Below are 57,671 nucleotides of genomic sequence, written 5' to 3' on the forward strand. Positions count from 1 at the left end.
TCTATCATCCCGTACTCACCTATTACGCCCGCGAGTATCGTCTACAACAACTGTACATTGAAGACGAGGGGCGCGAACCCTCGGCCGCACAACTCGGCAAGATCATCGCCACGGCCAAGTCCCAAGGCGTAAGGGTATTGTTCGTGCAGCGCGAGTTTGCCAATCGAAACGCCACCATTGTGGCCCGGAGCGTGGGGGCAGAGATAGTAGACTTTAATCCGTTGGGCTACAACTGGCCGGAGGAGATGATCAAAGTAGCCAAATCATTGAAGTAAAGGAGATACGGCAATGGTTCTTCACCAACATACAGACACCCACAAGTATTCAGATTCTCATCCGCCTACAGATGCTGGCGAACATGGGAATACTTACGAACAAAGAACTTTCCACAGGCAGCCGACGACCGATCGTCAACCCATCATCCGCCTCAACGACATCACCGCAGGCTATGAAGACAAGGTAGCACTGGAGAATGTGTCGCTGGAGATTTTCGACCACGACTTTCTCGGCGTCATCGGTCCCAACGGCGGTGGTAAGACCACTCTCATGCGCATCATCCTCGGTATGCTCAAGCCCTTCTCGGGTCAGGTGTCTTACTATCGCAACGGTAGATCCGTACCCGAACTAACCATCGGTTACCTACCCCAGTATAACGACATCGATCGGCAATTCCCCATCTCCGTCTCCGAGGTCGTACTCTCGGGCTTGAGTCGTCAAACACCCCTCTTCGCACCTTTCACCAAAGAGCATCATCAAAGGGTGAACGAAACGCTTCGTCGCATCGACATGGAAGATTTCGCTCATCGCCCCATCGGATCGCTCAGCGGCGGACAACTGCAACGCGTACTCCTGGCCCGGGCCATCGTTTCGCGCCCCGAGGTAGTGGTACTTGATGAGCCCAACACCTACATCGACAAGCGTTTTCAAGAGCAGATGTACCAAATGCTTGACACCATCAATCACGACTGTGCCATCATCATCGTGAGTCACGACGTAGGTACCATCCTGCAAAACGTGAAAGAGGTGGCCTGCGTAAATCGCACGCTGCATTACCACAACAGCACAGAGATTCCGAATAGCGAACTGCGTGAGCATTTCGGTTGTCCCATCGAACTGCTCGGGCATGGCGACATGCCACACCGGGTTCTCAAAAGCCACGACGACTGATCCCCTTCTGCTTCCTCACCCAAGACAGCTTTAAAATCTTATCGGAGTTATATTCCTCTCCCGTGGATGAAACGTAAAACGTATAAGAAAAAGGAGGATGTATCATAATTCTTGATGGTACATTCTCCTCTTTCTTTTTGTATCTCTTTCCATACCGCAGTTTGGAAGGCAAAAGAGATTTTGATACCGAAAATCTCGGATTTTGAGTAGCAAAAAAGTTTTTGATGCACAGAATCTCAGATTTTCGTGTAGAAAAAAGTTTTTGATGCACAGAATCTCGGATTTTCGTGCAGAAAAAAGATTTTGATGCACAGAATCTCGGATTTTCGTGCAGAAAAAAGATTTTGATGCACAGAATCTCGGATTTTGGAGCAGAAAAAAGATTTTGATGCACAGAATCTCGGATTTTCATGCAGAAAAAAGATTTTAATGCCGAAAACCTCAGGTTCTGGAGTAAAAAAGAGATTTTGATACCGAAAATCTCAGATTTTGGGGTAGAAAAAAGATTTTCATGCACAAAATGCTGCAGTCGATGAGAGAATCAAGGTTGAGCGAACAATGATATAAAAGAAGAAAGGGCGTATCAGAAATTTGATACGCCCTGAAAATAGATAAAAGAATCGTCAATCCTCCTACGATCAATACTTTACGAAGGGACGGAGAGTGGCACCATTTTTAAACCAATGAAGAAATGTACGATTACTATCACCGATTCCAGTATAACTCCAATTGATAGTATAGATAATGGTTCCATAATCTCCGGGAGGAGCCATCGGTGACAAGTTATGCTCAAATTCATTGGATGTGGTGTAATCTATATAAGTATTTACACCCGAATCATCATTATGCAATTTGTCACCACCTACAGAGGTAAAAGCAATATTGGCTAAGGGACCGTAGAACTGACTATAAGGACCACCTTGAAATCCGAGGACTCGGATATTGTCCCAATCGCTTACCGATGGCAGATACCATTTCAGGGCTGGCGTACCGGTATAGGTAACACCAGGATCATATTCGGCCGCATTCTTGAAGGCAGGGAAATAGCTATTCTGTCCTTTCACTTTGTTTCCCGATACATTGGATGTGCTATAGGTAGGATCCCAGGTTTCGTCTAATCCACTTGTGGCACCACTTTCTCCCTTACTAAAATCATCGGGATTATTAGCAGTATGCGTATTGTGCTGCACAAAAACATCGCTATCTGGATCCTTGCTCCAATTGTATCCGCCGAATGAATTCTCGTCTCCCTTCCCCAATGGAACATTCTTCAGAGCTACAGCCATGTGGGCACCACGACTCAAAACCACAGCAATGGGTGTCTTTGCTGTTGCAGCAGGTGCACCACCATACACGGTAGAGGTGATGATGTCGACAGACCCATCGCTCATCAGGTAGAGAAAACGAAACATCAGGTTGACATTCAAGATATAGGAACCATTCTGTTCCAATTGAAGTGGCGTTTGAGGATTAAATGTAAAACTGTTGCCTGAAAGATTGGTCCTATAAATCTGCCCTCCGGAAAAGGCAATTTTCAGTTTCGACACATCCGTACCAGGTATAAAGGCCGTCTCTTCCTTGCTAAGGTAGGTATAGGTTTCTCGATATTGAGACATCGGCCAATAAGGGAATTGATCGACAAAGGTTTGCGATGCTGAAAAATTTTCTCCAGCTCCAGACGTCCAAGTGTCTGCAACGGCATCATAAACGGCCGAACCGGGCACATCCGTGGCATTGATTGCTTGAAGAGCTGCCGCAGCCGAGAATCGCATGTAGCCGGTCAACTTCATCTTCACTTTGGCACCAGCATGCTTCATCGAGAAAGAGACATTCTGCTTTTTTGGCGAGGGGTTGATGGTTTGTGTGGTGCGTCCGATAAGAGCTTCGGCCGCATTGGCACGCAAGACGGTAAGTTGGTTGCCGTTACGAGTCACCCGGTTGTTGTAAAGCACAAATAAGTAGGTTCCTGGAGCCAGCTGAATATCTTTATTGGCAGACATTGGAATGAACTTACTACTCAACACCCGCCCTGTGAGTTCACCGCGAAAGGTGTGTGGTGATGCCGCATCAAAGGCCGCCATGGTGTAGATGCCATCAGCCAGTGCACGGGTTTCTGCCGCCAAGTTGGTTTGTGCGGTGTCGCGACGAAGTGTCATCTGTGCCAGTACACCATTCCCTAGGTCTACAATGCGCTCGTGCACTACTGTGTCTTGTTTTGTATTGCGCGTCACAGAAATATCCTGATCCGCATTGAATCCAGCAAAATCGACATTGAATTCAACGGACTGGGTTAGATTCAGTACTTCATCTTCACTTATTTTGTCATTGTTGCAGGCCACAGCTAATAATAGCAGTGCGCCTCCCAACGCGAAAGATTTATATTTGTTTGTCTTCATTATTTTGTTCTTTTGATGTTTATCAATTCTCATTACTTTACTCATTACTTATACTACTTATTATTTACTCATCCAGAAATTCTTCTTCCTCCCAAAAACCTTCCTTGGCAGGAAAACTGTTACTGGGATCGCCGAAGTAGATATTACCCATATCTTTCTCTCCTTTATCATCCCAATTCCCCTGTTGCGAAGGAGTTGCCGGATTAGGACGTACTGATACACAGATGAAACTCTCGTGTTCTACGTTCAACATCTCACATCGTGGTGCGAGATACACTTGTTTGATTGCTTGATTTCTCTCCATAATTTGAACTTGTTTTTATAGTGAAAATATAATAGAAGCATAACTTAATTTCTTTTCTGCCAGGACAGAGAAGAACACAAAAAACTGCAAAGAGATTCACTGAGGAATCCCTTTGCAGGTAATGTTTTGCGACGCTTCGCGCGCGCGTAGGAAAAAGGTGAAAAAGTCTTACACTACAATAGGTGCGAATATTGTGTGTGTGTGTGTGTGTGTGTGTGTGTGTGTGTGTAAGGTAGTCATTTTTTTAGAGACCACCAAACAATCGGCGTTAAAAGATATTGAAAAGTTCGCACCCTTCTGCCATACTACATCTTTAATATATGCCCGACACATTCTTTAATTCATCTATTTTTTATTATTCTATCTAAGGGCTCTGTCTTTACTTCCCTAATGAAAGGAAAAGTAAATGGACAAGGCCATTAAAACGACGGCAAAGATAATACAAACTTTCGGTTTCACCAAAAGTTCCTAAATCTTTGTCTCAAGCAAAAATGACAGATTACTCTTCCAAACCTTGAAATACAAATCTTTATTACGCAGGAAAATACGGCTATAGGCGGAATCCCTTACAAGGGTATCGGTCCTCCTTACCAACTCGCTTGACAAACGAATTGGAGAGAGGCATAGAACTCGGCACCTAAGAGATAGACGAGAAGGAGTGGGAGAGTGCGACTGATGCCAACTGTAAGACAGCGACAAACGGAAAGCAGAGTGCGTAGACGACCGCTAACCAGTCCGAAGGTGACAGACAACAGACAGACGGAGAGACAGAGCAGAGGTAGAAGACTCTGAGAGATACTGCTGGGATAGAGCCGCCCCGTGACGCCTAAGAGGATGGCATGAGGAAGGAGCGTGAAGAGAAGCAAAATGACGATGAGGACTATCAACTCTGACAGGACGGCAGTGAGACCGACCTTTTCCCAAAAAGAAAGGTTGCCTCGTTTGCCGACGACATCGCTCAAGCCACTGAACTGCACAGCTCCATAAGCCATACTGAGGAGCAGAATCCAAAGCAATGGAGAACCAGAAAGATTAACCGAGAGACTACCGACAAACCATCGGATGCCTTCTGCACTGAGAAGCGAACGCATGGCCCAGTCGGGTTTAACGGCACTCACTGTCCACGAGCCAAAGACGAGAAGCGTTTGCAGTACGAGGATGAGAAGCGAGAGCCAGGCCGCCCATCTTTCAAATCGAGATTGGAATGTGTAGGGAGGGTTATTCATTGTCGGGTTCGATGTTGTCGATATCTAATATCCGCAGCTCAAAGGCCCGGACAACAAGCCGAGTGGCATTGACGCCCATTCGTCCGTTGCCGTGTGGAAAGAGTTTCGACACCAATTCGTTTTGCCGTTTCTCCAAACTCTTTACGCCAAAAGGCATACCTCGCAGATTGGTGATTTGCTCTTTGGTGTAGCCCAGGGCGAGATGACGCAGAAAACGTTCGTCATATTCATCTATCTCGTAGTTGATAAAGGCCTCTTGACGGTAGATTTGATTGCTGACCACCTGTTTAAATTTATCAACGAGCTTTTCGAGAATAGGCTGATTGAAGACCAATCGTTTGCCATTCATTACGCTGGCCACATCTCCTCGGGTGAGTAATTCACCGCTTTTGAGAATGATTCCGTCGCATCCGGCGTCGAGAACATCGAGCCAGAGTTTCTCGTTAAGAATCTCGCCGGTGAAGATGAGCACCTTGACAGCAGGATATTGCTCCTTGGTGTGCCTGCAAATCTCTACGCCGATGGTGGTAGAACCACCCAGGCCCAGGTCAAGAAGAACGAGATCGGGCAATTCCTGTTTAAGGAGTTTCCAGTAAGCAGGTTCGGTATCGGCAGTACCGATGATGGTGGCTTCGGGAATATCGTTTCTGAAAATGCCCTCTGTGCCTTTCAGTTCCAACGGAACGTCTTCAACGATGATTACTTTGAATGGATTCATATCTTTGTTCTTTTTATTTTATCGGTTTGGTCACGCTTTGGGTAAGGTCAGTTCTATTCGGGTGCGACCTTGCAAATTGTAAGCGAAGGCTCCGCATCCGCGGGCACTGGTCATCTCGCCGGTGTCTCTCACAATCTGCCTACAGACGTAGAATTGCAAATTGCCAGTGGTGGGCGAGAAGAGTTGTCGGCATTCCTCGTCGGTAAAGACTGTACCAGGGAAAAACATTGAAAGTTTGATATACTGCTGGTCTTTCACTTCAACGTCGAGAATAGGGGCATATTGTGCCAACAACCCGTACAGCAACGAGAAGAGATAGCGAAGAAGGTCTTCATCACCCATCACCTGTAAGGGTTCTTTTGGGTTCTCTTTTATCTGAAATCTACCCAGTAGCGACAGCAAAGAAAGCGGTCTACAGGTATGCCTTATCTCTTCCAACTGCCTCATAGCCTGCGCACTGAGCAGCATGTAGAGATCTTTGTAATAGTCTACCAATTCGGTCATACCATGCAAATCCTCATCTCTGTCATCAATCAATTGCCGAATACGCGAAGGATAATACATTGTTTCGTGCTTCAAAGCACTTAGACAATTGTCAAGAACACTATTGTTGACATGCAGTTGATCGTTTTCGTTTTCTATCCGATGCAGTTCATCTTCAGCCAGTTCGATGTTCTCCTCTCTATGTTTTTCCAGGTCGACACTTTTCTTGAGCACATCTCTTATCTGATAGACCACGGCATTGAGCGAGCTGAACTGTGTATTTTCCCGATAATATTTATCCATCGATTTGAGAATATGTTCGATAGAATCCAACTTCTTTTGCGACGTATCGGCATTTAAAACAATTTTGTTGATGTCTTTGATTCTTTCTACATAGGCCCGATACATCATAAAATGACGATAGAAAAGTAGATAATAGGCCGGAAAAAGCATGAGAAGAAGGATCACCAGGATGATGATCGTGACAGTCTTGTTGGTTTCCGACTGCTGCATCCTCACCACATATTCTCTTAGGGTACCGTCGGCCGACCGTTCTTTAAACAAGCGTGTATACACCTCGTTGTTGTAGTGATATAAGGCCCATTTGTGCAAGGCCAAGGCCGCAATGGCACTCTCGTTACGAATATCGAGGATGATATTGAAGTTGGTTTCCAAACCGTCGTGCAACCATTGAATCTCTGCAGGTATGCCTACCGACTGCGAATAGGGCACCATCAGAGCCTTACCTCCAGGATGATGCATTTTGTATACTCGATTCAGCACCTCGATACAACTGTCTGCATATAGCAGAGCCTCTTTGTATTGCCCGTTGATATTGGCAAAATAGGCGCGATTGGCAAAGACGTCAGCATTTTTGAGATATTTGCCCGACGGTGTGTTATTCTGAATCTGCTCTTGAATTTTATTCCTGTTTTCCACCTTCTGCTCGGCAACTGCACGCATTGGGAGAAGCAACAGCAAAGCACCCAATCCGTAAATAACACCTTTGGGAAGTCGAAAACTAAAGCAACTGCCCTTTCCCTGTTCACTTTTCACCGAGATCGTGCAACCGCTGAATATATTGCTGATTTTCCGATACTTGTCGATGATGCCCTTACAGTTCATCAAACCGAATCCATGAGACGTCTGTACATCTTGAGAAGTAGAGTTGACCACCTTGCGTTCAAACAGATGTGTCACCTCCTCCTCGCTCATTCCGATGCCATTGTCGGCAATAGAAATCTCCACATATCCGTTTTCGAGGGCCTGTGCACATAAGCGGACGGTTCCGCCCTGAGGAGTAAACTTGCGGGCGTTGTCTGCCAGAGTATTGATCATGAAAAGCGTCAACGTCCGGTCGGCCTTCACCACTTCCTCTGTCGGTTCTACCAGCAGTTGAATCCCTTTAAGGTTGAATCCCATCCGGCCCTTCCACACAATATCGAAGAGCGACTGCAACGCGATGCTTTCTATGTGTAGGTTGAGTTCACCCTGACGCATCTGAATCCAGTGGGTCAGAATATCGTTATAATCTCTTATTTTATCGGTCAGTTCTGCAATGTAAGCATACCGCTCGTTTCGCACCTCCTCTGCTTCCCGAGAGGCGTCTAAACGATGTATTTCGTGCCGCATCCGGTCGATAAAAGGGATGACCGAATTGGCCAACGACACCTTAGCGCGCTGCTCTTCATTCTTTTTCTTGTTCTCGGCCACATGAATTCGCGCCACGTCCTGTTGTTCGTGCAATTCTTCAAAAAGTTCATTCAGCTCTTCGATGTGCTTTGCATTCAGGCTTTCCCATCTTCTCAGCGGTTCCAGCATTTGGTCGGAAGAGAACTTTTTATTCTGTTTGTTTCTCATATAATTGAAAACAAACAATAAGAAAACCACCAAGACAATCATCCCCGCAACAGCGGCGAGCATACTGTTGAGCTGTAAAGAATAGCGGTCGAGCTGTTCTGCCCGTGCCTCCTGTCGCCGGTCTTGCCGTGTTTGCTTTTGTATGTCTAAGTAGGCATTGCGATTTTCATCGCTCCGACTCTTCACATTCATGGCCGAATAGACCAAACTGAGTTGCTCGCAGATAGAAGCCACGAGATCGGGAGCCTTTCTGATGGCCGAGTTTTTATACAGCGCGTTTTGCAAACAGAACAAGGCCGACTTGTAATCGGCAAGATTCCAGTAGCAGGAGGCCAACGTTCGGTAGGCACCGGCTGTTTGATACACATCGCCATACTTGGAAAACAACTCTAAGGAACGCTGTGCCAAATTACCGGCCAACAGACTATCGGGCATGTGATCAGTATTCAAGATGGTAAAAGCGGCCGAATTATTCTTTGCCAAGAGCCTTCGTTGCTGCCCATCGTTGAGATGTTCGCTAATGGCCTGCATAGAATTGGCCTCCCAATAAGGATAATTGTTTTGCAGGGCTGCCATATAACACCGAAAGAGATACTCGAATTCGTGCTGATAGATTTCCGCTTTGGTAGAGGCCGTCACCAAACTTCCTGCTCCCACATTGTAGAGATAGCTCAACCACTGTGCCGTGTCCTGTTGTATCTCTCCTTTGAGAGAGATGTTTTGCAGTTCTTTTACCGACTTGTCTGGCAGTCCGATGTAGTAGAAATAGACAGAGGCAACAATAAAGAGTTCGCTCTCTGCATAAATCATTCTTTTGCGCAGGCGTTGCGAGAGATTGTCGTATTCTTCGTTGATACGATTCAACCGCCTCATGGCCCGCTCCCGATGGTTATAAAAATCTTTGTTGTGCGATTGTCGTTGGCAGAGTCTCATCAGTTGCACATCCGAGACCAGGAGTTCTACTTGATTATCGGTGACACGCTGAACCTGGGTCAACTGCCTGAGGGCCTTTCCATAATCCATCTTCGCAATCGACACAAAGGCCAGATTGTTCAAAGCCTCAGCCTGTCCGTCGGCATAGTAGGCCGATTCTTTCAAGGCTCGCTCGGCATACACCCGCGTAGAATCGAGATTGCGGTAATGATAAGAATAAGAAACAGAATTCAGCCTATCTACCTGCTCTGAGCCTCGTTCTGAGCAAGCCAAGCAGCTAACCGCCGCCCCTATAGCTATCATCATTTTGATGGCACGCATGGGCATCTTGATATCTGAATTCTATTTCGGTTTTGCAAAAGCTTAGCTTTTGCCATTCAAAAGCTAAGAGTTGGGAATGCAAAAGCTAAGAGATGGACACTCAAAAGCTAAGAGATTGCAAACGGGCAATGTATTTCCCGATAATGTCGAACTCTAAGTTCACTACGCTGTCCATCTGCATATCGCAGAAGTTGGTGTTGGTCTTGGTGTAGGGAATGATGGCCACCTTGAAGCTGTTTTCCTGCGGTTCGCAAACGGTGAGCGACACGCCGTTTACTGTCACCGAGCCTTTGTCTACCGTGAAATATCCGCGTCGGGCCATTTCCGGGTCGAAGGCATATTCGAAGGTGTAATAGGTAGACCCTTCTGCATCTTCCACGCCCACGCATCGAGCTGTGGTATCGACGTGTCCCTGCACGATGTGTCCGTCCAGTCTACCGTTCATACGCATGGATCGTTCCACGTTCACTTTGTCGCCAATGTTCAGACGCCCAAGATTCGATTTGAGTAGCGTTTCTTTCATCGCCGTGACGGTGTAGGTGTCGCCTTGAATCTCTACGACGGTGAGGCAAACACCGTTGTGGGCTACGCTTTGGTCGATTTGCAGTTCGGAGGTGAACGAACAGCGTAATGTAAAATCGATATTCTCGTCTGTCTTTTTGGTGGTCACCAATATGGCCATTTCTTCTACAATTCCGGAAAACATTGTTTTGTTTTATTTAAGTTGAACTGGGTTTGTTCGCATTGAAAACGAACCGCGCCAATGCTTTGAAAGCAAAACAGGCAGGAACCAATATCCTGCCTGTGATGAGAAAAGGGGCGTACCGACGATGTGATGAAAACTCTGAGCTATACATGATTTGAGAGTTCTCCGCCTTTGTAATCCACCGGCTTTGCAGCTAACTTCTTCCGAAGTTTGTGGCCCGCCATTAGCAAAAGAAATCTTCTCGGTTTTCGATTTTATTTTGAAGAGTACCCCAATCTATCGATACAACCCCTATACTTATGGCATTTTTGTGCTGCAAAGGTAAGCGATTCTCTCCGTTCGGCCAAAAAAATAACCTTTGAAATCAATCCTCTTGCATCTCCGTAGAGGCGATTGAGGCTTGATAAAGGGCATCGAACTTCTCACGCAACAGCGTTCTGTCGGCAATGATGTTTCGGATCTCGTTCAGGGCCAACTCATTGGGCGAACCGGGAATCCATAACTTGATGTAGCCGTTGTCGGCGTATTTGTTTTCCATGTGTTCGACAAATCGGAGCCACTGTTCTTCTTTATCTTTCTCGGGATAATGGTCGAGCCCGTAGGCTACGGTGCGTGTGAAGACAATGTCGGGTTCGAGATCGCGGTCGGCTTCGGCCACAATCTTTCCGTAGATGCTGCGAGGCGCGTGCGAGGTGGAGGCGCGATGATCTTCTACTGCCTCTTTCATCACCTTGAGTTGCTGGGGGGAGAACCATCGCCTGAGACGAACATCGGACGCGAGAATCTTACCGCTCGTGAGATGATGAATGGCTCGCGGGCCTTCGAGTCCTAAGTCGTGATAGGCTGCGATGATGTAAGCCATATTGGTGTCGGCTCCTATTCGTTGAGCCAATTCCAACGATCGCTTGATCACTCGTAAGGCATGCGACAGGTTGTGGGCTTTATCAAAATGATTATAACGGGGGAGGATGTTTTGCTCGACAAACTCCATGAGATCGAGCTGAACGGTAGACGTTGCCATAAATATAGATATATCGGTGTGAGAAATCCTTATGCAAAGGTAACGTATCAGCAGCAGAATCTACCGATTAATGCTTAATTTTGCAGTCGTCTGTACACCGTACAGGCATCCGCAAGAACAAAATCAGAAGGAAGATGAAAAAGAATGTCTGCGTAGAAACGAATTCGTGTCGGGCCTGGATATTGGCTTCCCGTCCCAAGACGCTTGTCGGAGCGGCGGTGCCGGTGATGGTGGGCGTGGCCTTTGCTGTGTTGCACGGTGGAGGAATGGTGAGGATGGAAGCAGCGGTTTGCTGCTTGCTCTTTGCGCTGGTGATGCAAATCGATGCCAATTTTGTGAACGACTATTTCGATTTTATCAAAGGTCGTGACGATGAACGCCGACTGGGCCCACGTCGTGCCTGCTCGCAAGGCTGGATAACGGCACAGCGAATGCGTCAGGCACTCTTCCTTACCACATTGCTGGCCTGCCTTTCCGGGTTGCCATTGGTCTATTATGGAGGTTGGGTGACTCTTGCTATCGGTGCTATTTGTGTACTTTTCTGCTTTCTCTACACCACTTGTCTTTCTTCGCGCGGACTGGGCGATGTGCTCGTTCTCGTCTTCTTTGGTTTAATTCCTGTCTATGCCACCTATTATTTATCTTTGCCTGCCGGCAGTCGTTCTTTCTCTTTTGAGGTGCTGACGGCTGCAATGGCCTGCGGATTGGTGATAGACACGCTTCTCCTTGTCAACAACTATCGCGACATCGACAACGACAGACGGGTGGGCAAACGCACCCTCGTGGTCTATCTCGGGCCTCGACTCTCACGCCGACTTTATCTCCTCGTGGGCTATTTGGCCTGCGCCATGGGGCTCGTTTTCGTGTTGCATGGCCATCTCTTGGCCTTTCTCCTGCCGCTGTTCTATCTCCCACTGCACACTCGCACTTATCGTTCGATGGTGCGTATCGACAGAGGTAAGGCTCTGAACAGGGTATTGGGCGATACGGCTAGAAACCTTTTTGTCTATGGGTTGCTGTTGGTCGCAGGTCTGTTATTGGACTCTTTTTGAGGCAAAATAAAATATTGAGGCACATCTTTTCACCCAGCGGCGGAAAAATAAATTATTTTGGCATCAAATGATACGCAGCGGCGGAATCGTAATTTATTTTGGCATGAAATGACACCCAGCGGAAGAGAAATAAATTATTTTGGCATCAAATGATCCGCAGCAGCGGAATCGTAATTTATTTTGGCATGAAATGACACTCAGCGGAGGAAAAATAAATTATTCTGGCATGTTTGAAGTTGAAAAGGCCCCCATCCATTATTTTTCCTCACCTCTCATATATCATTTCTTCGTCAACTCACGAACTTGTCAACAGGTTTCCTTCTCAAGTTGTTAACTTGTCAATACATCTCCTTATTTCCTTCTCGACCTTTCGATTGCCAAAATCTGAGATATTGTCGGGCCACTTTGAGGTAATCGTGGTGGTGTTTGACGTAGGCGATGCTCTGAGCTTTGAGAAGAGGGAGGCGTTCGGGATGACGAACGATGTCTTCCAGTTTTCGATAGACATCGGCCTCACAGGGCAAAACATTAATGATGGGTCGCAGTTCTTTCTCGCCCAGGATGTCATAGTTTTCAGGTTCGCCACCGCCTACGCAGACGATTCCTTTCGACATGGCCAGCAGAGGATTCATCGAAGGTGTGTAGCTATAGAGTTGGTCGAGGATGAGATCGCTGCCGTTCATCAGATGCTGGTACTGGACAAAGGGGACAGACTCGGCCTTCACCAATTCTACTTCTTCGGGGTATCGGCGGACAATCCGTTCGGCAGCGGCAAGCAGTACGTCGGTGCCTTTGTAGGCGTGACGTTGCTTATTGACACCGATGAAGATTCTTATTTTCCGTTTCGGCTCAAGAATAGGTGACGGAGCTAAGGGCAGACGAATGGGGAAGGGGATGAAAGTGGTTTTGTGAGGAAAGTTGGGACGATAGCAAACCCAGTATTCATAGAGTCCGGCAATAATGCCGTCGCAGTCTTCGGCGATGTATCGGTTCAGGCGTTCCTTCTCTGTTCCGACCCACTCACGCACCTCGGCCAAAGCCTCGAGGTTTGTTCTGAGGGTGGAACCAATGTTAAAGTCGCTGTATCGCAACGGGCGATTCTTGCGGCATTCGCTCACCCAGTAGTAATCCATTCCAAAAGCTCCGAGAAACACCTTGCCGTTGTTCCGCCGCAGATAGCGATAGAGGGGGAAGAGACGCTCTGCCTTGAGTTCGAAGAAGAGGGGGTTGATGAGCTGAACGATATCGTAACCACGCAGTCGGGGCACAGTGGTGGTGAGCTTTGCCAAAAAATGCAGCGTGCCAAGAAGACCGGTGGAGCGAGAAAGATCGATGTCGCGGGGATAGTTTTTCCAGAAATCACCGTTCGAAACGACCGTAACGTGGTGCCCGAGCCGACGCAATCCCTCGGCCAGCGTCCAATGCACGTTGCTGTATTCTCCTAACAAAAGTATTTTCATGAAGCAATGTGGGGCAGTAGCCGACAGAGCAACATTCTACCGATGGGCCGACTGCTGAGTCGGCGGAACCATTGGTATTTCTGCGTGTAGGCTTTATCGGGCAGCGGGAAAAGCCCCGCTTGGCGCAGACGGGCCACACTCTTCTCCAATTGATGCACCGATCGGGTTTGCAGGATGACGTTGTAGAGATAGTCCATCGTAAGCTGCGAAACACGGCGTTGCAGAGCTTCGCCGTCGACAAGCGGCCCACTGTGGGAGAGTCGGTTCAGACGAAGAATCACACTCTCAAGGTCTTTGAGCCGTTTCACCCTCGTTCGAATATCCCGCTTCTGCGTAATCGAATCTTTTCTCCTGCGATAGTAGTAGGCGTCGGCATTGGTGACGAACACTCGTTCGGCACGCAATAGAAGTTGGGGCGTGAACTCCTCGTCTTCATGATAAATGCCCTCTCGAAACCGCAGCTGGCCCAGTATCTGCCGCCGAAAGAGATAGCCCCAGGCGGCCGCACGCAGACTGTGATGGCGCAGATAGTTTGTGCCGTCCATAGGGCCATCGAAGCGCAGCGGTATGTTGCCCTTGGGATTCTCGGTGGAGTTGAAGAATACCAGATCGGGGGTTTCGTAACGCATGATGTCGAGGCAGTGTTCGTAGGGTGTGCGGATGAGGTAGTCGTCGGCATCGACAAACTGAATGTACTCGCCCCGACTGATGCGGAGACCGGTATTGCGGGCGTTGCTCAGTCCGCCGTTGCGTTGACGGATGTAGATCACCTCATCAAGCACGGGTCGCAGTAATTCGAGGGGTGAGCGTTCCGATCCGTCGTCCACGATGATGATTTCGCGTTCTTCTGGGCTCAGCGACAGAGCCAAAATGCTCTCAACACACTCGCGGAACATTTCCGTAGGAACGTTGTAGTAGGGAATGATGAAGCTAATCATGCGGTTGGTCTTCTATATCGGTAAAGCGCTTTGTTGATGCGGCAGAGCCAGGTCAGACTCAGCATTTTGATAACAGCGGCTTTGCATCTTGTCGTGAGGGAGAGCCCCCGGTAGAAAAGGGCGCCTAGAGGAAGCGGCTCGACGGGCAGAAGTATTTCGGAAAGGCCTAATCGAAAAACGTCCATCTGGATGTTGACCAAATGGAGATAATAGAGCGTCCGACTGCGCCTCGATGTTCCTTGCTGCGGAATATATTGCCGACGGATGAGCAGATGCCAGCACAAAAGTTGTCGAAGTTCGTTCGGACCAGCCGTAGCGGTAATGCCATGAGGATTTTTCCAGTAGAAGTAGAGTCCGCGGCCGATGGTGAAAATATTGCCCGAGGCTTGCAGCAGGCGGGCGGTGGTGATGGTGTCCTCAAAAATCTTACCTTTAGGAAAGCGGATATGCTGGAAGAGTTTTCGGCGATACACCTTATTCCAAGTATAGGCATGGAGATAGCCGCGATGTTCTGTCCAGTAGGCGGCGATATCGGTATGTCTTTGTTCAGGGAACGTGAGCAGGTGTTGGGTTGTATCTCCGTAGAAAACGAAGACAGGAAACTCTACGATGTTGTATTCGGGATGCCGGCGGAAGGCGAGTCGTACCTCTTCGAGGGTGTGGCACTCGAGTGTGTCGTCAGAGTCGACAAAGGCGATCAGTTCGCCCTGTGCATGTGCTAAGCCTGTGTTGCGGGCTTGGCTCAGTCCGCCATTAGACTGGTGAATCGTCCGAATCCGCGGGTCTCGCCTTGCCCATTCCTCGCAGAGTTGCGGACTGCGGTCGGTCGATCCGTCGTCGATGAGCAACACTTCATCATCGGTCATCGTCTGTCTCAGCACGCTCTCAAGACATCGGTCGAGCGTGCTTTCAGTGTTATAGACGGGAATGATGATGCTGATTTTCATACCGAATGCGTGGTGGAGTGGGTGAGAGATTAGGGAGCGGCGGTGTAAGCCTCGATGTCGCGTAGCCCGTTGAGAAAGTCGCGAGCCTGCATTCGTTTTTTGCCGGCGAGCTGCACTTCGAGCAGTTCGAGGGCACCGTTGCCGGTGTTGACGTAGAGCCGATTGGAGGCAATGAAGAACGTTCCGGCGGGGCCGCAGACCTCCTGATGGACGATTTGCGTTTTGTAGATTTTCAGAACGGTTGCGTCCTCGTCCGTTTTGCGGATTGTGGTCCAAGCACCGGGATGCGGACTGAGCCCTCGCACAAAGTTGTACACCTGCCAGTCTGGCTGACTCCAGTCGATCCGACAGATTTCTTTAAACAATTTCGGGGCCGGTTTTAAATCCTGTTCTGCTTGCTGGGGGGTGGATTCCACCACGCCGTTGCCTTCGATAACAAGGTCTACCGTCTCTCGGCAAAGCTCGGCTCCGAGATGCATCAGAGTGTTATAAACGTGCTCGGCATCGGCATCGGAGGGGATGGGGGTTGGTTTCTGACGGATGATACGCCCCATGTCGATATTGCGGTCGAGGAAGAAGGTGGTGACACCCGTCTGTCGTTCGCCGTTGATGATGGCCCAGTTGATGGGTGCTGCACCGCGATATTGCGGCAGCAGAGCGGCGTGTACGTTGAAGGTGCCGAAGCACGGCATGGCCCATACTTCCTGGGGCAGCATGCGGAAGGCCACCACCACTTGCAGGTGGGCCCGATAGGAGCGCAGTTCTTCCAAGAAGGCTTCTTCCTTCAGACGGAGGGGCTGCAGCACAGGGATACCTTTTTCCTGGGCGTATTGCTTAACGACCGGGGCTTGCAGCACCGAACCGTGCCGACCCACGGCCTTGTCGGGTTGTGTCACGACGGCCACCACGTTGTAGCCACCTTCTACGAGCGCACGAAGCGAGGCGACGGCAAATTCGGGGGTTCCCATGAATACAATGCGTAGTTCTTCTTTTTTCACCTTTTAATCATTTAATCATCGATTATGCTTTCTTGTAGGGAGGTCTTTCCCTGCGGCGGGATTTCATCAAATGAGTCTCCGTGGACGTTTCCCGCGGCGGGGAATCAAATCCGTCTCGTTCGCTCCCTGCCATCACATATAACCCAGGGCGCGGAGGATGTCGTTGAGATTGGCCACCACCATGAGCAGGATGAGAAGAGAGAGACCGGCGTATTCGGCGCGAATCATAAACGTTTCGCTGGGTTTGCGGCGGGTGATGATTTCGTAAAGGAGGAAGAGCACATGCCCGCCGTCGAGTGCCGGGATGGGGAGGATGTTCATGAAGGCGAGGATGATGCTGAGGAAGGCCGTCATGAGCCAGAAGATGTGCCAGTCCCAAACCGGTGGGAAGAGGCTGCCGATGGCTCCGAAGCCACCGAGCGACTTGGCTCCGTCTGCCGAGAAGAGATAGCGCATGTCGCCCACATAGCCCTTGAGCACGTTCATGCCGTAGGCTGCGCCTGCAGGAAAACTCTCGAAGAATCCGTATGCTACATGCGTCTGTCTGTAGCTGGCCAGAATATTGGGGAAGGCCATGCCCAGGGTGACGTCTGGACGCAGGGTGACGGCGGACCGGATAGGCAGACTGTCGCCAGGATGCACAAAGGCGATGGTGGTGGTGAGGGCTTTGAGACTGTCGGCGTGAGTCTTGGCCGAGGCCAACACGTCGGCTATACGACCAATTTCGTTGCTGAAGGCATTATACGAGTCGATGGCCGCTCCGTTGAAAGCCACGATGCGGTCGCCTTTACGCAGACCGACTTTTGCAGCCGGGGTGTCGGCAAGCACACTGTCGAGCGTGTTGGGGGTGATGAACATGGCAAACCGTGGCGTAGACTTGAGCATGCCCAGTAGGTCGAGGTTGCCGGGCATGGGCAGACTCATCGGTCGACCATCCCGGACGATGTCCACACGGCGAGCCTGAGCCAGGTCGCGAAAGAGGTCGGCATCGAACGTCTTAAAGGTCCCCTTCTCCGTTCCCACCAAAATATCACCGTCTCTCAATCCCAAAGCCTTGGCTTCAGCGTTGAACTTCATTCCCAGCGTCATGTCTTTCACCTGCACATAGGTCTCACCCCAATGGAAGAGTACCATGGCGTAGATGAAAAGGGCCAAAAAGAAATTGACCATCACGCCGCCCAACATGATGAACAGCCGTTGCCAAGCTGGTTTTACACGAAACTCCCAAGGTTGGGCAGGCTTGTTCATCTGCTCGGTGTCGAACGATTCGTCTACCATCCCCGAAATCTTGCAGTAACCGCCGAACGGCAACCAACCGATTCCGTAGGTCGTCTCGCTCTTCTTGGGCTTAAACTGAAAAAGATGAAACCAGGGGTCGAAAAAGAGAAAAAACTTTTCTACTCGCACGCCGAAGAGACGGGCGAAGAAAAAATGCCCGCCTTCATGCAAAAGAATGAGTATCGAAATGGCGAGCACAAATTGTAAGGCTCTAATGAGAAATATTTCCATGTGCGTTGTATTTTTTAGTTGATAAGTTGACGAGAGTTGGCCAAAAGGCTATCTTTTTATCTAAAGTTATCGCCTCTCAATTGCCAATTCTCAATGACCAATGAATTCTTCGGCGACACGCCTGGCCTCGTTATCGGTTTGAAGATAGATGTCAAGTGAGGGGTGGGCATCAAACGGTACGCGCTGCATCGTCTTTTCGATGATGCGCGGCACATCGAGAAAGCCGCAGCGATGCTGGCGGAAAGCTTCGTTGGCCACCTCATTGGCAGCGTTGAGAATGCAGGGCATGTTTCCTCCCCGGTCGATGGCATCGAACGACAATGCCAAACAGCGGAACTTTTCCATGTCGGGTTCGAAAAACTCCAGCGATCCTCGGAAGAGATCAAGCCGCTCGCCCGCCATCGGTAAACGGTCGGGATAGGAAAAAGCGTATTGAATGGGCAAGCGCATATCGGGCAATCCGAGTTGCGCTTTTACGGCGCCGTCTGCAAACTGCACAGCACTGTGAACGATGCTCTGCGGATGAACCAATACCTCTATTCTACTGGCTTCGATGCCGAAGAGCCATTTGGCTTCGATCACCTCAAAACCCTTGTTCATCATCGTGGCAGAATCGATCGTGATTTTCGCACCCATCTGCCAAGTGGGATGCTGCAAAGCGTCTGCGGCCGAGACAGCTCCTAAACGCTCTTTGGGCAAATTTCGAAACGGGCCACCACTGGCCGTAAGAAGGATTTTCTCGATGGGATTGTCGCCCTCGCCCGCAAGACATTGAAAGATGGCCGAGTGCTCACTGTCCACGGGCAGAATCGCTGCCCGATGTTCTTGGGCCAACGCACAGACAAGTTCACCGGCTACGACAAGCGTCTCTTTATTAGCCAGACAGATTTTTTTACCGGCTCGAATGGCGTGGAGGGTTGGCTCAAGTCCTGAAAAACCCACCATCGCCGTGAGCACCATGTCGATAGGCGCAGCCTCGACAATGTCACATAGGGCCTGCCGGCCGGTATATACTTTAATATGGGGTTGGTCGGAGAGCAAGGCCCTGAGCGATTCGCATTTCGTTTCGTCGGCGATGACCACAGCGGCAGGTTGGAATCGGCGTGCCTGTTGTGCCAGTAGTTCCGCTTGGCGATGGGCTGTGAGGCAATAGACTTCGTATCGGTCGGACTGACTACTGATGACATCGAGTGCTTGCCGGCCGATCGAACCCGTACTACCAAGGATACATATTTGTTGTTTCATTATTTATTTTGACGAATCATATTTTCAAAAGAACATTGTACAAGGATTTTCTACAGAAGGGCGAATGAGATTCATCTTCGTCTCAGTTTAAATCTAAGATTCCCTCGGGCAGTCGCATCATCACTCTGCGTTTCTTGGTGTCGATGCCGACAACAAGGTCTTCTGAGGCAGGAAGGAAGAGATCATGACCACTTTCAGTGTGCACTTCAAAGAGAAGATTGAGAGTGGTATCGTCTATCGAGAGAATGCTACCTATATTTTTTCCCGATTCGGCCTCTACGATGCCATAGCCCACCATTGCCGTCCACGTCAAGAGATCGACCTTCTCTTCACTTAGGGCACGTGGAAAGAACACTTCACTGCCGGTGAGCTGCCGGGCTTGTTCCTGCGTGTGGATGTCGCAGAATTGAAGAAGGGCTGTCTGACTACCCTTGAATCGATATTCCTCGAGGAAGAAGGGCACAAGCAATCCGTCTGTCTTGATCATAAGATAATCGGTATCGGTACGATCAAAAGCGTCGTCGTCGAAGAAAAACGTAATTTCACCCTTCACACCATGCGGCTTTCCGAGTCGCCCTATCCGGTAGAAGTCTTCGTCGTGGAAGGTGATATGGTCTGTCTTTCGAATCATATTCTCTCAATCTTTGCACCGAGCGCATTGAGTCGTGCCTCGATATCTTCATATCCTCGGTCTATTTGGGCGATATTGTCAATGCGACTGGTTCCGTTGGCACTCATCGCTGCGATGAGCAAAGCTATTCCGGCCCGAATATCGGGACTTGTCATCCGTCCAGCGCGTAGCTGGAACTGATGATCATGCCCTACGACCACAGCTCGATGCGGATCGCAAAGAATGATTTGCGCACCCATGTCTATCACCTTGTCTACGAAAAAGAGTCGACTTTCGAACATTTTCTGGTGAAATAGTACGCTGCCTCGAGCCTGTGTAGCCACAACGATGAGCACCGAGAGCAAGTCTGGCGTAAGTCCTGGCCAAGGGGCATCTGACAAAGTCATGATCGATCCGTCGATAAACGATTCCACCCGATAATGTTCGTGCCGCGGGATAATCAGGTCATCACCCTCAGTATTGATGGTAATACCCAGTCGGCGAAAGGCATCGGGGATAATACCAAGATTCCTCAGTGATACGTCTTTGATGCGGATACCATCGCCCACCATCGCCGCCATCCCGATGAACGAGCCCACTTCAATCATATCGGGTAGAACACGATGAGTGGCTCCGTGCAGTTTCTCCACGCCCACGATGGTAAGCAGGTTGCTGGCAATACCACTAATCTGTGCTCCCATGCGGTTGAGTAGATGGCAGAGTTGTTGTATATAGGGTTCGCAGGCAGCGTTATAAATAGTGGTAGTGCCTTGGGCCATCACAGCAGACATGATAATATTGGCTGTACCCGTTATCGAAGCTTCGTCTAAGAGCATGTAGCAACCGCGCAGTTGGTCGGCCTTGAGCTGATAGACATTTCGGTTGGGCATACGCTCGAAACTGGCTCCTAGATTTCTGAAGCCTAAGAAATGAGTATCCAACCGTCGTCTACCTATCTTGTCTCCACCGGGTTGCGCCACTGTTGCCCTACCAAATCTGCCCAACAATGGTCCAATCAGGAGTACGCTTCCTCGCAAAGCAGCGCACTTTCTCACAAAAGCATCGCTCTCGAGAAAGTCTAAATTCAGTTCGTCTGCCTTGAAAGAATAGTCGTTCCTCTCATGTCTCGTCACTTTTACGCCGATGTCTTGGAGCAGAAGAATCAAATTGTTCACATCCAAGATGTCGGGAATGTTGCTGATGCGCACCTCTTCTCGGGTGAGAATAGAGGCACACACCACCTCAAGAGCCTCGTTCTTCGCCCCTTGCGGGGTGATAGAACCTTGCAACCTTCGTCCTCCTTCAATGATGAACGACTCCATTGTTATCTCTTTTTGCGTTTCTTCTCAAATTCTCTCAGCTGAGTATGCTCAAACTGAAACCTATCTAAATCCAACTGAATCTTACCGTCGGTAAAAGTAGCAAGGTCTGATGCTACTCTTTCGTCGTCCGAAGAACCGTGTCCCCATTGTGCCAGGGAGCGTTTCATTTGGTTGGCTGCAAACCCCACCAAAGCATCGCGTTCCTCTCCCGGCTTCATCGTCTTGAGCTTCTCAAAGATGTCAAACAATATTTTTCCATAATGACGAACAGGAATATGTGCACCCGAATAGTCCATCCGTCCAGGCTTTATGGCGATATGACTTGCGTTAGAAACATCGTAGGGATAATCTATATCCAATTGGAATTGGCTCATAATAGCCAAATGATCCCATAGCTTTTGTTCGAAATCGGCGTTATCGTAGCCCTGCATAAACAGTCTCTTCATCGTATCGATGATCGCTTCTGCGCAAGCTTGTCGCTCGTTTTTCGTAGGCAGTGCCACGGCATAATTCACCATTTCCTGTATCTCGCGTCCATACTCGGGCAGCACAAGCCGTTCTCGTTGTGTATTATAATCCAATCCTTCTATATTCATATGCTTGTTTATTTTCTTTCTATTGATTGCCCCAAAAGGCGTTTGGCGGATAGGGTAGGGAAGAAAGGTCTTAATTTCTATCTTACTTAAGGGAATGCCTTGTTGATTTTTACTACTTTGTTCGACCCTAATCGTAGAACAAATCTTAAAGCACAGGCTTGCTTGTTTTTGCCACAAAGTCTTTGAGATAGAACGGAACGAAGTAGGCAACATCCTCAAATCGCTCCTGCGCCATTGCCTTTTCCGATAACGGCATCATGTTTTTGGCCAGCGGTTCAACTCCTTTTACAAAGCGAGCATTGGGATGAGCAATCACCTCCATACACTTTTCGGCTCCGTTTCCAAAGAAATACACCAGATTTTCATTTAAAAAATCCCTATAGGTTTCACCATCTACGACATCCGCTCCAACGGCTCTTACAGGTTGCAACCCTCGTGTATAGATTCCGGCGTATACTTCCATGCGGCGTGCATCAAGCATCGGACAGAGCAGTGCATCTTCTTCTGCAATCTTCTCATCCAATAAAAGAGGAACAGCCAGTAGTTCAAGGGTAGGAACTGCCAACAATTTCGCCTCGCGAGCATAACAAATTCCTTTAGCCATAGACACTCCAATCCGCAATCCGGTGTAAGAACCCGGTCCGCAACTCACGGCCACTGCATCCAGCGGAATAGCATGACTATCGATGAAAGACAAGGCTTCGTCTACAAAAACACCCAGCTTGACGGCATGACGAGGCCCGTTATGGTCTTCCTGATTGAAAATACACTCCCCGTCATTGCTCACTGCCACCGAACAAACATCGGTGCTTGTCTCTATATTTAAGATGCACGACATATTCCGAAAGTAACGAATTATAAGCGCAAAGTTACGCCTTTTTTTGAAGAAGTATGTACATTTGCAGAAAAATAACGCACTATAGTATGATACAATCGATGACAGGTTACGGCAAATCGGTCGTAACTTTTAATGAAAAGAAAATAAGTGTTGAAATCAAATCTCTCAACAGTAAAAACCTTGACCTCTCTACTCGTATTGCACCTCTTTACCGAGAGAAGGAAATCGAGATACGTCAGATGGTAGCAAAATCCCTTATTCGAGGTAAAGTAGACTTTTCCATCTGGGTGGAAAAAGACAATGAAGCTGATACCACAGCCATTAACGAAGTGCTGGTAGAAAACTATTATCGACAAATCAAACAGCTCTCAGCGCGCACAGGCATCCCCGAACCCGAGGATTGGTATGCAACCCTACTCCGAATGCCAGATGTCACAACTAAGACCGAACAGGAAACGCTCGATGAAGCCGAATGGAACGTGGTGACAGAGGCCATCAACGAGGCTCTGAAAAAGATTGTAGCCTTTCGTCAACAAGAAGGCGAAGCTCTGCAAAAGAAGTTAATGGAAAAGGTACAGAACATCGGTGCACTCATGTCCAGCATCGAACCTTATGAAAAAGCCCGAGTAGAGAAAATTCGTACACGCATCATCGACAGTCTGAAAGAAATTCCCGATGCGAACTATGACCAAAACCGCTTGGAACAAGAGCTGATTTATTATATCGAAAAACTCGATATCAGCGAAGAAAAACAACGACTCTTCAATCATCTCAAATACTTTGAAGAAACCCTGAACGAGGCTCCGGGCCAAGGTAAGAAGCTGGGATTTATTGCCCAGGAGATGGGACGCGAAATCAATACTACGGGGTCTAAGAGCAACCAAGCAGAAATGCAGAATATCGTTGTGCGGATGAAAGACGAACTGGAGCAGATTAAAGAACAGGTGCTCAACGCACTTTAATCCGCCATTCCTCTCCATCTTTCTCGGATTTTCTTCTTCTCATTTTCCCTACTGCCAACAAGCCTCTTCCCATCTCTTAGCTTTCGACGTGCAAAAACTAAGGAAATGCAATGCAAAAGCTAAGAGATGGCCCTGCGAAAGCTTAGCTTTTGGAGAGAAACTTCTAAAAGTCTCTAAAACAATACGCAACACTCCAAAAACAAAGCGTTCCCTGTATGAGAACGCTTTGTTTTTGGAGTGTTATTCTATTTCTATGAAAAAGCTACCGGAAAACTCCGCTCTACCTTATTGAGCCGGTGCAGATGGAGCCGTAGGAGCATTCGTCCCTGTGGCTGGAGCAGCCTTTTGCCCGGCTCCAAAGCCTGGAGTAGTGTTGGGGTTAGTTGACTGCGTCTCAGTGGCATTCTGCTCCAATACACTGTTTTCGCTGACAGATTTGGGAGCCACATAAGCGCAAACAATACTGAATACCACCATCGCAATGGCCAATCCCCAGGTAGATTTTTCTACAATATCAGTGGTTTTCCGCACACCCATAATCGAGTTTGAGGATGAAAATTGGGAAGACAAGCCTCCGCCTTTTGATTCTTGAATAAGCACAATGGCAATCATCAGAATCGATGCCAGTACAATAAATACGACAAATAGACTGTAAATCATTTTTATTTATTTGTTTGATTGTTGATAATCAATTTCTCGAGGAATCGAATTTGGTCTGCAAAGTAAGCATTTTTTTTTGGATAATTCAAATTTAGCCGTCTAATAATTTCCAGGGCTTTCTCGTATCGGCCCTGTCGGATATAGATTTTTGCCAGCGTCTCTGTAAAGTAACCTTCACCGGAAGTCTCGCTTATCTCTGTGGCTTTTTCCTCTACATTGGGCGTGAACTCTGGCTCTTCTTTGAGCTGCATCTTACCCCCTTCGTTAAAAATAAAGTGATCGATGAGGAACTGCCCCTTCAATTGCGGAGCTACTGCGGGCAAATGGGCTGCTTCTGTCTCCGATTCGAGCAAATAAGATACATAATCAATGGCAGCATCGGCAGGTGTTGGCTTCCGCTGTGGCTTTTTCGCAGATTCCTCTTCCTCGGGCAACGAGTCGAGAAAATCATCGATCAGTGAGATCGTTCTGCTCTCGTTCTTCGCCTCATTTTTGGGAGTCGCTGCGGATTTCTCTTCTGGCTGAATCTGATAATGAAGAGCTTCCACCATATTGAAAACCACTCTACGGTTGGTAATATAGATGGCAGCACGTTTCAATTCCTCGTCAAACTGCGGACTATGTAGTAGATATAAGTTCTGAAGCATCAGCAATCTCGCCGGCTGATAATAGGGGTAGAGTGCAACAAGACTTCGAAGATCGTAGAGCGTCTCCTTGTCCAGTCGTTCGGGATGTTTGATGAGTTCGGTGATGTGCATGGTTTTATGGGGAAAGCTTAGAGGAGATATTACCAATTAGCTACGGTTGCATTGAAGATCTGATCAGTCAAATCTTTTATCATTTCTGTCACCAAACGCTCCTGAACAGCGGTCAAACTCAATGTCGTTTCATACGAAGCCGTAGCGGTAAACTGCCGTTCGAAATCTTCTTTATGGTTCTTTGTGTTGGTGAAACGCACATTTACAGTAATAGACAGTTCTGTTTGGGCAGAATATCCCTCGCTCGAAACCGACTTATTACGCTGCGAATACTGTAGAATTTCACCGTCGATCTTCAAGTCGCCGTTACGTCTCACTTGCGTTAATCGGGTGTGATTGGCAAAGATGTCTTTCAATTGATTGTTGAACATCGGTGCCATCGGTCCCCATATATAGGTACTGCGATTGGGGAAGTCGGCTATTTGGATCGTTTTAGTCTTACTGTAATCGATGCTGGCTCCGTTGAATTTATAAGAAACAGAGCAGGCACACAACAGTAGACAAGCGAAGATGACTGTTGTTTTACTTATCATTCTCCAATCCATATTGCTTGATTCTTCGATATAACGTGCGGTCGGTAATACCCAATTCCATAGCCGCCTTCTTCCGATTGCCATTATTTCTTTTCAAAGCCTTCTCTATCATCTTCCTTCTTAGGTCGTTTAAGGTAAGCGTTTCGTTGTCGCTGATTTCCTCGGCTTCGGCAAATGCGCCTGCATCCGACGGCTCCGAACTGAACGAAGAGACCACCATCGGCGCATTCACAGAAGGAGAATGAACCGACACAGGCGGTAGATTCACGCCCATGGCTGTACTTTCGTCCAGTCGTTTACGCAAACCGAAAACCTCTCTACGCAAATCGCTCACGTTTCCACGCAGCTCGTACAGAAGATGATAGAGCCGTTCGCGCTCGCTCTCATAAGAATGCGCATCCTGTGAGTTCAGTGGAGCCAGCTGCATACTCTCCTGATCCTGCGGGATAAACTGATGCAACGCGTCGGCATCGATTTCTCTTTCCTTGCTCAAGATAGACATCTGCTCGGTGATATTCTTCAATTGTCTCACATTGCCGGGCCATTTATACTTCAGCATCACGGCTTTAGCATCTTCCGTGAGAGTGATTTTCGGAAGCCGATAAGTCTCTGCCATCTGCATGGCAAACAGGCGGAAGAGCAGGATGATGTCGTTTCCGCGGTCGCGCAAGGGTGGAATTTGTATGGGGATCGTGTTGAGACGATAGAAGAGATCCTCTCTGAACCGTCCCTCACTGATGGCTTTCCGCATATTGACATTGGTTGCCGCCACGATGCGAACATTGGTTTTCATCACGCGTTGACCACCTACGCGAATATATTCGCCCGTTTCCAATACGCGCAACAAACGTGCCTGAGTGGCCAAAGGCAGTTCTCCCACCTCGTCGAGGAAGATGGTGCCGTTGTTGGCCACGCCGAAATAACCCTCGCTTTCGCCGATAGCCCCAGTAAACGAACCTTTCTCGTGCCCGAAAAGCTCGCTGTCGATGGTGCCTTCGGGTATCGAACCGCAATTGATCGCAAAATATTTCTCTCGTCGTCGAGGCGAATTATCGTGTATGACGTGCGGAATGATTTCCTTTCCGACGCCGCTTTCGCCCACAATCAGTACAGATAAGTCTGTCGGTGCAACCTGCAAGGCAACGTCTAAGGCACGATTCAAGGCATCGCAGTTGCCCACAATGTTATAGCGTTGCTTGATTTTCTGTAATTCGGTTGTATTCATAGGGATGACAAAGTTACACAATAAATCCGAATAAGTCGTCGGGCGATGACACATTTTAGGGAATCAAGCCATTCGGATTCGTGTTCCCTGCCGCTTCAATCCTTTGAGATTCTCTCCAGCTCTTCGCTTCTTTGCATCCAGCGTTCGTTCTCTTCGTCAAGTGCACGTTGAGTGGAGGTATATTCAGCAACAAGCGTCATGTTCGAAGCATTATCCGGACAACTGAGCAAGGCGTCGAGTTCGGCTATCCGTTTTTCCATGGCTGCAATCTTGTTTTCACTTTCTTTCACTGCCTTTTCGGCCTTTGCCACTTTCTTCATGCGATCTTTTCGTTCGGCATAGGTCTCATTTTTCTCGTCCTTGACAACTTTCTCCGTTTCTGTTTTTTTTGTAACACCCTCGGCTTTACCCAATGCTGCATCGATCGTGACGGCAGATGAGGGGATGGAAGTTCCGGCTGCGCGACGGATAAAATCGTAGATGCCGCCAAGATGTTCGCGAACTTTACCTCCGCCGAACTCGTAAGTCTTGGTGACAAGCCCATCGAGAAACTCCCGATCGTGAGAAACGACGATGGCCGTACCGTCAAAGGCGCGGATAGCCTCTTTCAAAACATCTTTCGATTGCATGTCGAGATGATTCGTCGGCTCGTCGAGAATCAACAGATTAACCGGTTCGAGCAACAGACGTATCATCGCCAGCCGACTGCGTTCGCCTCCACTGAGCACTTTTACCTTTTTGTCCGATGCCTCGCCGCCAAACATAAACGCTCCGAGAATGTCGCGAATGCGCAGGCGGATGTCGCCCTTGGCCACATTGTCGATGGTCTCGAAGACGGTGAGGTCTTCGTCTAAGAGCTGCGCTTGGTTCTGTGCAAAATAACCTATCTGCACGTTATGTCCCACTTTCAGGGTGCCTTCAAAGGGGATTTCGCCCATGATGCATTTCACCAACGTAGATTTCCCTTCGCCGTTACGGCCCACAAACGCCACCTTTTCTCCGCGTTTGATGGTGAACGCTACGTCTTCGAACACCGTATGGCTACCGTAGGCCTTACGAACACCATCGCAAATGATGGGATAGTCGCCACTTCGCAGACAGGGAGGGAACTTCAGTCGCAAGGCCGAAGTGTCGACATCGTCTATTTCAATAGGAACAATTTTCTCAAGTTGTTTGATTCGGCTCTGCACCTGCACCGCTTTGGTGGGTTTATAGCGAAACCGCTCGATGAAATCCTTCATATCGGCGATTTCTTTTTGCTGATTTTCGTAGGCGCGCAGTTGCTGTTCGCGCCGCTCAGCACGAAGGGTAACATACTCGTCGTACTTCACTCGATAGTCTACCACTCGTCCGCACGAAATCTCGAGCGTACGATTCGTCACATTATTAATAAAGGCCCGGTCGTGACTGACGAGAACTACAGCTCCCGAATTTTGCGAAAGAAACTGCTCGAGCCACTGAATGCTGTCGATATCAAGGTGATTGGTGGGTTCGTCGAGCAACAAAACGTCGGGCCGGCGCAACAGAATCTTAGCCAACTCGATGCGCATGCGCCATCCGCCGCTGAACTCGCTTGTGGGCCGATCGAAGTCCTGCCGGTCGAAACCCAACCCGATGAGTGTGCGTTCTATCTCTGCTTCATAGTTCTCCCCCCCGATCATGAGGTATCGTTCGTGAGCTTGCGTGAATCGTTCCACCAGATCCATGTATTCGGAGCTCTCATAATCGGTACGTTCGGCCAATTCGCGATTCATCCGCTCTACCTTTTCTTTCAGTCGGGTGTTGTCGGCGAACGCCTTCCGGGCCTCTTCCTTCACCGTGGTGTTATCTTTCAGAATCATCACCTGCGGCAGATAGCCCAATGTTGTGTCTGCGGGGATGGCCACATGGCCCGCCGTTGGCTTCTGCATGCCGCAAAGGATCTTCAGCATGGTCGACTTTCCCGCCCCGTTTTTACCCACGAGTGCGATACGGTCTCGGTTGTTAATCACAAAACTAACATCTTGAAACAGCGGCTTTACGCCAAATTCTACGTTGAGTGCTTCTACAGAAATCATCCGTCATCTTTTTTCAGGCGCAAAGGTAACAAATAAAGGCGAGATTCTAAAAGCTAAGAGATTGCATTGCAAAAGCTAAGAAAACGACATGCAAAAGCTAAGAGATGAGCGTGTAAAAGCTAAGAGATTGAAAACTGAGGCAATGGCGTTATCTTTCCCATCCTCTTTAAGCTACATCCATCTTCCAAATGTTTCGGAAACCATCAAACGTACAGGATATGTTGAAAAACAGAGATTTTCCTTTTGAACTTTCATTGAATTGCACTATTTTTGCAGGGTATAAAAGCTGCTAAATTGAAACCCAAGCACATAGTAAACGATACCCTTAAAGTGGTTCTGTCGCTCTTTCTCGGCGGTGCCATTCTTTATTGGATGTATCGCGGGTTTGATTTCAAACAAGTGGAACAGGTGATGTTGCATGAAATGAACTGGACGTGGATGTTGCTTTCATTTCCTTTCGGCATCATGGCCCAGGTGTTCAGAGGCTGGAGATGGCGCCAATCGCTCGAACCCGTGGGCGAAAAGCCACGCTCTTCCACCTGCATCCATGCCATTTTCATCTCCTATGCAACCAGTTTGCTGATTCCCCGCATCGGAGAGTTTGCCCGTTGTGCCATATTGCGCCGTTACGACAAAACCGATTTCCCGAAGGCTCTCGGAACGGTAGTTGCCGAACGAGCCATCGACTCATTGCTTGTGCTCGCCGTTGCCGGCATTACCTTGGTCTCGCAGATGCGCATCTTCCATATCTTCTTCGATCAAACGGGGACGAGTATCGATGCCGTGATCGACCGTTTTTCAACAGCTGGCTACATCGTTACGGGCATTTGCGCTGCAGCAGTGGGTGTTTTGCTCCACTTTCTCTTTAAACGCATGGCTATATATAATAAGGTGAAAGAGACGGTAAGGGGAATATGGCAGGGTATCAACTCGGTCAAACGGGTACGCAACAAGCCACTCTACCTCTTCTTCACCTTGGCCATATGGGGCAGTTACTTCCTGCACTATTATCTCACGTTCTTCTGTTTCGAATCAACGGTAAGTCTGGGGATGGCCTGCGCCATGGTAACGTTCGTGGTAGGCAGCATTGCCGTCATCGTTCCCACACCGAATGGAGCAGGCCCCTGGCATTTCGCCGTGAAAACAATGCTGATTCTCTATGCTGTGGGTAGCAACGATGCACTTAATTTCGTACTCATCGTGCACTCGGTGCAAACACTCCTCGTCATCGTTCTCGGCGTATATGCATGGATTGCCCTTGCTTTTACACATCAAAAAGAAACGGCGGAAATGTCTTGAAACGACAATACAATTTATATTACTAACTTTAAACCAACAAGTTATGAGTGAAATCAAAAAGTTAAACCCGGAAAACATTTGGCGTAATTTCTATCATCTTACGCGTGTTCCACGTCCATCCGGACATTTGGAAAAGGTGAAACAGTTTTTACTCGACTTCGCTAAAGAGGCCGGAGTAGAAGCCTTTGTAGACCAAGCCGACAATATCGTGATGCGGAAACCGGCCTCTCCCGGTATGGAAAATCGCAAGACCGTTACCTTGCAGGCGCACATGGATATGGTTCCACAGAAATCGCCCGACAGTCAGCACAATTTTGAAACCGATCCCATTGAAACTTGGATCGACAAAGAGTGGGTTCGAGCAAAGAATACGACCCTGGGTGCAGATAATGGCATAGGTGTAGCAGCCATTATGGCGGTGATGGAAGCAAAAGACCTAAAGCATGGCCCCGTAGAAGGACTTATTACGGCCGACGAAGAGACGGGTATGTTTGGAGCAAACGACCTACCCAAAGGTGAATTGCAAGGCGACATCCTACTCAATCTCGACTCAGAAACCTGGGGAAACTTCGTCGTAGGAAGTGCCGGAGGCATTGACGTGACGGCCACTCGCTGCTATCAAGAAGAACCCGTTGCTGCAGGCAGAACGGCATTAAAAATAACAATCAAAGGTCTGAAAGGCGGACACTCGGGTCTGGAGATACACGAAGGGCGTGCCAACGCCAACAAATTGATGGCTCGTGTGCTCACAAAGCTGATCGAAAATTGCGATGCCGAGGTGGCTACATGGCAGGGTGGAAATATGCGCAATGCCATTCCGTACAAAGCAGAGGCGGTGATCACATTGCCAGAATCACAAATAAAAAAGGCTAACGGTCTGTTGGCAGAACTGAAAGCCGTGCTCGAAACGGAGTATCGGTTTGTAGAAAACCAGATAGAACTTTTCTCCGAACCAGTGGAAACGCCCAAACGACAAATGGCAGCAGAGGATCGGAAGACGATTCTCAATGCTATTTATGGCTGTCACAATGGTGTGCTACGCATGATTCCAGCTATTCCAACAGTGGTAGAAACATCGTCTAACCTCGCTATCGTAGAATTGGAAGGCGGTAAGGCCAGTTTGAAGATCCTGGCACGTAGCTCCAGCGAAACGATGAAAGAGTATATCTGCGAGACTTTGAAGGGAACGCTCTCCCTTGCAGGCTTCGATATCGCGTTGAGCGGAAGCTATCAGGGCTGGGATCCTAACACCGACAGCGAGATTTTGCTGTTGCTGCAACATCTTTACAAAGAGCTCTTCCACGAAGACGCTGTGGTGAAGGTAGATCACGCAGGTTTGGAATGTTCTATCATATTGGGCAAGTATCCACATCTTGACGTTGTGTCGATGGGACCTACCATTCGGTCGCCTCATAGTACCAGCGAACGATGTCTTCACGAAACAGTCGAACCTTTCTGGAGACTGCTGAAAAAGGTGCTGGAAGAGGTTCCGGAGAAGAAGAAATAAAGCCTTGTTGCTCATCATGACCATGTTCAAGCAGGCTTGACATGACTTTATTTGGCTGGAACGAAAACATTTTTCTCTTTGAAAGGTAGAGAAGTCGGGATAAATACTCGACAGGGTGCCATACAATTGCAGTCTGCAACGAGTTCATCGCCCGACTTCTCCGCTTCTTTTTATCCTCATAGAGAAAATAAAAAACAGTCGTTCTGTTTTGATTTTTCTTTATACCTTATTATATATCCCATATTTTTTGAGTAACTTTGCACGGCAATAAAAATCAGCATTCATCCTATGGACGACTATCATTCGGAAAATCAGAAATCGTAAGTTGAGGATTGTGCTTCGCAGAGGCTAATCTTCACCTTATTTATTATTAGCGAAGATTAGCAATATGAAAACATACTGGAATACCAATTCTACTCTGAAGTCCATCAACGAATGGCAACCCAACTGCTGGATTCAGGTGACATGCCCCACGGAAGACGACCAGCAGATGCTGGAAGATCAATTCAATATCCCCGATTATTTCTTGTCGGACATCAGCGATACCGACGAACGGGCACGCTATGAATATGATGATGGCTGGATGTTGATTATCCTTCGCATCCCATATGTTAAAGAAATTCGTTCGCGAACACCTTATACCACAGTGCCTATCGGCATTATACACAAACGAGATGTGACCATTACGGTCTGCTATTACGAAACGAATATGATGATAGATTTTGTGAGCTATCAGCAGAAACGCGGAGAGGGATTCACTGATCATGTCGACCTGATATTCCGGCTTTTCCTCTCTTCTGCCGTGTGGTATCTGAAACGACTGAAACAAATCAACATCTTGATAGAGAAAGCCAAGCATAACCTCGATCAGGGTGTCAACAACGAGTCGCTCATCGGACTGAGTCGGCTGCAAGATTCACTGACCTACTTCATCACTTCCATACGGGGAAACGAGAATTTGTTGGCAAAACTCAAGTTCAAACTTCAGGTAGACGAATTGGATGCCGACCTGATTGAAGATGTCAATATCGAAATGACACAGGCAAGAGAGACAACCAGCATCTATTCCGATATCCTTGAATCGACAATGGACACCTATTCAAGTATCATCAATAACAATATGAACACCGTGATGCGTACACTTACCTCGGTAAGCATCATCATGATGTTCCCCACTCTGATTGCCTCTCTCTTCGGGATGAACCTTATCAACGGTATGGAAACCAGTCGTTGGGGATTCTTCGTCGCCATTGTCATTTCCTTTTTAGTGTCAGGCATATCGTGGTGGATTCTAAGAATCAAACGATTACTTTGAAGAAAAAACACAAAAAAGGCATAGTTCGTTAGGAATATTCAATCTTTTTATATAAGTTTGCAGCACTTACATCTATACAGTAAGTGCTATAACCAACTAAATCACAAACAAATGATGGACTCTCAAGAGAAAGCCCTTCCCCGGGGAGAAGAAGAAAATACGAATATGGTGAAAGACCCGGTAAATGAAACATTGCCATCTACAGACTGCACACAGACTACAGACGAGGTGAAAGCAGAAGTGGAAACTCCAATTGAAGAGGAATCGGCCATGAATACACCTAAGCGGAAAATATATCAATCCAAAGAGGAAATTCTGGAACGTGCCAAAACGATTGTGGCTGATAATGAAACGCCTGATAAAGAAGAAGTAGACTACCTGAAAACCACATTCTATAAATTGCATGTCGCTGAGCGAGACGCCGAACAAAAAGCTTATTTGGAAAATGGAGGCGACCCTAACACCTATCAAATCAAACCCGATGAGGTAGAAGAAGCATTCAAAGCACAGATAGGAGTGATCAAAGAACGTCGCGCAAAGATTCTTCAAGAACAAGAACAAGAGAAACAAGAGAATCTGAAAAAGAAACTCGAAATTATCGAAAAGATAAAAGCAATGGCTACATCGCCTGATGAAGCCAATAAATCATACGCCACTTTTAAGGAATTACAACAGGAATGGAAAGACATCAAAGCCGTACCTGCTGAAAAAGCCAATGAGTTGTGGCGCAATTACCATTTGTATGTTGAGCAGTTCTACGATCTCCTCAAACTCAACAGCGAAGCTCGTGAATACGATTTCAAGAAAAATCTCGAATTGAAGGAGAAACTTTGCGAGAACGCAGAAAAACTATCGGAGGAGAAAGATGTCATCAGTGCTTTCCATCAATTGCAAGAACTGCACCAAGCGTATAGAGAGATAGGACCCGTTTCAAAAGAATTGCGTGAGCAAATCTGGGGACGATTCAAAGCTGCGTCTACGATCATCAATAAAAAACATCAGCAACACTTTGAAGACCTACGCGCTAACGAGGAAGAAAACCTTGAAAAGAAAACCGTTCTGTGTGAAAAGGCGGAGGCAATAGCTGCAAAAGAAAATAAAGGAGCCGCCGATTGGGAAAAACATACCAAAGAAATGCTTGAGATACAAGCAGAATGGAAAACCATAGGGTTTGCTCCTCAAAAGATGAATGTGAAAATCTTTGAACGTTTCCGTAAGGCTTGCGATGCCTTCTTTACCCAAAAGGCTGCCTTTTTCAAGGAAACGAGAGAACGCTATACAGAAAATATCGAAAAGAAACGCAAACTGATAGAAAAGGCACAGGCCCTGGCCGACAGCACAGAGTGGCGTTCGACGGGCGATAAACTGATTGCCTTGCAAAAGGAATGGAAAACAATAGGCATGGTTCCGAGAAAGATAGGGGATAAATTATGGGAAGAATTTCTCACAGCTTGCAACAAATTTTTCGAAGCACGCAATGCCGTTCATGCCGATTCGCGCAGCGAAGAACATGAAAACCTCAGTAAGAAGCGACAGATTGTCGACCAGTTGAAAGAAATGTTGCAACTAACGGCCGATGATTTACAGGAAAAGGTAAAGCTTCTCGTCGATGAGTATAGCCAAATAGGCCATGTTCCCTATAAAGAGAAGAACAAACTTTATGATGATTTTCATAAGACGCTTGACCAACTCTATAAAAAGCTGAACATTTCTGCTACCCATCGTAAGTTGGATGAATTCAAAACCAACTTGAAAAATATGGCTCAGCGCGGGGCCGACATGGTGGACAACGAGCGCGGACGTTTGTTGCGCCGTTATGAAGCCATCAAGTCGGAGGTGCAAACCTATGAAAACAATCTCGGATTCCTCAATGCCAGTAGCAAGAAGGGCAACAGCCTGATAGATGAAATGAACAGGAAAGTTCAGAAACTGAAAGATGATATGGAATTGGTTCGACAGAAGATCAAAGCTATCGACCAACAAAATAAAGAACAGCAACCATAGAAAGAATAGATAAAAAAGCTGTTGACGAATTTCCATCTATAAGAAACTGTCATCCATTCTTAGGCATCAGTGTCTCACTGATGCCTTTTTCGTAGAATAAGCCGTAGTGGACATATCAGCATCAAAAAGCAGGGAGTAAGCCTTGCATGCCTGCTCCCTGCTATTGTTGATCGCTTTTGCTATCAAATAGAAAAGGGTGAAACGATACCCGCCTGTTCGACGTCAGCATCTTTTCACCCTTTCAGTTGGGTTGGTCATCGGCTTCCACTCCGCAGGTCGACAGTCCTTTGAGTAGAAGCTTCGCAGCTATGACTTCGGCTTTTTCGGTTTTGCCTCCTTCTTGCTCCGTTTGGGATTATCCACCTCCACTTCTATTTTCTTCAGCGCATCACTGATCGGCTGCTTCCAGCGCACCAGAATTCGCGGACGCTTCAGTGAGGTGGCACATACGTCTTCCTCTTTCACTTCCATCTTCGAAGGAATGGTGGTGCGAAGCGAAAAGATGTCACCCAAGTCGAGCGAACCACCCAGAGCAACCACTTCTTTGATGATGTTCTTCAACGTGATGAACACATTGCGCACATCGCCCTCGCTCAACGACGTTTCGCGAACAATGCGGTCGATGAGCCATTCTTGCGAGAACTTGAGTGGAGCCTTGGGTTCGGCCCCATACGCTTTTTGCCCTTTGCGTGGGCCTACGCCGAGCACGCGCTCGACAACTTTAAAAATAATCATGTTCTTAACGGTTTAAATAAATACTATGGAGCTAAGCCATTGGGTTTCGCCCCGTTAACTGCTTTCTTTTAGTGCTGCATAGCCCACGCCGCTGGGTTGAGTTTCATCTTCCTATTGGCAAGGCTTTCGTCTTCCTATTGAGAATCCTTTTGTATTCCCATTGGGAAAGGTCTTGTCTTCCTATTGGGAATCCATCGATCTTCCTATTGGGAAAGGTCGAGGCTTCTCACTGGGAACACGATTGCCTCTATATTGTGAATGGAAAAGTACACCTATCGAACATCCTCAAAGAGCTATACTTATACTACTTTTGGATTGATACTTAAAGTATCGGAGGAGTGATACTTAGAGTCCTTGACCTTTCCTATAAGGAATCCTCGACAAGTCCTAGTAGGAGTCCTCCGGCACCTCCAATACCTATCCCTTAGTCCTCCCACGGCGAGTAACCCGCCATCGTTTGTTCGACTGCCGCATCCTCCTCGTCTTCGTCGAAAATGCCAGGCTTAGCCAGTCCTTCGTTCTCGCCAACGGAGTGCGAACTGATAACGAACTGTGCGATGTTATCGTCGGTCAACAGTTGGGTAACCTTAATCTGCGGGGTGATATATCTTTGTTTCATTGTTTACTACTTATTACTTAATACTTTCTTACTTACTCCCTCACTACTTTCTTGCCGTTGACGATGTAGATGCCGCGACCGGGATTCATCACGCGACGGCCCTGAAGGTCGTAGATGACGTCTTCGCGTGGCTGTGCTGTCGGGCGAACGTCGCGTATGCCGGTCGTTTCGGCCTCCTTGCGGGCGGATTCGAAGTCGATTGTAAATCCTTTGGCGGGCGCAATGGCTTCGGCCAGACGCAGACCCGCACGATGAGCTTTCAACTTGATGGAGGCTCCTTCGCGCGTGCCCTGCTTGTAAAAGCCGATGCCCTCGTCGCCGTTGGCCAGCACATAGTATTTATCGCCGGCCGACGAGAACTCCCGCTCGGTGGCGGTGCCGATGAGCAGGTTGCCTGTCACGTTCTCCTCCGTTCCCGTCACGTTGGCTTGATATTCTATCGTGCTACTGGGCGTGCCTTGCAAAATAAATCCAGTCTGCTTCGGGATAATCTTGCCTGCGGTGAACGCCTTCACCACAGCTTGGTCGGGAATTATCTTGCTTCCACTTGGGTTGATGCCCGTGATGATATACGCCGTGCAGCCCGTAGGAATCTTGAAGTTCTCATTCTCTAAGTAATAGGAGGTATAGCCACTTGTACCGATGGCGAGTTCCTCGCGGTATAAGTTAGCACCATCTACCCAATACAGTTGAGACTTGTAAGCCGCTGTTGCATCAACAGGAAGATAAACCACTTGTAAATTGGTTAAGTTTCTAAAAGGATTGGCAGGATTATAAGCAGGATTACCTGGGTTGGAATTGTAGATAAGTGCAGGAGTAGGCTTGGTAAAATATATCCTTTCCAAATTATCCAGTTCCGTAAAAGTAAATACACTGATGGTATCAAGCTGTGCAGGTAGTTCCAATTTCTTTAAGGGCGGATTACCATCTCCAAAGATATTATCGCCCAGCCTACGCAAGGTTTGTGGGAATTTGATATTGGTAACCATAGACTGAGATGGTTGATTGTTAAAGGCATAAGATCCGATGAACCTTACCCTTGTATGGGAAAGGTCTATCATCTTCAGTTTCTGTACGTATCTGAATGCTGCTGCCTCTATTACTTCCAACGTAGAAGGAAATATTATGTCTTCCAAATCAAAAGCAAGGTCGGCCGAATAAATTCGAATAACTTTAATGTTTTCAGATAGAATCAGTTTTTTTAGTCCATTACCATACACTTGGTTATCTACAAACGTAACTCTTCCTGCAATGTCTGTCACCTTGTAAATATCACCGTTGTAGGGAACTGTTCCGGGCACAGTCATAACAGTAGTACCAGGTGCTCCATTGCCTCGTGTTATCTTAGCGAGCTTGTTGACGGGGTCTGTAATGGTGAAATCAAACTGCACACCCGTTGGGTCTGTCCAACTCGAACTTTGTGCCCGTCCTGCAAGAGCGACGAAAATGGCACAACATACTATTACTCTTCGTTTCATTGTTTTGTTATATTTGTTACTGAATACTTACACGAAAAATCGTCGTTATTTTCCTCTTGTGCGGCTTGGCAAAAGGGCATAAAAAAGTGAACAAAGGGAACCCCTTAAGAGCCCTTTGTTTATAGGAGTTACGGCACGCTTCGCGCGCGCGTAAGAGGAAGTGGAAAATGTATAGTTAGACGCTAGGTGCGAATGTGTGTGTGTGTGTGTGTGTGTGTTAGCAAATTATTTGGAACCACCAAATAATCGGACAGAAAAAGAACAGAAAAATCAAACTTTTTCTGCAACGGCATTGCGCCTTGTATTGTCTTGCTATTTATAACACTCTTATGTTTCACGGCGGCAAAGGTATAACAAAGTTTTGAAACCGCCAAACGATGTGAAAAATATGTTAGAGCTTAGAATAACACACTATAGCATTGCCCCAATTTTGATTATTTGTTTTAATCTTCCGCTTAAGATTTCGTCCTTGCACGCCGTCTGGGTAAGAGAAGAGTTCAGTCGAAGAGATGGAGTTTATTTTTCCTCGCCTCTTCAATGGGCAAGAGTTTGTGTCGTTGAGCAGGATAGTTGTTGCGTAGTTGATCGTATTTTTGGTTCAGTTCGTTTATATAGTCAGACTCTTCTTTGGGATTGAGCAGGCGGTTGGCCACAAGCGAGTTTTGACTGGCATCTTTCATCCAAACCACTGGGCCGCCATAGACTGGCGCAATCTTTAGGGCTACGTGCAGTTCGCTGGTCGTGGCTCCGCCAATCATGATGGGGATGTCCAGACCGGCACGTTTCATCTCAAGGGCCACGTTCACCATTTCCTCGAGCGAAGGGGTGATAAGTCCACTTAGTCCGATGATATCCACTTGCTCTTCCCGGGCTCGACGAATGATTTGATCGGCGGGCACCATCACACCAAGATCGATCACCTCGTAGTTGTTGCAGGCCATCACCACAGCCACAATGTTTTTCCCTATGTCGTGCACGTCGCCCTTCACTGTGGCCAGGAGCACTTTGCCTGCCTTCGTGGCACCGTCGGTTTTCTCGCGCTCAATATAAGGTTGAAGGATGGCCACGGCCTGTTTCATAGTGCGGGCTGTTTTCACAACCTGTGGCAGAAACATCTTACCCTGCCCGAAGAGTTGTCCCACCTCATTCATACCTGCCATAAGGGGGCCTTCAATGATATCAACGGCGTGAGGATAGTGACAGAGAGCCTCGTGAATATCAGTCTCAAGGTATTCGCTGAGGCCTTTGCGTAGTGCATAAGCCAATCGCTCTTCCAGGGGTAGGTGCCGCCATTCTTCCTCAATGGGGGTGGCGGTAGAAGAAGCTCCATCTGCTTTCAGATGTTCTTGTTGGACTTTTATTTCCTCGGCCAGCAGGATGAGTTGTTCGCCCGCGCCAGGTTTGCGGTTCAATACAACATCTTCGATTATTTCGAGTTGATGGGCGGGAAGGTCGCTGTAGGTCACTTTTTCAGCAGGATTGACGATACCGAAATCCATCCCTTCCCGGATGGCATGATAAAGGAACACTGCGTGCATGGCCTCGCGAATATAAGTATTGCCGCGAAAAGAGAACGAAAGGTTGCTCACACCGCCGCTGACATGTACGCCGGGCAGATGAGTGCGTATCCAACGAATAGAGCGGATGAACTCAGCAGCATAGTTGTCATGTTCTTCAATGCCGGTGGCAATGGCCAGGATATTGGGGTCGAAAATGATGTCGAGTGGATTAAAGTCCACCTGTTGGGTAAGGATGCGGTAGGCACGCTGGGCGATTTCGATGCGACGTTCGAAAGAGGTGGCCTGTCCGGCTTCGTCGAAACACATTACCACGCAGGCGGCCCCAAACCGCTTAATGTCTCGTGCATGACGAATGAAGACTTCTTCGCCCTCTTTTAGCGAAATGGAATTGACAATACATTTACCTTGCACACATTTAAGACCGGCGAGGACGACTTCCCATTTCGACGAATCGATCATTACCGGTACACGGGCAATATCGGGTTCGGCAGCTATCATATTGAGAAAGATGGTCATCTCGCGCTCGGCATCGAGCAGGGCATCGTCCATGTTGATATCAATTACAAGGGCACCGTCAGCCACTTGTTTGCGGGCAATTCCGATAGCTTCTTCATAGAGACCGTTTTGAATGAGTCTCAGAAATTTTCTACTGCCTGCCACATTGCATCGCTCACCCACATTAACAAAGTTCACCTCGGGTGTTACATCAAGTCGTTCAAGCCCCGAAAGCCACATCGTATTTGATCTTTCAACGACACGATGAGGTTGTTTTCCACGGGATAGTTCGACATAGCGGGCAATGAACTCGGGCGTTGTTCCACAGCATCCTCCAAGAATATTCACCAAGCCTTCGTCGATAAATTCGGCTATTTGCGGTGCCATACTATCGGCGGTTTCATCGTATTGTCCCATCGAATTGGGTAGTCCGGCATTGGGATAGGCCGAGATATAATAAGGAGCTTTCTGGGCGAGTTCCTTGAGGTAAGGTTTCATCTGACGTGCACCAAATGAGCAGTTGAGCCCTACGGAGAAGATGGGAAGCGAACTGATGGAAGCCAAAAAGCCCTCGATGTTTTGCCCGCTGAGGGTTCGTCCGGCCAAGTCGCTCACGGTGATACTGAGCATGATGGGCAAACAGGTACCACGAGAGGCCATGACATGGAGTGAGGCATCAATAGCGGCTTTGGCGTTAAGGGTGTCGAAGATTGTTTCAATGAGAATGGCATCAATACCACCCTCAACGAGTGCGTCAATTTGCTCATGATAGGCACTAAAAAGCTGATCGTAGGTAATGTCGCGTGCTGCGGCGTCGCTTACATCGGGACTCATTGAGCAAGTCTTATTGGTAGGGCCAACCGATCCACAGACGAACCTCGGCCACTCGGGCGTACTAAATTCGTCGGCTGCCTGTCGGGCCAGTTTAGCTCCCAGGAAAGCCATCTCTCTGGCGCGACTCTCGAGTTGATAGTCAGCTTGGGAAACAACCTGCGAAGAGAAAGTATTGGTCTCGATGAGGTCGGCTCCGGCGGCGAGATATTTCCGGTGGATGTCTGTGATGATGTCTGGGCGTGTGAGGTTAAGTAGGTCATTATTACCCTTAAGTTGTCCTTTGTAATGGACGAGCATACCGTCGCGGAAATCCTCTTCACTCAAAGCATATTCTTGAATCATCGTGCCCAGGGCACCATCAAGAATCATGATTTTCTTTTTTATTATTTCCTGAATCGTCATCTTTTCCCTACCACTTTTTACTTCCATCAAAACCGCTTGATGGCGCGATCCATTTGTCGACGATCTTCTTTTTCTTTGAGGGTTTGTCGTTTATCAAATTCCTTTTTCCCTCGTGCCAGGGCGATATTAATTTTGGCGCGCCCGTTGGAGTCGATAAACACAAGTGTAGGCACTATGGTGGTACCTACTTGTTTAACGGCCTCTTGTAATCGATTAATCTCACGTTTATTGAGCAGCAGTTTGCGGTCTCTTCGAGCCTCATGGTTGCTGAACGATCCATAAAAATAAGGTGAGATATTCATTCCTTTAACCCATATTTCTGCATTGTGGATATAGCAGAAACTATCTACAAGCGAGGCTTTTCCCAGGCGTATCGATTTGATTTCCGTACCGGTGAGGACAATACCTGCGGTATAGGTTTCGAGGAAGAAGAAGTCGAACGAAGCCTTTTTGTTTTTGATTTGTATCTTTTGTTCCATTATCTTTTATTTAGGGGTGAAAGGAGTAAAGGAGTGGAATGCCTTTTATTTAGGAGTTAACACAAATGTTTGCTTGATAAAAAGTTTTTTAGAGGAGATTCCAAGAAGTATAACAAGGAGCATAAAAAAATAAAGGTTCAAGAATCACAACTATTGACTTACCCCCTTTCACTCCTAAACTTCTTTTACTCCTACAAACTGTTCGGTATGTTCTGTGATATATTGTGCCACTTGAAGCGTAAAATCCTCCTCGTGTTCGACAAAGAAGTCGTCGAAGTCGTCAAAATCAGAGAACCGTTCGAACAGAGCCATAAACTCCTCGTCGTCGCATTCGATTTCAATCTCTTGGCGATGTTTTACAAACAGCGGGTATACTTTACTGATAAGTCGCCCCAGATCCAAGAGTCCCCATGCCTTTAAGGACCACGCAAAGGGATTCAAAAAGATGAACGGACCATCGCCGTTGTGGATGAGTTGGACGAATCCGCCAGTCATTACCTCCTCCCGCAGCGTGTGATAAGCCATGAGAGTGAGTTGGTGGGTATTGAGCCGCTGGATGTTTTCTTGGGTTAAACTGCCGCCGACATGTTGGTAGAGCGTCTCGACCAAGAGATTGATGAGTTCGTCTGCCCCCTTGTCCGCAACTTCCCTAAGTTGGGCATCTGTAAGGATTGTTTTTACTTCCATTTGATTTCCTGAACTAAAAAACTGAATGCTGCAAAGGTAGATAAATTCGCCGGAATACGGACAAAGACAGCGAATTTAATGCACTCGGACTCCCATTGCGTGGCGCAACGGAGGCTTACAACAGATGTAAATGCTCATCAACGATGTCAACGGGAGCTATTAGTTCACAATTTCTGTTAAGGTGTTCGACGATAGTTCAACCATTTCTCTTTCCATCAAGCCTCGCATCCCCAAGCGAGGACAGCCTGTTTCTCAAAAAAATGTATTTACTTTGCACCCTGAAAATATCCGTTTGCAAATCTATGTTGATGAAAAAATATATCCGCCGGGCCCTGCTTGCCCTCACCATTCCCTTCACGCTGCTGGTGATACTTATCGTTTTGCTCTATCTCCCTCCCATTCAGAATTGGGCAGTGCGGAAGGCAGCAATTTATGCCTCGGAGAAGACGGGGATGCAAGTGAGCGTTGAGCACGTCGGACTCAGTTTCCCAATCCACTTAAGGTTAAAAGGCGTGCTAGCCGTTCTACCCAACGACTCGCTGCCGCAACGCCCTGACACGGTGGCCCGAGTGAGTAACATCGTAGCCGACGTGCAACTGTTACCCCTGATAAACGGGCGGGTGGAAGTGGACGAACTCCGCCTGCACCACATTCATCTCAACACATCTCATCTTGTTCACGAGGCACGGGTGAGCGGACGGGTGGACGAACTCTTAGTGCGCGCCCGCGGTATCGATCTCAAAAGCAAAACCCTGCGTGTGAACTTAGCTCGGCTCTCGGGAGCCAACATCGCCGTGGAACTCTCAGACACAGTTCCACCTGACACTTCAAAGAGCGAAGTAATGTGGAAAATCAAGGTCGACCAACTGCAAATCAATCGTTCCACAGCCACACTTCATACCGCCGGCGACAGTCTCCGTCTTCAGGCTCGGATGGAACGACTCACAGCCTTTCAAGGAGTCTTCGACCTGCACCAAAACAGCTACCGTCTACACCGCCTCGACTGGCAGGGTGGACATCTTGCCTATGACCGTCCTCTCGAACCACGCACAAGAAGATGGGACGGGAATCATCTCCAACTCAACGATCTACTTCTTGGTATCGACTCCTTCGCCTTCGCCCAGTCCCGACTCAACCTACAAGTTCGCGTCTGCGCCTTCCGCGAGCCTCACGGACTGCACATCACTCAGCTCGGTGCAGACGTGACCCTCGATTCCACCCGCCTTCATCTATCCCGTCTTGAGGTCCGCACCCCTGAATCCCGTCTAACGGCACGGTTCGACATGGATCTCAATACCTTTGACAAGACAAATCCCGGTAGACTAAACCTCACACTACACGGATCGCTTGGGAAGCAAGACCTCATTCGACTCCTTGGCTCCCAAGCTCAGGGATTCCGCCGATCGCTGCCCAACGCTCCCCTCGCCATCGATGCTGTGGCTTGCGGAAATCTACAACGCATCTCCATCGCCGGGCTCCATCTCAGATGGCCCACCGCCGTGAAGCTCCATGCCCAAGGATTCATCGAGCATCCCACTGAAACGAAACACCGACGCGCAGAACTCTCCCTCCAGGCTCAAACCTACAACCTGGGTTTTGCTGCCATGTTGCTCCCGCACGAACTGCAAAAACGCCTGCGCATCCCGCAGAACATCTCCGCCAAGGCTCAGCTGAAAATGCTCGGCGAGACTTATTCCGCCCGGCTCGCCCTACGTCACAGTCGAGGTCTCTTGCAAGCCTCAGCCGCTTTTCGGACGAACCCTCTCGTCTATTCGGCCCGCATCCGGGCACATCGCTGGGAGGTGCAACACTTTCTACCGGGAATGGGCTTGCATCCTTTCACCGGCGAAGTGGAAGCTCGCGGTGCAGGCACAGACTTCCTTTCACCTCACACTCGATTAGAGGCTCGTACACGGATCGACCGGTTCCGATTCGGCGGCTATGACCTTGACCACATCACCGCCCGTGCTCACGTAAGAAACGGACAGCTCGAGGCCTTGCTCAAGAGCTCGAATCCGTTGCTCCAAGGCTCTATCTCGCTCACAGGACAGACTGACGGCCGACAACTAAAAGCACACGTGAACGGAGGATTCGACCGACTCGATCTCTTCCGCCTCCGCCTGCTTGATCAAGATGTTAGAATGGCTTTCCACGTCAACTTAGATGTAGAGAGCAACGATAAAGACTTTTACAAGCTGCAAGGTAGGATGAACGACATCACGCTCCTCGACTCAAGCAAAACCTATCGTCTCGGAGCCATCAATGCCAACCTATTCACCCGTCGCGACACGACGCACGCTGCTATGACCTGCGGCGACTTCGAACTCCGCGTCAACAGTCAGGGGGGCTATGCCTATATATATAATAAAGGTGTCAGACTATGGCGAGAACTCCGCCACCAACTCCTCACCAAGCACCTCGACGAGAGCAGACTGCGGCAACGACTACCACTGGCGGCCGTCTATCTGAAGTGCGGACGGGAAAATATTTTCATGCGTGTGCTGCGGAAATATGGTTTCCAGGTGGGCGATGCGCTCGTCGACCTGAAATCATCGCCCGTGGCAGGACTGAACGGAAACGTGGCTCTCCATTCGTTGCTGGCCGACAGCATTCAGCTCGATACCATTCGGCTACGAGTGTATTCAGACAATGCCAAGATTGCCTACGCCGCGCAGGTGCGAAACAACAAGAAAAATCCCCAATACGTCTTCAATGCTCTCTTGGACGGAGCCCTCGAGGAAAGCGGAACCTATCTGCGAACCAACATCTATGATGCCAACAACCGATTGGGCATTTCTCTGGGTCTACGCGCCACGATGGAAGATCGTGGTATACGGCTCAGCATCTTGGGCAGTCAGCCCATCCTGGGATACAAGCGGTTTGCGGCAAACGACAGCAACTACGTCTTCCTGGGCAACGACCGCCGCCTGCGGGCCGACCTCCGTCTGCGGGCCGACGACGGAACCGGCATTCAACTTCTCACCAACAACGACAACACCGAGGCACTGCAAGACCTCACGCTCTCGCTTAATCATTTGAATCTCGAGCGGCTCTTCTCCGTGCTGCCCTACACGCCCGAGGTGTCGGGAACGCTCAACGGCGACTTCCACATCATCCAAACTCACGACGAAGTTTCTGTCTCCTCGGCCGTCTCGATCTCCGACCTGGCCTACCAGCGTAGTGCCATGGGCAACATCAGCACCGAATTCGTCTACATGCCCAAGGCCGACGGCGGGCATTACATCGACGGCGTGCTCATGAAAGATCAAGTGGAAGTGGGCCGACTCTCGGGCGTATACAACTCGCGAAAGGGAGGAACGATCGATGCCACCCTGGCTATGGACCGACTACCGATGTCGCTTGTCAACGGATTCATTCCCCGCCACCTCCTTGGCTTCAAAGGTTATGCCGAGGGCGAAGTGGCCATCAAAGGAACGCTGGCCCGCCCGCAGGTGAACGGCGAAGTATATCTCGATTCCACCTACATGTTCAGCGAGCCCTACGGCGTATCCCTACGATTTGCCAACGACCCCGTGCGCATCGTCAACAGTCATCTGCTATTCGAGAACTTCGAGGTATATGCCTACAACGACAGTCCGCTCAACGTCTCGGGCTCGTTCAACTTCTCCGATCCCTCGCGCATGATGATGGACGTAAGGATGCGCGCCACGAACTACGAAATCATCAACGCCCGGGAGAACTACCGCTCCGAGGTATACGGGAAAGTGTTTGTCAACTTCTTCGGAGCCATGCGGGGCGAAGTGAGCAGTCTGCAACTGCGGGGCAAGCTCGACGTGCTCGATGCCACCGACATGACCTACGTTCTGCGCGACTCGCCCCTCTCGACCGACAATCAGCTCGAAGAGCTCGTTTCCTTCGTCGACTTCTCCGACCACGAGGCCGAAACCGTCGATCGTCCGCCGCTCACCGGATTCAACATGGACCTGGGCCTCAGCATCGACGCCAATGCCCACATCCTCTGTGCGCTCAACGCCGACAAGTCCAACTACATCGACCTCATGGGCGGCGGCGATCTGCTCATGCGCTACAACGCCGTAGACAATCTGCTGCTCACCGGGCGATATACCCTCAACAACGGTGAAATGAAATACTCGCTACCCGTCATCCCCCTGAAAACCTTCACCATCAAAGACGGCAGCTATATCGAGTTCACCGGCAACCCGATGAACCCGCGGCTCAACATCACGGCCACCGAAACCACCAAGGCCTCCGTCTCGACCAACGGGCGCGATGGGCGTATCGTCGACTTCGAATGCGGCGTCGTCGTTACCAAAACCCTCAAAAACATGGGGCTCCAATTCACCATCGACGCCCCGCAAGATATGACCATCAGCAACCAGCTCAACACCATGGGTATCGACGAACGCGGAAAACTGGCCGTCACCATGCTCACCACCGGCATGTATCTGGCCGACGGAAACACCAGCGGATTCTCGATGAACAACGCCCTGAGTGCCTTCCTCCAAAGTCAGATCAACAACATCACCGGCAACGCCCTGCGAACGCTCGACCTGAGCTTCGGACTCGACAACGTGACCGACGCCAGCGGAAACATGCACACCGACTATTCTTTCAAATTCGCCAAACGGCTTTGGAACAATCGCGTGCGCATCATCCTCGGCGGAAAGGTGTCCTCGGGTGCAGACGTGCCCAGCACCAACAATACGTTCTTCAACAACGTCTCGCTCGAATATCGCCTCAACCAAGGTTCCACCCGCTACCTCCAGGCCTTCTACAACCGCGACAGCTACGACTGGCTTGAGGGCGACATCGGCAAATACGGCGTGGGATTCATCTGGCGACGCAAGCTGTATCGCTTCCGCGACATCTTCCGCCTCAAAAATCCCGAAGAAATCATCATCCCACCCACCGATTCGATCAAAAAATAATTGATCATTTTCTGTGTTTTGGGAAGGAAGACGGGAGATTTCTACTGGCGTTACTGTAGGGTACAGTAACGCCATTTTCGTCTCCGCGGCCTTACTGTAGGGTACAGTAGCACCATTTTTGCCTCTGATGGCGATTTTGTAGGCTACAGTAGCACCATTTTTGCCTCCGCGATGGTTTTGTAGGCTACAGTAGCGCCATTTTTGCCTCCGCGGCGATTTTGTAGGGTACAGTAGCGCCATTTTTGCCTCCGCGGCATTACTGTAGGGTACAGTAGCACCATTTTTGCCTCCGTGGCGTTACTGAGCCGCTCAATTTCATCATTTTCGTCTCCGCGGCGTCACTGAGCCGCTCAATTTCATCATTTTTGTCTCCGCGACGTTACTGAGCCGCTCAATTTCATCATTTTCGTCTCCGCGGCGTTACTGAGCCGCTCAATTTCATCATTTTCGTCTCCGCGACGTTACTGAGTCGCTCAATTTCATCATTTTTGTCTCCGCGACGTTACTGAGCCGCTCAGTAGCACAATTGTCAATTGTCTATTATCTCTGTTTCTACTTTTTTTTCTTACCTTTGCCACCTGAAAAATAAAAAAGGAATAAAAACATGGCTAAGAAATTTGCCGAGCATAAAACACTCAACCTCCCACAGACCAACCAAGAAGTGCTGGCCGAATGGGAGAAAAACGACATCTTCCACCAAACCATCGACGAGCGCGAAGGCTGTCCACAGTTCGTTTTCTACGAAGGACCACCCTCGGCCAACGGTCATCCCGGTATCCATCACGTATTGGCACGCAGCATCAAAGACACCTTTAATCGATATAAAACGATGAAAGGCTTTCAGGTCAAGCGCAAAGCAGGATGGGACACACACGGTCTGCCCGTAGAATTGGGCGTGGAGAAAGAACTCGGCATCACAAAAGCCGACATCGACAACCAAGAGTCGGCCAAATATATCTCCGTGGCCGACTATAACAAGAAATGTCGCGAAAACGTGATGAAATTCACGGCCGAATGGCGCGAACTGACCGAGCAGATGGGCTATTTCGTCGACCTCGATCATCCCTATATCACCTACGACAACAAATACATCGAAACGCTGTGGTGGCTGCTCAAAGAACTCTACAAAAAAGATCTGCTCTACAAAGGCTACACCATTCAGCCCTACTCGCCGGCAGCAGGCACAGGATTGAGTTCGCACGAGCTCAATCAGCCCGGATGCTATCGCGACGTGAAAGATACAACGGTGACGGCACAATTCGAAATGCTCAGTCCCAAACCCGAAATGGCAGAATGGGGTAGGGCCTACTTCATCGCTTGGACCACCACACCCTGGACACTGGCAGCCAACTCGGCCCTCTGCGTCGGTCCGAAAATAGACTACGTGGCCGTGCAAACCTACAATCCCTACACCGCCGAGCCCATCACCGTGGTGCTGGCCGAAGCCCGACTCAACGCCTACTTTCACGAAGCCGGACGAGATGCCGACCTCACCACCTATCAGAAAGGCGACAAAGTGATTCCCTGGCGCGTCGTGGCACATTATATGGGAAACGATCTCGTCGGAATGTCCTATCGCCAACTGTTGCCCCTCATCTCACCGATGCAGGAAGGTGCCTTCCGCGTGATTCCCGGAGACTACGTCACCACCGAAGACGGTACAGGCATCGTTCACATCGCTCCCAACTTCGGAGCCGATGATGCCCAGGTGGCTCGCAAAGCCGGCGTCCCCGCCATTGTGTTGATAGACAAAAAAGGACAAGAACGCCCCGTCGTAGACCTGCAAGGCAAATATTTCGTTACAGAAGATCTCGATGCCGATTTCGTAGCTCGTTACGTCCACCTCCCAGAGTGGAACAAATATGCCGGTCGCTACGTAAAAAATGCTTACGACGACACGCTGACCGATGCCGACGAAACACTCGACGTAACCATCTGCCTCGATCTAAAAGCCGAAAACAAGGCATTCAAAATAGAAAAGCACGTACACAGTTATCCCCACTGCTGGCGTACGGACAAACCCGTGCTGTATTATCCGCTCGACAGTTGGTTCATTCGCTCAACGGCGAAAAAAGAACGAATGTTCGAACTCAATAAAACGATTAACTGGAAACCCGAGTCGACCGGCACAGGGCGGTTCGGCAACTGGCTCGAGAACCTGAACGACTGGAACCTCTCGCGCTCGCGCTTCTGGGGCACACCGCTGCCCATCTGGCGCAACGACGAGGGCGAGGAAATCTGCATCGGTTCGCTGGAAGAACTCTATGCCGAAATCGAAAAGAGTGTAGCTGCCGGCGTCATGCCAACCAATCCGCTGAAAGAAAAAGGATTCGTACCCGGCGATTATGCACAGGAGAATTACGATCGCATCGACCTCCACCGCCCCTATGTAGACGACATCGTGTTGGTGAGCGCATCGGGCAAAGCCATGACGCGCGAGACCGACCTCATCGACGTATGGTTCGACTCAGGTTCGATGCCCTACGCACAGATTCACTATCCCTTCGAGAACGCCGACCTCATCGACAAACGCCTGGCTTTCCCCGCCGACTTCATCAACGAGGGCGTAGACCAAACACGCGGCTGGTTCTTCACCCTACACGCCATCGCCACGATGGTGTTCGACAGCGTAGCCTTCAAGAACGTCATCTCCACAGGACTGGTGCTCGACGCCAAAGGCAACAAGATGAGTAAGCACGTGGGCAACGTTACCAATCCGTTCGAAATGATGGAGAAGTATGGTGCCGATCCCGTGCGGATGTACATGATGACCAACTCGGAACCGTGGGACAACCTCAAGTTCGATCCGGAAGGTGTGGACGAAATGCGCCGCAAATTCTTCGGAACACTCTATAACACTTACTCCTTCTTTGCACTCTACGCCAATGTCGACGGATTCGACTACAGTGAGCCCGATATACCGATAAACGAACGACCCGAAATCGACCGATGGATTCTTTCTTCACTCCACTCGTTGGTCAAAGGCGTCGACCGCGAACTCGAAGACTACGACCCCACACGCGCCGGAAGACTGCTCGATGCCTTCGTGAACGACGATCTGAGCAATTGGTACGTGCGCCTGAACCGCAAACGTTTCTGGGGAAAGGAAATGAGTCAGGATAAGCTTAGTGCTTATCAAACGCTCTACACCTGCCTCGAAACCGTGGCCAAGTTGCTAGCCCCGTTTGCCCCGTTCTATGCCGATCAACTCTACACCGACCTCACCCGCACTACCGGTCGCGAGCAATTCGCTTCGGTGCACTTGACCGCATTCCCCATTGCCGACGAGCGTTGCATCGACCGCGAACTGGAAGCACGCATGGAGATGGCGCAAAAAATCACGTCGATGGTGCTGGCCCTGCGTCGTAAGGTGAACATCAAAGTGCGCCAACCTCTGGCACAGATGATGATTCCCGCCGTCGATGCGGTGCAGAAGGCACATATTGAGGCTGTGAAGGCTCTCATTCTGAACGAGGTGAACGTCAAGGAACTCAACTTCGTCGAAGGGCAGGGCATGTTGGTGAAACGCGTAAAATGCAACTTCCGTACGATGGGCAAGAAGTTCGGTAAGCTCATGAAAGGCATCGCTGCCCAGATGGAAGCCCTCGACCAAGAGGCCATCACCTTGCTGGAGCAGGCGGGACACATCGCCATGACTGTAGACGGAAATGACGTTGTCGTGGAAGCCGCCGACGTAGACATCATCAGCGAAGACATCCCCGGTTGGCTCGTGGCCAATGAAGGCAACCTCACCGTAGCACTCGAAGTGGAACTCACCGACGAACTCTTGAAAGAAGGTATGGCCCGCGAAATCATCAACCGCGTGCAAAACCTCCGCAAAGACGGTGGACTGGAAATCACCGACCGCATCCGTGTCACCATCGCCCCCCACGCACAGACCGATGCTGCCATCGCCACCTTCGGCCCTTATATCCAAAGTCAGGTGCTGGCCGACGAGCTTCACATCGCACCCAACGACGGCGTGACAACCGAATTTGAAGAATTTCAACTTAATATTCAAATAGAAAAAATCACTCACTAAAACCCTATCTGATTGATGACAACCAAAACACGTTACAATGATGAGGAACTGGAAGAGTTCCGCGAGGTGATCAACGAAAAGCTCAAACTGGCCCGCCGCGATTACGCCTCGATGATGCGCACACTGATGAATGCCGACGGCAACGACGTGGACGACACTTCGCCCACCTACAAAGTGCTTGAGGAGGGAAGTGCCACTCAGAGCAAGGAAGAACTCATACAATTGGCCAGTCGGCAGCAGAAGTTCATTATGGGACTGGAGGCTGCCCTCGTGCGCATTGAGAACAAGACCTACGGCATCGACCGCATCACGGGCGAGCTCATCCCCAAGCAACGGCTCCTGGCCGTGCCCCACGCTACACTCAGCGTCGAATCGAAAAACGCCCGTAAACGCTGATGTCGCACTCTTTCAGCCGGAATGTCTTGCCCAAGCAACCTTGTTTGTAGGGCAAGACATTCGGTTCAATAGCCGTCAAACACTTCAGATTATCATCACTCAACACATACATGGCTCCTATGGCAAAAGCAAAAGAATTTCTCACCGATGGCCGCCTGTCCATCCTTTTGGTGCTCGTCATCCTCGTCATCGACCAAATCATTAAGGTGGAGGTGAAAACGACGATGTCACTCGGGCAGGCCATTCACATCACCGACTGGTTCTACATCGATTTTGTGGAAAACAATGGGATGGCTTACGGACTGACCTTCATCAACAAGTTCCTCCTGAGCCTCCTGCGCCTGGTGGCCATTGTCCTCATCGGCAGATATATTTACAGGATGGTGCGGCAGGGCGTGCGCACGCGTTATGTCGTATTCCTGTCGATGATTCTGGCCGGTGCAACGGGTAACATGCTCGACTCGATGTTCTACGGGCTCCTCTTCGAGGCCTCCACACCCTACGCCGTCTCCTCGCTCGTATCGCTGGGCGAGGGTTACGCTCCATTTCTCATGGGCAAGGTTGTAGACATGTTCTACTTCCCGATGATCGTCACGACCTATCCCGAATGGATGCCAGTGGTGGGAGGCGAGGAATTCATCTTCTTCAGTCCTGTATTCAACTTCGCCGACGCGAGCATCAGCGTCGGCGTAGTTTGCCTCTTTCTTTTCTGCCGAAAGGAATTGGAGACCTTTTCCATCGGACTGCCTTTTCGGAAAAACAAGACAACGGAAAGCAACGGAAAATGAAGCATGCTATCATTGTTTTCTTAAGCGTTTTGCTGACCCTGGCAGCCTGTAAACCCAGCGTGCCCGACCGATATATCCAGCCCGAGGAGATGGAGGAGATTCTCTACGACTATCACTTGGCCGGAGCGATGTCTACGAACGCGATGATGCCCGGGGGCGACCAGGAATATGCCTACCGACTGGCAGCCTTGCAGAAGCACGGCGTGACGCAGGCCGCGTTCGACTCGTCGATGGTGTATTACATGAGCAACACTCAATTGCTGCGCGGCATCTACGAGCGGCTCTCCAAGCGTCTCGAAGCCGAAGAAGTGGCTCTGGGCGGAACAGCCACGCAGTATGCCCACCTCTCTTCCACGGGCGACACGGCCAATATCTGGACCGCCGAACGCTCCCTGGTGCTTACCAATCGGCTGCCCTACAACCTCTGCTCCTTCGAGTTGAAAGCCGACACGGCCTTTCATCGGGGCGACCGACTGATGCTCGACTTCGACACGCAGTTCATCTTCCAAGACGGATTGCGCGACGCCCTGGTGGTGCTCGCCCTGACGTTGGGCAACGACAGTGTGGTTTCGCAGACGCTGCACGTCTCCACCTCCTCGCACTACACCTTGCAGGTGGCCGATACCGACCGGATGGGCATCAAAGCCGTGCGCGGCTATTTCCTGCTCAACAACGAGAGTACGTTTGGCGGTTCGATCACCACACTTCGTCTGCTACCCATCTACCACATTCGGCTCATACGGATGCGCCAGGAGCGCGAAATTCCCGGAACGGGCGTTGTGCCGACCGATTCTGTCCGCACCGATTCCGCTCACGCCGAACAACACCCCGAGAGATGCACCGCTCCAGAAAGTTGGCAGCCCACCAGGTGAAGGTCGAGCCGGGCGTCCAACTCACTACGACCAGCCAACGCCTCTTCGCCCCCGGTATAGTGACGGTAGAACAGGGTCGTGTCATCCACTGCAGCACGCTCACCTACGAGCAAGCCCACACCGAATGGGTGGGCGGAACCATCGTCATCCGCCTCTCTGCCGATGGAATTCCCAGGGCTTATCAAGACGAAGAGCTGATCATCGATCATTGAGTTTTTTCTTAGAGGAGATGATTCCCCGCGGCGGGGAATCCTTCCCTGGGTGCCAGCGGCCGTTTCCCACCGTGGGGAAACTCTTCCTGGAGACCCACAATTGTTTTCTATTTTGAATGAGCGTAAAAAAGAAATGAATGTATTCGACACAAATCAGAAAAAGAGAACGACGAGCACAGCCGTCTTTCGTCTCGGCCTTTGCATCCTCGTAGCAGCGGTGCTGACCGCAGCTTGTTCCACCACGCGGAGCATCCCCGAGGGCGACCAACTTTATACGGGACTGACCAAAATCAAATACAAAAACTACGCCCCCTGCTCACAAGCCACCGCCACGCAGGAAGAGGTAGAAGCCGCTCTGGCCTGCGAGCCCAACGGCGCACTCCTGGGCAGCAGCTACTATCGCACGCCCTTCCCCGTGCGGCTTTGGATATGGAACGCCTTCTCGGGATCGACGTCGGGCATAAGCCAATGGATCACGAAAACCTTCGGTCGGCAACCCGTATTGATGAGCTGGGTGAACCCGGCTCTGCGAGCCTCCGTAGCACAAAATACGCTTAAAAACCATGGCTACTTCCAGGGACGGGTGCGGTATGAAGTGCTCACGCAGAAAAATCCCAAACAAGCAAAGATCGGCTATACCGTCAGTCTCGGACCGCTCTACACACTCGACTCCGTGGCCTATCTCAACTTCCCGCCCAGGATGAGCCGACTGATTCAGTCGCGGGGAAAATCCTCCAGAATGAGTCGCGGAGCCGCCTTCGACATCTCCGCGCTCGACCGCGAACGAACCCGCATCAGCAACCTCCTGCGCGACAATGGCTACTACTACTATCAGCCCGGCTATGCTTCCTACCTGGCCGATACGCTACAGACAGATCATCGCGTGCAACTCAAAATGCTTCCCACCGCCAGCATGCCCCGCCTGGCCAAGCAGCGATGGTATGTGGGGAAAATCGATCTGGAACTCTACAGACAATTCGCCCAGCAACTCGGCGACACCCTCCAACGCGACCGACTCACGATTCACTTCAACGGCAAACGGCCACCCATCCGCCCGCGCGTCCTCCTGCGCAATCTCCAGCTGCGCCCCGGAAGACTCTATCGCTATCGTGATGAACAGCAGTCTACCACCAAATTGCAGGATATGGGACTCTTCTCCATGGTCGACTTCAAATTCACCCCTCGCGACACCACCGCCGCCTGCGATACACTCGACCTCACCCTCAGCTGCATCTTCGACAAGCCCTACGATTTCTACGTCGAAACCAACTACACCGGAAAAACCAACGGACGAATGGGGCCGGCCCTCATCATGGGTTTCGGCAAACGCAACGCCTTCCGCGGAGGCGAAAAGCTCGACATCAACGTCAACGGCTCCTACGAATGGCAGACGGGACATTCGCCCAACGGCCGCTCCTCGCAGGTGAGCTCCTACGAATACGGCATGTCGGCCTCGTTGGAATTTCCCCGACTCATGTCGCCCCTTTTTGCCCATCACCGCTTTTTCAATACCCCCTCCACACTGCTCAAATTCTCCTCGAGCGTCATCAATCGCGGCAACTATTTCAAACGCCACATCGTCTCGGGCGAACTCACCTACAACTTCCAAACCTCCGACAAATCCCTCCATCAATTCTCCCCGCTCACGCTGCAATACAACTACATGACGAGCCACACCGCCGCCTTCGATTCCATCCTCAACTCCAATCCCTATCTGAAGGTGACCATGCGCGACCTCTTTATCCCCAAAATGCGCTACAGCTACATCTACACCAGCAGTTCCAGTCTGCATCATCCCATTTGGTGGCAGACAACGGTGAGCGAGGCCTCCAACCTCCTCTCCTTAGGCTACGTGATAGCCGGAAGGCGGTGGAACCAAAAAGATAAGGAAATGTTTAAGAATCCCTTTGCACAGTTTTTCAAGATAGAAACCGAATGGCGAAAAACATGGCAACTGGGGCGGAGTTCGCATTTCGTGGCACATGCCGCGGCGGGTGCGATTTGGAGTTACGGCAATTCCTCGGCAGCCCCCTACAGCGAGCAATTCTACGTGGGCGGTGCCAATAGCGTGCGTGCCTTCACCGTGCGCAGTGTGGGCCCCGGAGCTTTCTCTCCCACGAGTACCACCAACTCGTATCTCGATCAAACGGGCGACCTCAAACTGCTTTTCAATCTCGAATATCGGCCCCATCTCATCGGCAGTTTGTATGGAGCTGTGTTTCTCGATGCCGGCAATATCTGGGCTATGCATCGCAACGATACACGAGCCGGAGCAACGTTTCGGTTCAAGAATTTGGCCAAGGAACTGGCCGTGGGAACGGGCATTGGTCTGCGTTACGATCTCGACTTCTTCGTTCTGCGTGTAGACTGGGGCATTGGTTTGCACGTGCCCTACAAAAGCGGCTTTTACAACATGACGAACTTCAAAGACAGCCAAAGTCTGAACCTCGCCATCGGTTATCCTTTCTAAACATCGTCTTTCTCAAGGCAGTAGATGCCGGTGGGGCTTTTGCGTTTGAGAACCTCCAGTGCAAAGTCCTTTCCGGCCACGATGCCATGTTCTCGCAACAACTGTTCGATAGTTTTGCGGGCCAGTTCGGGATGATTGTTTTCCTCGCTCAAGTGGCAGAGCCAAACGTAGCGGAGCCGAGGAGAGGCATTTTCGACCAGAGCCATGGCGCAATCAGTGTTACTCAGATGGCCCGTTGGTCCGAGAATCCGTTCCTTGAGATGCTGCGGATAGGGGCCCTTGGCGAGCATTTCCACGTCATGATTGGCTTCAATCACTAAGTAATGGGCCTCGGCAATAAAGGGTCGCATCTCCTGGGTCACACTTCCCACATCGGTCATCAGACAGAACACCACGCCGTTGTGTTCGATTCTGTAGCCCACGTTGTCCATACTGTCGTGCGGAATATGGAAGGGCGTGACGACAAACTCGCCCAGATGCAGACTTACGCCGTTTTCGACGAGTTTGAGCCGATCGGGGCTCACCTTGCCTCTCACGCAGTAGTTTTTCTCGATGCCCACATGCACACGGTGCGTGGCATAGATGTTCAAGCCGTAGTCGCAACTGAGGCGACCGACAGACTTCACATGGTCGGCATGGTCGTGGGTGATGAGCACGTTTTGGATGTTGGAGAAGGAGAGATCGTATTCCCGGAAATATTTTTTGAGTGTTCGGATGCCTACGCCTGCATCGATGAGCAGTCCGTTGGTTTTCGTGAACAAGTAATAGCAGTTGCCGCTACTACCGCTTCCGAACGAGATGAAATTCAACATAGGGGGAGTGTGTTTGTTTTATGCGCAAAAGTAGGTAAATCCGGCGATATGACCAAAGTTTTTCCTACCTTTGTCGGCATTCAAATCGAGAGGTATGAAGATTGTATTTTCCTTATTTTCATTGTGTGCGTGGCTGATGTTCGGAGTTTTCTCAAGTTGCGGCAACCGCACTCGTGCGATGCAGTTCGACGGAAGTGTCGACTCGTTTGCCGTTCATTTCTTCAACTGGCAGTTCACGCGGGCAGTGCCTTTCTGTACGCCCGAATCACGTCTTTGGCTGCGCTATGCGGCAAGCCAGGTGCACCCGGCCGACGTCGAGGTGTTGCGGGGAAAGGAGCGAGATGCCGTGTGCGAGATGGTGGATAGCCGACTACTATCGGGCGATTCTCTGGCAGAGGTGGTGGTGCGTGTGAACCATTTTGTACGGATGGACACCATTGGTCGGGCCGGTCGGGTGATCGGCAGCGGAACGTTCCGCCTGCATGTCGTCAAGCGCGAGGGTCGTTGGCAGGTTCGGCTGCGTGCTTTGCCCAGAATGAGTCGAGAATAAGGGCTTCTGAACAGTTCAGTAGCCCCATTTTGGTCTCCGCGGCCGTTTTGAACAGTTCAGTAGCATCATTTGGGTCTCCGTGACGGTTTTGAACAGTTCAGTAGCACCATTTTGGTCTCCGCGACGGTTTTGAACAGTTCAGTAGCATCATTTTGGCCTCCGCGGCCGTTTTGAACAGTTCAGTAGCATCATTTTGGTCTCCGTGACGGTTTTGAACAGTTCAGTAGCACCATTTTGGTCTCCGTGGCCGTTCTGAACAGTTCAGAAAGCTGCGTTGCTCTCCTTCAATCATCAAGAAATAAAAAGTGGCCCAATGGAATCAAAACTCCATTGGGCCACTTTTTTAAAGAAGAGGGTAGGGGATTACTTCTTCGCCTCAGAGGCTTTTGCAGGTTTGTAG

At 49.6% G+C, this 57,671-nt stretch carries 47 protein-coding genes (2 of these 47 running past the window's edge); 17 read left to right on the forward strand and 30 right to left on the reverse strand.

The features are described from left to right. Positions 1 to 275: the 3' end of a metal ABC transporter solute-binding protein, Zn/Mn family gene (locus J5A66_RS10185; protein WP_249109918.1), read on the forward strand. 562 nt of this gene lie to the left of the window's left edge; only the last 275 of its 837 coding nucleotides appear in the window; its start codon lies beyond the left edge, outside the window; the stop codon is at positions 273 to 275. A 13-nt stretch (positions 276 to 288) separates the two neighbouring features. Then, positions 289 to 1,167: a metal ABC transporter ATP-binding protein gene (locus J5A66_RS05545; RefSeq protein WP_211789683.1), complete on the forward strand. Its 879-nt coding sequence runs from the start codon at positions 289 to 291 to the stop codon at positions 1,165 to 1,167. Between the two features lie 638 nt (positions 1,168 to 1,805). Here J5A66_RS05545 and J5A66_RS05550 read toward each other — a convergent pair. The 7 genes from J5A66_RS05550 to J5A66_RS05580 form a co-directional block, all read right to left on the reverse strand. Then, positions 1,806 to 3,563 carry a fimbrillin family protein gene (locus tag J5A66_RS05550; protein ID WP_211789684.1) on the reverse strand — a complete coding sequence of 586 codons (1,758 nt, stop codon included), beginning with the start codon at positions 3,561 to 3,563 and terminating at the stop codon, positions 1,806 to 1,808. Positions 3,564 to 3,627: 64 nt separating this feature from the next. Further along, the gene (locus J5A66_RS05555) at positions 3,628 to 3,867 is read right to left on the reverse strand and encodes a hypothetical protein (RefSeq protein ID WP_249109919.1); all 240 of its coding nucleotides are present in this window, start codon (positions 3,865 to 3,867) and stop codon (positions 3,628 to 3,630) included. Positions 3,868 to 4,454: 587 nt separating this feature from the next. Beyond that, a complete protein-coding gene (locus tag J5A66_RS05560; protein WP_211789685.1) occupies positions 4,455 to 5,093 on the reverse strand; it encodes a hypothetical protein in 639 nt (212 codons plus the stop codon). After that, the gene (locus J5A66_RS05565; RefSeq protein ID WP_211789686.1) at positions 5,086 to 5,811 is read right to left on the reverse strand and encodes a DUF5932 domain-containing protein; all 726 of its coding nucleotides are present in this window, start codon (positions 5,809 to 5,811) and stop codon (positions 5,086 to 5,088) included. Before J5A66_RS05565 ends, J5A66_RS05560 begins: the two co-directional genes overlap by 8 nt. Before the next feature lie 30 nt (positions 5,812 to 5,841). Next, positions 5,842 to 9,393, reverse strand: a complete 3,552-nt coding sequence (locus J5A66_RS05570; RefSeq protein WP_249109920.1) for a DUF5112 domain-containing protein — start codon at positions 9,391 to 9,393, stop codon at positions 5,842 to 5,844. Positions 9,394 to 9,508: 115 nt separating this feature from the next. Beyond that, positions 9,509 to 10,114: a riboflavin synthase gene (locus tag J5A66_RS05575; protein WP_211789687.1), complete on the reverse strand. Its 606-nt coding sequence runs from the start codon at positions 10,112 to 10,114 to the stop codon at positions 9,509 to 9,511. A gap of 364 nt (positions 10,115 to 10,478) precedes the next feature. Then, on the reverse strand, positions 10,479 to 11,135 hold the full coding sequence (locus J5A66_RS05580; RefSeq protein WP_211789688.1) for an HD domain-containing protein: 657 nt from the start codon (positions 11,133 to 11,135) through the stop codon (positions 10,479 to 10,481). A 134-nt stretch (positions 11,136 to 11,269) separates the two neighbouring features. Between J5A66_RS05580 and menA the strand changes: the two genes are divergently transcribed. Beyond that, entirely contained in the window at positions 11,270 to 12,187 is a 918-nt protein-coding gene (gene menA, locus J5A66_RS05585) for a 1,4-dihydroxy-2-naphthoate octaprenyltransferase (RefSeq protein ID WP_211789689.1), read from the forward strand. A 338-nt stretch (positions 12,188 to 12,525) separates the two neighbouring features. Here the strand turns inward: menA and J5A66_RS05590 are convergent, their stop codons facing one another. The 10 genes from J5A66_RS05590 to tsaB form a co-directional block, all read right to left on the reverse strand. Then, positions 12,526 to 13,647 (reverse strand): glycosyltransferase family 1 protein, encoded by a 1,122-nt coding sequence (locus J5A66_RS05590; protein ID WP_211789690.1) that lies wholly within the window; start codon positions 13,645 to 13,647, stop codon positions 12,526 to 12,528. Continuing rightward, positions 13,644 to 14,585 (reverse strand): glycosyltransferase, encoded by a 942-nt coding sequence (locus J5A66_RS05595; RefSeq protein ID WP_211789691.1) that lies wholly within the window; start codon positions 14,583 to 14,585, stop codon positions 13,644 to 13,646. The genes J5A66_RS05590 and J5A66_RS05595 overlap by 4 nt, the downstream gene beginning before the upstream one ends. Next, positions 14,582 to 15,532 (reverse strand): glycosyltransferase family A protein, encoded by a 951-nt coding sequence (locus J5A66_RS05600; RefSeq protein ID WP_211789692.1) that lies wholly within the window; start codon positions 15,530 to 15,532, stop codon positions 14,582 to 14,584. The genes J5A66_RS05595 and J5A66_RS05600 overlap by 4 nt, the downstream gene beginning before the upstream one ends. Positions 15,533 to 15,561: 29 nt before the next feature. Next, positions 15,562 to 16,530: a methionyl-tRNA formyltransferase gene (gene fmt / locus J5A66_RS05605; protein ID WP_211789693.1), complete on the reverse strand. Its 969-nt coding sequence runs from the start codon at positions 16,528 to 16,530 to the stop codon at positions 15,562 to 15,564. A 132-nt stretch (positions 16,531 to 16,662) separates the two neighbouring features. Further along, positions 16,663 to 18,039 (reverse strand): RIP metalloprotease RseP, encoded by a 1,377-nt coding sequence (gene rseP, locus J5A66_RS05610; protein WP_211789694.1) that lies wholly within the window; start codon positions 18,037 to 18,039, stop codon positions 16,663 to 16,665. 90 nt (positions 18,040 to 18,129) lie between these two features. Then, on the reverse strand, positions 18,130 to 19,284 hold the full coding sequence (locus tag J5A66_RS05615; protein WP_211789695.1) for a 1-deoxy-D-xylulose-5-phosphate reductoisomerase: 1,155 nt from the start codon (positions 19,282 to 19,284) through the stop codon (positions 18,130 to 18,132). A gap of 82 nt (positions 19,285 to 19,366) precedes the next feature. Continuing rightward, on the reverse strand, positions 19,367 to 19,915 hold the full coding sequence (gene rimM, locus J5A66_RS05620; RefSeq protein WP_211789696.1) for a ribosome maturation factor RimM: 549 nt from the start codon (positions 19,913 to 19,915) through the stop codon (positions 19,367 to 19,369). After that, positions 19,912 to 21,216 (reverse strand): UDP-N-acetylglucosamine 1-carboxyvinyltransferase, encoded by a 1,305-nt coding sequence (gene murA, locus J5A66_RS05625; protein ID WP_211789697.1) that lies wholly within the window; start codon positions 21,214 to 21,216, stop codon positions 19,912 to 19,914. The genes rimM and murA overlap by 4 nt, the downstream gene beginning before the upstream one ends. A 2-nt stretch (positions 21,217 to 21,218) precedes the next feature. After that, positions 21,219 to 21,812 (reverse strand): DUF4290 domain-containing protein, encoded by a 594-nt coding sequence (locus J5A66_RS05630; protein ID WP_211789698.1) that lies wholly within the window; start codon positions 21,810 to 21,812, stop codon positions 21,219 to 21,221. Positions 21,813 to 21,957: 145 nt separating this feature from the next. After that, positions 21,958 to 22,650, reverse strand: a complete 693-nt coding sequence (gene tsaB, locus J5A66_RS05635) for a tRNA (adenosine(37)-N6)-threonylcarbamoyltransferase complex dimerization subunit type 1 TsaB (RefSeq protein ID WP_211789699.1) — start codon at positions 22,648 to 22,650, stop codon at positions 21,958 to 21,960. A gap of 86 nt (positions 22,651 to 22,736) precedes the next feature. Between tsaB and J5A66_RS05640 the strand changes: the two genes are divergently transcribed. Further along, positions 22,737 to 23,612 carry a YicC/YloC family endoribonuclease gene (locus J5A66_RS05640; RefSeq protein WP_211789700.1) on the forward strand — a complete coding sequence of 292 codons (876 nt, stop codon included), beginning with the start codon at positions 22,737 to 22,739 and terminating at the stop codon, positions 23,610 to 23,612. Between the two features lie 285 nt (positions 23,613 to 23,897). Here J5A66_RS05640 and secG read toward each other — a convergent pair whose 3' ends face one another. From secG to J5A66_RS05665, 5 genes are all read right to left on the reverse strand, one after another. Beyond that, positions 23,898 to 24,272, reverse strand: a complete 375-nt coding sequence (secG, locus tag J5A66_RS05645; protein WP_211789701.1) for a preprotein translocase subunit SecG — start codon at positions 24,270 to 24,272, stop codon at positions 23,898 to 23,900. A gap of 2 nt (positions 24,273 to 24,274) precedes the next feature. Then, a complete protein-coding gene (locus J5A66_RS05650) occupies positions 24,275 to 25,030 on the reverse strand; it encodes a tetratricopeptide repeat protein (protein ID WP_211789702.1) in 756 nt (251 codons plus the stop codon). Between the two features lie 29 nt (positions 25,031 to 25,059). Beyond that, entirely contained in the window at positions 25,060 to 25,575 is a 516-nt protein-coding gene (lptE, locus tag J5A66_RS05655; protein WP_211789703.1) for an LptE family protein, read from the reverse strand. Further along, entirely contained in the window at positions 25,553 to 26,788 is a 1,236-nt protein-coding gene (locus tag J5A66_RS05660) for a sigma-54-dependent Fis family transcriptional regulator (protein ID WP_211789704.1), read from the reverse strand. The genes lptE and J5A66_RS05660 overlap by 23 nt, the downstream gene beginning before the upstream one ends. 95 nt (positions 26,789 to 26,883) lie before the next feature. After that, positions 26,884 to 28,845: an ABC-F family ATP-binding cassette domain-containing protein gene (locus J5A66_RS05665; protein ID WP_211789705.1), complete on the reverse strand. Its 1,962-nt coding sequence runs from the start codon at positions 28,843 to 28,845 to the stop codon at positions 26,884 to 26,886. An 88-nt stretch (positions 28,846 to 28,933) separates the two neighbouring features. Between J5A66_RS05665 and J5A66_RS05670 the strand changes: the two genes are divergently transcribed. The 5 genes from J5A66_RS05670 to J5A66_RS05690 all read left to right on the forward strand — a co-directional run bounded on the left by J5A66_RS05670 (position 28,934) and on the right by J5A66_RS05690 (position 34,970). Beyond that, complete coding sequence (locus J5A66_RS05670; protein ID WP_211789706.1) at positions 28,934 to 29,092, forward strand: hypothetical protein; 159 nt, start codon at positions 28,934 to 28,936, stop codon at positions 29,090 to 29,092. Between the two features lie 47 nt (positions 29,093 to 29,139). Next, complete coding sequence (locus J5A66_RS05675) at positions 29,140 to 30,144, forward strand: lysylphosphatidylglycerol synthase transmembrane domain-containing protein (protein WP_211789707.1); 1,005 nt, start codon at positions 29,140 to 29,142, stop codon at positions 30,142 to 30,144. A 43-nt stretch (positions 30,145 to 30,187) separates the two neighbouring features. Then, positions 30,188 to 31,651, forward strand: coding sequence for an aminoacyl-histidine dipeptidase (locus J5A66_RS05680; RefSeq protein WP_211789708.1), 1,464 nt, complete (start codon positions 30,188 to 30,190; stop codon positions 31,649 to 31,651). A 388-nt stretch (positions 31,652 to 32,039) separates the two neighbouring features. Next, the gene (locus J5A66_RS05685; protein ID WP_211789709.1) at positions 32,040 to 32,966 is read left to right on the forward strand and encodes a magnesium transporter CorA family protein; all 927 of its coding nucleotides are present in this window, start codon (positions 32,040 to 32,042) and stop codon (positions 32,964 to 32,966) included. Between the two features lie 111 nt (positions 32,967 to 33,077). Continuing rightward, positions 33,078 to 34,970, forward strand: coding sequence for a DUF349 domain-containing protein (locus J5A66_RS05690; protein WP_211789710.1), 1,893 nt, complete (start codon positions 33,078 to 33,080; stop codon positions 34,968 to 34,970). 306 nt (positions 34,971 to 35,276) lie between these two features. Here J5A66_RS05690 and J5A66_RS05695 read toward each other — a convergent pair whose 3' ends face one another. From J5A66_RS05695 to J5A66_RS05720, 6 genes are all read right to left on the reverse strand, one after another. After that, the gene (locus tag J5A66_RS05695) at positions 35,277 to 35,705 is read right to left on the reverse strand and encodes a DNA-binding protein (protein ID WP_211789711.1); all 429 of its coding nucleotides are present in this window, start codon (positions 35,703 to 35,705) and stop codon (positions 35,277 to 35,279) included. 424 nt (positions 35,706 to 36,129) lie between these two features. Further along, positions 36,130 to 36,324: a hypothetical protein gene (locus J5A66_RS05700; protein ID WP_211789712.1), complete on the reverse strand. Its 195-nt coding sequence runs from the start codon at positions 36,322 to 36,324 to the stop codon at positions 36,130 to 36,132. Positions 36,325 to 36,356: 32 nt separating this feature from the next. Continuing rightward, positions 36,357 to 37,802 (reverse strand): leucine-rich repeat domain-containing protein, encoded by a 1,446-nt coding sequence (locus tag J5A66_RS05705; protein ID WP_211789713.1) that lies wholly within the window; start codon positions 37,800 to 37,802, stop codon positions 36,357 to 36,359. Positions 37,803 to 38,299: 497 nt separating this feature from the next. Further along, positions 38,300 to 41,053, reverse strand: a complete 2,754-nt coding sequence (gene metH, locus J5A66_RS05710; RefSeq protein WP_211791447.1) for a methionine synthase — start codon at positions 41,051 to 41,053, stop codon at positions 38,300 to 38,302. Positions 41,054 to 41,079: 26 nt separating this feature from the next. Beyond that, positions 41,080 to 41,532, reverse strand: coding sequence for an SsrA-binding protein SmpB (gene smpB / locus J5A66_RS05715; protein WP_211789714.1), 453 nt, complete (start codon positions 41,530 to 41,532; stop codon positions 41,080 to 41,082). A gap of 174 nt (positions 41,533 to 41,706) precedes the next feature. Beyond that, complete coding sequence (locus J5A66_RS05720; RefSeq protein ID WP_211789715.1) at positions 41,707 to 42,219, reverse strand: DMP19 family protein; 513 nt, start codon at positions 42,217 to 42,219, stop codon at positions 41,707 to 41,709. A gap of 308 nt (positions 42,220 to 42,527) precedes the next feature. Between J5A66_RS05720 and J5A66_RS05725 the strand changes: the two genes are divergently transcribed. From J5A66_RS05725 to J5A66_RS05755, 7 genes are all read left to right on the forward strand, one after another. Further along, positions 42,528 to 47,129, forward strand: coding sequence for a translocation/assembly module TamB domain-containing protein (locus tag J5A66_RS05725; protein WP_211789716.1), 4,602 nt, complete (start codon positions 42,528 to 42,530; stop codon positions 47,127 to 47,129). Between the two features lie 604 nt (positions 47,130 to 47,733). Next, a complete protein-coding gene (ileS, locus tag J5A66_RS05730) occupies positions 47,734 to 51,171 on the forward strand; it encodes an isoleucine--tRNA ligase (RefSeq protein ID WP_211789717.1) in 3,438 nt (1,145 codons plus the stop codon). Between the two features lie 15 nt (positions 51,172 to 51,186). Then, a complete protein-coding gene (locus tag J5A66_RS05735; RefSeq protein WP_211789718.1) occupies positions 51,187 to 51,567 on the forward strand; it encodes a TraR/DksA family transcriptional regulator in 381 nt (126 codons plus the stop codon). Positions 51,568 to 51,686: 119 nt separating this feature from the next. After that, complete coding sequence (locus J5A66_RS05740) at positions 51,687 to 52,355, forward strand: lipoprotein signal peptidase (RefSeq protein WP_211789719.1); 669 nt, start codon at positions 51,687 to 51,689, stop codon at positions 52,353 to 52,355. Further along, a complete protein-coding gene (locus tag J5A66_RS05745) occupies positions 52,352 to 53,227 on the forward strand; it encodes a DUF4296 domain-containing protein (protein WP_211789720.1) in 876 nt (291 codons plus the stop codon). Before J5A66_RS05740 ends, J5A66_RS05745 begins: the two co-directional genes overlap by 4 nt. Beyond that, positions 53,191 to 53,439 carry a hypothetical protein gene (locus J5A66_RS05750; protein WP_211789721.1) on the forward strand — a complete coding sequence of 83 codons (249 nt, stop codon included), beginning with the start codon at positions 53,191 to 53,193 and terminating at the stop codon, positions 53,437 to 53,439. Before J5A66_RS05745 ends, J5A66_RS05750 begins: the two co-directional genes overlap by 37 nt. Before the next feature lie 133 nt (positions 53,440 to 53,572). Then, positions 53,573 to 55,909 (forward strand): BamA/TamA family outer membrane protein, encoded by a 2,337-nt coding sequence (locus tag J5A66_RS05755; protein WP_211789722.1) that lies wholly within the window; start codon positions 53,573 to 53,575, stop codon positions 55,907 to 55,909. Here the strand turns inward: J5A66_RS05755 and J5A66_RS05760 are convergent. Beyond that, positions 55,906 to 56,721 carry an MBL fold metallo-hydrolase gene (locus tag J5A66_RS05760; protein WP_211789723.1) on the reverse strand — a complete coding sequence of 272 codons (816 nt, stop codon included), beginning with the start codon at positions 56,719 to 56,721 and terminating at the stop codon, positions 55,906 to 55,908. The genes J5A66_RS05755 and J5A66_RS05760 overlap by 4 nt on opposite strands. A gap of 94 nt (positions 56,722 to 56,815) precedes the next feature. Here J5A66_RS05760 and J5A66_RS05765 point away from each other — a divergent pair, with 94 nt between their 5' ends. Next, positions 56,816 to 57,271, forward strand: a complete 456-nt coding sequence (locus J5A66_RS05765) for a hypothetical protein (RefSeq protein WP_211789724.1) — start codon at positions 56,816 to 56,818, stop codon at positions 57,269 to 57,271. 363 nt (positions 57,272 to 57,634) lie between these two features. Here the strand turns inward: J5A66_RS05765 and J5A66_RS05770 are convergent, their stop codons facing one another. Continuing rightward, positions 57,635 to 57,671: the 3' portion of an OmpH family outer membrane protein gene (locus J5A66_RS05770; RefSeq protein ID WP_211789725.1), read on the reverse strand. Its footprint extends 572 nt past the window's final position; only the last 37 of its 609 coding nucleotides appear in the window; its start codon lies off the right edge, out of view; the stop codon is at positions 57,635 to 57,637.

Source organism: Prevotella sp. oral taxon 475, assembly GCF_018127805.1.
Lineage (GTDB): Bacteria > Bacteroidota > Bacteroidia > Bacteroidales > Bacteroidaceae > Prevotella.

Bases quoted from the DNA above. Each gene is read 5' to 3' on its own strand.
- J5A66_RS05555 (WP_249109919.1), bottom strand. From the start codon at position 3,867: ATGGAGAGAAATCAAGCAATCAAACAAGTGTATCTCGCACCACGATGT.
- J5A66_RS05740 (WP_211789719.1), top strand. From the start codon at position 51,687: ATGGCAAAAGCAAAAGAATTTCTCACCGATGGCCGCCTGTCCATCCTT.
- J5A66_RS05650 (WP_211789702.1), bottom strand. From the start codon at position 25,030: ATGCACATCACCGAACTCATCAAACATCCCGAACGACTGGACAAGGAG.
- J5A66_RS05745 (WP_211789720.1), top strand. From the start codon at position 52,352: ATGAAGCATGCTATCATTGTTTTCTTAAGCGTTTTGCTGACCCTGGCA.
- J5A66_RS05615 (WP_211789695.1), bottom strand. From the start codon at position 19,284: ATGAAACAACAAATATGTATCCTTGGTAGTACGGGTTCGATCGGCCGG.
- J5A66_RS05640 (WP_211789700.1), top strand. From the start codon at position 22,737: ATGATACAATCGATGACAGGTTACGGCAAATCGGTCGTAACTTTTAAT.
- J5A66_RS05755 (WP_211789722.1), top strand. From the start codon at position 53,573: ATGAATGTATTCGACACAAATCAGAAAAAGAGAACGACGAGCACAGCC.
- rimM (WP_211789696.1), bottom strand. From the start codon at position 19,915: ATGATTCGAAAGACAGACCATATCACCTTCCACGACGAAGACTTCTAC.
- J5A66_RS05595 (WP_211789691.1), bottom strand. From the start codon at position 14,585: ATGATTAGCTTCATCATTCCCTACTACAACGTTCCTACGGAAATGTTC.
- J5A66_RS05565 (WP_211789686.1), bottom strand. From the start codon at position 5,811: ATGAATCCATTCAAAGTAATCATCGTTGAAGACGTTCCGTTGGAACTG.
- J5A66_RS05560 (WP_211789685.1), bottom strand. From the start codon at position 5,093: ATGAATAACCCTCCCTACACATTCCAATCTCGATTTGAAAGATGGGCG.
- J5A66_RS05765 (WP_211789724.1), top strand. From the start codon at position 56,816: ATGAAGATTGTATTTTCCTTATTTTCATTGTGTGCGTGGCTGATGTTC.
- J5A66_RS05575 (WP_211789687.1), bottom strand. From the start codon at position 10,114: ATGTTTTCCGGAATTGTAGAAGAAATGGCCATATTGGTGACCACCAAA.
- lptE (WP_211789703.1), bottom strand. From the start codon at position 25,575: ATGGATTGGAGAATGATAAGTAAAACAACAGTCATCTTCGCTTGTCTA.
- murA (WP_211789697.1), bottom strand. From the start codon at position 21,216: ATGGAGTCGTTCATCATTGAAGGAGGACGAAGGTTGCAAGGTTCTATC.
- J5A66_RS05570 (WP_249109920.1), bottom strand. From the start codon at position 9,393: ATGATGATAGCTATAGGGGCGGCGGTTAGCTGCTTGGCTTGCTCAGAA.
- J5A66_RS05590 (WP_211789690.1), bottom strand. From the start codon at position 13,647: ATGAAAATACTTTTGTTAGGAGAATACAGCAACGTGCATTGGACGCTG.
- J5A66_RS05680 (WP_211789708.1), top strand. From the start codon at position 30,188: ATGAGTGAAATCAAAAAGTTAAACCCGGAAAACATTTGGCGTAATTTC.
- J5A66_RS05700 (WP_211789712.1), bottom strand. From the start codon at position 36,324: ATGAAACAAAGATATATCACCCCGCAGATTAAGGTTACCCAACTGTTG.
- J5A66_RS05685 (WP_211789709.1), top strand. From the start codon at position 32,040: ATGAAAACATACTGGAATACCAATTCTACTCTGAAGTCCATCAACGAA.
- J5A66_RS05545 (WP_211789683.1), top strand. From the start codon at position 289: ATGGTTCTTCACCAACATACAGACACCCACAAGTATTCAGATTCTCAT.
- J5A66_RS05550 (WP_211789684.1), bottom strand. From the start codon at position 3,563: ATGAAGACAAACAAATATAAATCTTTCGCGTTGGGAGGCGCACTGCTA.
- J5A66_RS05580 (WP_211789688.1), bottom strand. From the start codon at position 11,135: ATGGCAACGTCTACCGTTCAGCTCGATCTCATGGAGTTTGTCGAGCAA.
- J5A66_RS05670 (WP_211789706.1), top strand. From the start codon at position 28,934: ATGCAAAAGCTAAGAGATGAGCGTGTAAAAGCTAAGAGATTGAAAACT.
- J5A66_RS05750 (WP_211789721.1), top strand. From the start codon at position 53,191: ATGCACCGCTCCAGAAAGTTGGCAGCCCACCAGGTGAAGGTCGAGCCG.
- J5A66_RS05725 (WP_211789716.1), top strand. From the start codon at position 42,528: ATGAAAAAATATATCCGCCGGGCCCTGCTTGCCCTCACCATTCCCTTC.
- rseP (WP_211789694.1), bottom strand. From the start codon at position 18,039: ATGGAAATATTTCTCATTAGAGCCTTACAATTTGTGCTCGCCATTTCG.
- J5A66_RS05705 (WP_211789713.1), bottom strand. From the start codon at position 37,802: ATGAAACGAAGAGTAATAGTATGTTGTGCCATTTTCGTCGCTCTTGCA.
- menA (WP_211789689.1), top strand. From the start codon at position 11,270: ATGAAAAAGAATGTCTGCGTAGAAACGAATTCGTGTCGGGCCTGGATA.
- J5A66_RS05695 (WP_211789711.1), bottom strand. From the start codon at position 35,705: ATGATTATTTTTAAAGTTGTCGAGCGCGTGCTCGGCGTAGGCCCACGC.
- J5A66_RS05630 (WP_211789698.1), bottom strand. From the start codon at position 21,812: ATGAATATAGAAGGATTGGATTATAATACACAACGAGAACGGCTTGTG.
- J5A66_RS05760 (WP_211789723.1), bottom strand. From the start codon at position 56,721: ATGTTGAATTTCATCTCGTTCGGAAGCGGTAGTAGCGGCAACTGCTAT.
- tsaB (WP_211789699.1), bottom strand. From the start codon at position 22,650: ATGTCGTGCATCTTAAATATAGAGACAAGCACCGATGTTTGTTCGGTG.
- J5A66_RS05720 (WP_211789715.1), bottom strand. From the start codon at position 42,219: ATGGAAGTAAAAACAATCCTTACAGATGCCCAACTTAGGGAAGTTGCG.
- smpB (WP_211789714.1), bottom strand. From the start codon at position 41,532: ATGGAACAAAAGATACAAATCAAAAACAAAAAGGCTTCGTTCGACTTC.
- ileS (WP_211789717.1), top strand. From the start codon at position 47,734: ATGGCTAAGAAATTTGCCGAGCATAAAACACTCAACCTCCCACAGACC.
- J5A66_RS05665 (WP_211789705.1), bottom strand. From the start codon at position 28,845: ATGATTTCTGTAGAAGCACTCAACGTAGAATTTGGCGTAAAGCCGCTG.
- J5A66_RS05600 (WP_211789692.1), bottom strand. From the start codon at position 15,532: ATGAAAATCAGCATCATCATTCCCGTCTATAACACTGAAAGCACGCTC.
- secG (WP_211789701.1), bottom strand. From the start codon at position 24,272: ATGATTTACAGTCTATTTGTCGTATTTATTGTACTGGCATCGATTCTG.
- J5A66_RS05735 (WP_211789718.1), top strand. From the start codon at position 51,187: ATGACAACCAAAACACGTTACAATGATGAGGAACTGGAAGAGTTCCGC.
- J5A66_RS05690 (WP_211789710.1), top strand. From the start codon at position 33,078: ATGATGGACTCTCAAGAGAAAGCCCTTCCCCGGGGAGAAGAAGAAAAT.
- J5A66_RS05660 (WP_211789704.1), bottom strand. From the start codon at position 26,788: ATGAATACAACCGAATTACAGAAAATCAAGCAACGCTATAACATTGTG.
- metH (WP_211791447.1), bottom strand. From the start codon at position 41,053: ATGACGATTCAGGAAATAATAAAAAAGAAAATCATGATTCTTGATGGT.